The sequence below is a fragment of the Staphylococcus sp. aM genome, assembly GCF_052975125.1.
Window position 1 is genome coordinate 2,188,941 of record NZ_CP121447.1, and the last position, 57,671, is coordinate 2,246,611.

A 57,671-nucleotide genomic window follows, 5' to 3' on the forward strand; every position below is an offset into this window, starting at 1 on the left:
GAAAATGGTCTTTTATAATTAGTATATTTACGCATATAGTTATTAATATTGTCTTCAGATAAATAGAACTCTTTAGTCTCTTTAGATGGTCTAACAAATGCATTTACATTAATTTCCTCAGGTAAAAAAGTGATATTCCAATTTGAGTCAAGAGCAATACCATATTCAATATAATTTCGTCTAGTTGTAATCAAGTCATTTTTCAGTTCATTAAATGGTACATTATTAAAATGTGTAACAATATCCACTTTAATCCATGTTGGATATACAGCTGCCTTTTTCTTGTATTTTTGACATAATTTATTAATCTCACGTTCTAAATAAGTAGTTTTCTTTAAAAGCTTCACCTGAGCTTTAACATTAGGTTTCCCTAAACTAACAAACGCATAACCTTCAATATTTTCTTTATCATTAATAAACTCTACTAATTTTCTTATTTTTCTTTCAATATCCATATTAACCTCCATATTACACATATATCATAATTAATTATATCAATTATTAATAATTTAGTGTAATTTTCAAATAAAACCAGGCCAAAATGACCTGGTTTTATCCATAATTATATATTTAACACAGATTATATATTACTTGTTATCTGCATCTTTTTTACGACGTCTACCAAATAAGAATAGAGATCCTAATGCTGCGAATAAAGAACCGAATAAAGTAGCATTGTTTTGATTAGAATCATCACCTGTTTCAGGTAATGCATCATCTCCGTGCTCTTTATCTGCATCGCTATCTGAGTCGGAATCACTGTCTGAATCGGAATCGCTATCTGAGTCGGAGTCACTGTCTGAATCTGAGTCGCTATCTGAGTCGGAATCGCTATCTGAGTCGGAGTCACTATCTGAGTCGGAGTCGCTATCTGAATCTGAGTCACTGTCTGAATCAGAATCGCTGTCTGAATCTGAGTCGCTATCTGAGTCGGAATCGCTATCTGAGTCGGAGTCACTGTCTGAATCTGAGTCGGAATCGCTGTCTGAATCTGAGTCGCTATCTGAGTCGGAATCGCTATCTGAGTCGGAGTCGCTATCTGAATCTGAGTCACTGTCTGAATCAGAATCGCTGTCTGAATCTGAGTCACTGTCTGAATCGGAATCGCTATCTGAGTCGGAATCGCTGTCTGAGTCGGAGTCACTATCTGAGTCGGAGTCGCTATCTGAATCTGAGTCACTGTCTGAATCAGAATCGCTGTCTGAATCTGAGTCGCTATCTGAGTCGGAATCACTGTCTGAATCTGAATCGCTGTCTGAATCTGAGTCGCTATCTGAGTCTGAATCGCTGTCTGAGTCTGAATCGCTATCTGAATCTGAGTCACTGTCTGAATCTGAGTCACTGTCTGAGTCTGAATCGCTATCTGAGTCTGAGTCGCTGTCGGAGTCGGAGTCGCTATCTGAATCGGAATCGCTATCTGAATCTGAGTCGCTATCTGAGTCTGAGTCGCTGTCTGAATCGGAGTCGCTATCTGAGTCGGAGTCGCTATCTGAATCTGAGTCACTGTCGGAATCTGAGTCACTGTCTGAGTCTGAGTCACTGTCTGAGTCACTGTCGGAATCTGAGTCGGAATCGCTATCTGAATCTGAGTCGCTATCTGAGTCTGAATCGCTGTCTGAGTCTGAATCGCTATCTGAGTCGGAGTCGCTATCTGAATCTGAGTCGCTATCTGAGTCTGAATCGCTATCTGAGTCGGAGTCACTATCTGAGTCGGAGTCGCTATCTGAATCTGAGTCGCTGTCGGAATCTGAGTCGCTGTCTGAGTCTGAGTCACTGTCGGAATCTGAATCGCTATCTGAGTCTGAGTCGGAATCTGAGTCGCTATCTGAATCTGAGTCGCTGTCGGAATCTGAGTCACTGTCTGAGTCTGAATCGCTATCTGAGTCTGAGTCGCTATCTGAATCCGCATCGCTATCTGAGTCTTCTTCGAAGTAACCATTATCTATTGTGAAATCATCATGATCTTTAATAGTTACATGTACATCTTCTCCATCAGCATCTTTATCATCATCAGTAGAATCTACTGTAGTTTGTGTTAAGTTTGCTGGTTTATCAAAATGAACAATGTAATCACCATTATCTAAATTATCAAAACGATATTTACCTGTTGAATCTGTAGTTGTTGTTTGAAGAACGTTACCATCTTTATCTTTTAATGTAACAGTTACGCCAGGTATTCCTTTTTCAGTATCATCTTGTTTACCGTCTTTGTTGGTATCTAACCAAACATAATCACCTAAACTATATTTTGGTGTTTTATAGAAACCACTGTCTAACGTCCAGTTATCTGCGTCTTTAATCACACCAGTAGTAGTTAAGCCATCTGAATCAACACTATCATCTGTACCAGCATTTGCTGTTGTTGGTGTATAACCTTCTGGTGTAGAGAATTCAACTGTGTAGGTTCCATTTGTTAAGTCATTAAATTGATATTTACCTGTTGAATCTGTAGTTGTACGATCTAATTCTTTTCCATTAGCATCTTTAAGGATGACGTATACACCTTGAATACCTTTTTCATCAGCATCTTGTTTACCATCTTTGTTCGTATCTTCCCATACGTAATCACCTAATGAATATTTCTTTAAATCTCCATTAGCAGTGGAAGACCCTGCAGCAGTCGAATAAGAGTTAGACCAAGTGTAGATTTTTTCATTAGTGTCTAAACGGTAATCAATTTTACCATTCGTATCATTTGCTGTATCTAGAGGATAGGCAACTTGTTCAATAATATATTGCTTATTACTACTTTTCGCACCATTTAATAAATCAACTGTAGCAGTTTGATTGTTATTACTGTAATTAATTTTAAAATTACTAGTTACGTCCTTAAGATTAGATGTATCTGGTGTAAAACTATCTACAAATTGGTTTTGATTTGTTACTTCATAGATTTTGAAGTTATTTTTAGTTGGATCGAATTTAAATCCAGTTAGGTTAGTAGTAAATGTTTCTTTCGTAAATGTTGATTTTGGTTGATTGATATAAGCTGTCATATGACGTGCTAATGTACCATTTTCAATATAATTTGTACTTGTAATGATAGGTGCATTCTTTTTATTACCATAATCCACAGTAATGTCTTTCGAATATGATTGATTACCTAAAGTGACTTGCATTGGATAAGCTGTTTTATCAGTTGTTGCATTTTCACGTTTAGCAAATGTAATTTGTTCAAAACTACCTTTAATATTATTATATTGATCAACGTAGTTAGTAAATGTATAAGTAGTTGAGTTAGTATTACTATCGTAGATACCTTTAGCAACTAATCCACCGTTTGCATCATATAAGTTCTGTTGTGTAGAAGGTAAACTTACTGAACCAGGACGGAAGTATTTTCCATATTGGAACGTCATTTGGTCTCCTTCATGCACATCATCATCAATTGTATAATCCGATTTTAATTTTAAAACGTCACTTGATGTAGCCCAGAACTCTTTTTGACCTGTTTGTGGATTTGTGTGTCCTCTATCAATAGCTATATCGATATTAGAAAAATGAACTTTATCATTTACATTTGTACCTTGTCTTACTGCTGCTAATTTTTTAATACCTAAACGATTAACAGGTTTTGGTGTTGATGTAGTTGAACGTGGTGTAGCATACGTTGTTGTTGAATCTTTTTTATTTGAATAATCTTGAGCTAGTGCACTTAATAATATTGTTTCATCAAGATGATTATAATCTAAATCTAAGTTTTCAACTTGAGCTTTTGCATCTTCTTTGCTTGTATTGTTTGTATCAGCAATATAGTTAGTTAAAGCCTCTTGTTTATCTTCAGTTGTTGCTGCATTTTGAACATCATTTACTACTGTATCAAATTCTTGTGTTGTAGTTGCTTGTGGTGATTTTTGAGATTGAGTTGTAGGTTGAGATGATTGTTTTGTAGTTGTTTCTTGAGAATCAGTTTGGTTTGATTCTGGAGCTTGATCTGTAGTTGTTTTAGGTGTTTGTTCTTCCGTTGTTACTGGTGCTTCTTTTGTTGTGTCAGCTTTTGGTTCTTCCTCTGTTGTTGGTGCTTCTTTTGTTGTATCAGCTTTTGGTTCTTCCGCTGTTGCTGGCGCTTCTTTTGTTGTGTCAGCTTTTGGTTCTTCCTCTGTTGCTGGCGCTTCTTTTGTTGTATCAGCTTTTGGCGCTTCCTCTGTTGCTGACTCTTCTTTTGTTGTGTCAGCTTTTGGCGCTCCTTCTGTTGCTGACTCTTCTTTTGTTGTGTCAGCTTTTGGTGCTTCTTCTGTTGTTGACTCTTCTGAAGTATTTGCTTCATTTGTTACATCAACTTGTTCAGGGTTGACATTATTGTTAGTTGCTTGTTCACTTGTTTGAACGTCACTTTTTTGTTTAACACTATCTTGAGAAGCTGTATCTTCGTTAGATTGAGTAGATTCTTCAGTATTTGTCTTCTCAGAAGCATGCGCTTCGTTATTACCAATACCGAATACTAATGTGGCTCCAACTAAAATTGATGCCGTCCCTACTGTAAAACGTCTAATTGAATATTTGTTCATTTTGTTTGGTAAAAAATCCATTCTTTTCTTCATTTACTTCCTCCTAGAAATCATTTTTTAATTATATGTAACAACCATATAAATCCTTTTAGTTGCTACCACAAATATAATACAAGCAATATTATTTTACAACACATAATATTTTAATAATAAAGTGCGTGTGCTTAGTATTTTAAAATAATTAAAAAAAATAATGAATAAAAACTAAAAATTACATTTGACAAAGTATGTAGTTTGAAAATTTGTCATAAAAATAATCCTTTTGAAAGATAAATGTCATATAGTTACGCTTAAAATAAAGTTTAATCGATTCGCACTATATTTTTATGACAAATATAACAATCAAAAGGATTATTGTTTAAAATATTCTAAACTTATTATCAAAAGTGTTTTATTTCTCAAAATTTATTCATTGGTTATATATATCACAAGGTATTATTACAATCCACTTAATTACCTTCAATGATTTATGAGAGTTATTGTATAATCTTTTTAAATGAATTACAACAATAAATTCGCTATAGAATTAAATATTTTAAATCTGTAATAAATTGAATTTTTACATAGATTTACTTATCAACAACAAAAAACTCAAACAAGTTTAATATAATGTAGATATTTAGAAATCAGTATATTTTCCACCTAATCTTTAATATCTATTTAATACTTGTTTGAGTTGATTTTAATCATTTTCTATTTTAGTTGTGCTTTTATTTTAAATGGTCATATGGACTATTATTTACGAAAGAAACAATTTGATCTACAAATAATCTGGCACGTAACTGGAATTCATCATCTTCTAAATATAATGTGCCATCATCTAATTTAGCGTAATCACTATCATGCGTAGCAATCTGTATAGGTACAGCTATGCCTAATAAACTTCTCACGATAATTCTTAAATGTGATAGTGGTTCAGAACTTACAATACCACCACTATTTCCAATCAATCCAACAGGTTTCATTTTAAAGTAATCCATATTCAAGTGGTCTAATGCATTTTTTAAAATACCTGAAAATGAACCGTGGTAATTAGGTGATCCTAATATGAAGAAATCCGCTTCCATAGCCTTACTTTGTAATAAATCAACATTATTTTTAATCTCTTCAGTCGCTTGTGTTGTCCCTGCAAAATCAAGTTGATGTATAGGATTTTTGGCTAATTCAAAAATCTCCAACTCTACATCATGTTCTTCAAATTGACCTTGTAAATATTGGGACAATGCGTGTGTATGAGATCCTAATTGTGCACTACCGATAATTGCTAGTCCTTTCATTATCTATATCTCCTTTGTCGATTGTATTATTTTTTCTGATCAATCAATTTCATTATAGCTTTACCAACACCGCTATTTTCATTAGTGTCAGTAGTGTATGTTGCAATTGCTTTCACTTCCGGTGCAGCATTTTCCATTGCAACAGGATAGCCAACACGTTCTAACATGGACATATCATTCAAATTGTCACCAAGCGCCATCACGTTTTCCATTTTTACACCTAAACGTTCTGCGATTGTTTCTAACGCAATACCTTTTTGGGCATCTGAGTGGGTAATCTCCAAATTTCCTCTTGAAGAAGACGATATAGCTAAGTTAGGTGACGTTGCAAGTTCTTGCCCAACACGATCCATTTTTCCTAAATCAGGATTAAAGGCTAACACTTTCATTATTAACTCACCAGGGATATCCTCTATCGCATCATAGCTATCAACAACTTTTAAAGTTCCATTATCAATACGTTTTTGAATACCATTTTTAATTTTTTCAACATCTGCTTTTTGACCTGCTCTCTCAGCAATATCAATATAAATATCCAAATCACGTTGTGGATCTTCAGTATAAATACCTCTATTAGTATAGATTTGGTAATAAATACCTTCTTCTTTTAATTTTGAAGTAACTTTGTGTACTAATTCATGATTCAAATGAGAGGTACTCATTATATTGAATGTTTCATCTCGAACCTCTGCCCCATTCAAGCAAATATAAGGCACTTTCAAATCTGTTTCAGCTACTGGTGTGTTAGCTTCATAAAATGCTCTTCCTGTCGCTATAACTACAGTAATACCTTGTTCTTGGGCATATCGAATTGCTTGCTGATTTTCTTCTGAAATTTCGTGTGCCGCGTTTAATAACGTACCATCCATGTCTGTTGCTATTAACTTAATCATTCGTTAACCTCGTTTCATACTATATAGTATTCATTATATTAAAGATTCGTGGATTGACAATGACTTACCTTACTACTCTATTCTAACAAATCCGATTCATGATTTAGTATAGCCCGTTTGTCGGATTTTTTCTTTTCTCTTAACTTTCTAAAGAAGTTTCTTAGTAAATCACCACATTGTTCTTCTAACAATCCACTTTCCACTTGTGCTCTATGATTAAAATCCGGTTGATTCAATAAATTCATTAAACTTCCCGAACATCCCCCTTTAGGATCTGCTGCGCCATATTTAATATATGGAATTCTACTCATCACAATAGTGCCTGCACACATCACACAAGGTTCTAGTGTGACATATAAAGTACAATCTTCAAGACGCCAACTACCTAATACTTTTGCTGCTCGTTCAATAGCTAAATGTTCAGCGTGGGCTGTAGGTTGTTGCAACGTTTCTCTCATATTATGTGCTCTTGCTATAACATGATTATTCTTAACAATAATTGCACCTATAGGAACTTCTCCTAGTAGTTCGGCCTTTTTAGCTTCTTCGATTGCAATTTTCATATAATATTCATCAGTTTCCATTCGTGTCCAGACACCTCACTTGTGTTACAATACTCACTGTCTATCTTAACATTTGGAGAAGTGAATATGAATAAACCATTTATCGCAATTGAAGGTCCAATCGGTGTTGGAAAATCTTCTCTTGCTCACAAATTAAGTCAATCCTTAGATTTTTATGAAGAAAAAGAAATTGTCGATGAAAATCCATTTTTATCTGACTTTTATGATGACATTTCAAAATGGAGTTTCCAAACAGAAATGTTCTTTTTATGTAATAGATATAAACAGTTTAAAGATATCGAGTCACTTCACAAAGGTATAGTAAGTGATTATCACATTTATAAAAATAAAATCTTTGCTAAAAATACATTAGACCGTCATGAATTCAATAAATTCTCACGTATATATGACATTTTAACCGAAGATTTAACAATGCCAAATACAATAATCTTTTTAGATGCAGAATTAGATGTATTAAAACACAGAATCGCTAAAAGAAATCGTAGTTTCGAACATCAAATCGAAGATGATTATTTACTTGCTTTGAAACGTGACTATCATACTTTTTATAGTTCTTTAAAAGATAGTGATGTTCAAGTATTACACATCAACACGTCAAATATGGATTTTGTCAATAATGACAAAGATTATCAAGAGATACTTACTCAGGTAAAATCAATGATTGGAGATAAATAAAATGAATTCATTTAACATACCACAAGACGCCATAATCACAATTGCAGGTACAGTTGGTGTCGGTAAGTCTACCCTCACTCAAGCTTTAGCAGATAAGTTAAATTTTAAAACCTCATTTGAAAACGTAGATCATAATCCCTATTTGGATAAATTCTATCAAGATTTTGAGCGTTGGAGCTTTCATTTACAAATCTACTTTTTAGCAGAACGTTTTAAAGAGCAAAAACGTATGTTTGAGTATGGCGGCGGGTTTGTACAAGACCGTTCTATATATGAAGATGTAGATATCTTTGCCAAAATGCATGAAGAACAAGGAACTATGAGTAAAGATGATTTCAGAACTTATTCAGAACTATTTAATGCCATGGTCATGACACCTTATTTTCCAAAACCAGATGTTCTTATTTATTTGGAATGTGATTATGATGAAGTCATTGAACGTATCAAACAACGTGGTCGTGAAATAGAAATTGATACCAACCCTGAATATTGGCAAAAATTATTTGACCGTTACGATCATTGGATTAATAACTTTAATGCTTGTCCAGTCGTTCGCGTGAATATCAATGAATATGATATTCATAACGACCCCGACACACTAAATCCTATTATCGATAAAATTGCACATGTTATCGATACGTATCGTCAAGTTGACCCAAGATAATCAAAAACCAAATAGATAAGCTCCCAACATTAGTAACCACATCTATAGTGGCCACAAAGTCGGGAGCTTTTTTTTATTTAATAAATACTAACATTATTGTTTATCAAGCACTTGTTTAACTTCTTTAGCACTTTCAATGATGACATCCGCTTCGTGAAGTTCTTCTCTTTTAGCGATACCCGTTAACACACCAATACTCAATCCTAAATGTGCATTAATTGCGGTCTTCATGTCATTTGCGGTATCCCCTACAATCACTACTTGTTCTGGTTTAACATCATAAGCTTCGAATAATGGGTCTAATACTTTGGGACTCGGTTTTTCTTCAGCATGTGTTTCTGTTGAAATAACTAAATCGAATAAATCTTTTGATTGGGTTGCTTCTAAAAATTGAGTAACTCCTTTGTTGGTATCACTTGTTACAATACCTATTTTATAGCCATCTTGACGTAAGGCTACAATCGTATCATAAACACCATCTATCCAATGATTTTCTGGCTCTCTTGAGTCTACTAACTCTTGGCTCGTATTTCTTGTCCATTCAGAAGTATCTTGACCAGTAACATCATCAAAGGATTTAATCATTTCGCCTAGCGACCCTGAACCCATTACAGAATCTGGAACAATCTTATCATCTAGTATGCCTAATTGTCTGTGCGCTACTTCTTTATCATGAACAGGAAATGTATCTAACAATTTATCAACAAGACGTATACCAATTTTTTCCCAACTCTTATCAAACTCTATTAACGTGCCATCTTTATCAAACAGTATCCATTCCATTGATATCACTACACTCCATATTTTATTTTTGTTTCAATACGTATTATTGTAGTACAACCATAGTTAAAAATGTAGGAAAGTTACTTTTAAGTCGCTTCTTGGATTAAAAATAATTATTTTAACTATACGAATAATATTATAACTTTAACGCATATAATCGCTGTATTATTGTTTATTAAAAAAAAGCTAGAAACCTTTAATAAAGGCTCCTAGCAATAATTTAAAATTTTAGTATCTAGGCACTACAAAACGCCAACCGTGACGATCTTCTAGCGAACCATTTTGAATACCTGTATATTCATTATAAAGTTTTGTCGTAATTTCACCTGGTTCATTGTTGTTAATAACAATTTCTCTATCTTCATAACGTAAAGTACCTACTGGTGAAATTACTGCTGCTGTACCAGTACCAAATACTTCTGTTAACTCACCTTTGTCGTACGCTTCAAATAATTCGTCAATAGAAACTCGACGTTCTTCAACTTCATATCCTAAATCTTGCGCTAACTCGATAATAGATTTACGTGTAATACCTGGTAAAATACTACCATTTAATGCTGGTGTAACAATTTTTCCATTTTCAACAAAGAAGATGTTCATACTACCTACTTCTTCAACATATTTTTGTTCAACACCATCTAACCAAAGCACTTGGTCGTAACCTAATTTGTTAGCGTTCGTTTGTGCTAATAAGCTCGCAGCATAGTTACCTGCTACTTTAGCAAATCCTACACCGCCACGTACGGCACGTACATATTCGTCTTCTACATAAATTTTAGTGGATTTTAATGTATCACCACCATAATAAGCACCTGATGGGGATAAGATAATTAATAATTTATACGAATGAGATGCTCTTACGCCAAGAATACCTTCAGTCGCAAATACAAAAGGCCGGATATATAATGATTGGCCTTCACCTTCTGGGATCCAATCACGTTCAACATCTACTAATTGTTTCAAACCTTCCAATAAGACATCTTCATCCACTTCTGGCATTTCCAAACGTGCTAAAGAATTATTAATTCGTTTAAAGTTTTCATCTGGGCGGAATAAAACAACTTCATCATTATATTTATATGCTTTCAAACCTTCAAATACAGCTTGACCATAATGTAAACCTTGAGCAGCTGGTGAAATTTCAAATGGTGCATAAGGCACTATTTTTAAATCTTGCCAACCCTTATCAGCATCATAATCATAACTCAACATATAATCTGTAAAGTATTGACCAAATCCTAAATTCGAATTATCTGGTTTTTCTTTTAAAGTATCTCGTTTCTCAAATTTAACTTGTTCTGTCATGATAACGGCCTCCTAATATTGCTACCAATATAAATAGTTATACTAGATTATAGCAATCGTATATATACTATTCAATAAATTTTCCGAAAATTCAAACTAAATACTAATATGTATAATATATCTTAAGTAAAACACTATCGCTTTTATCTTACAAGTCAAGTAACTGCTCGAAGATAAAAAATCACTCCTTCTAATGTAAAAATAATTAGAAGGAGTAAAACTAACATTTACTACGTTATATTTAATAAGCAGATTATTTTGTTGCTTTTTCTTTAGCTTCAATAGCATCTAACATTAATTTAGTCATACTTTCTAAATCATATTTAGGATTGAAGCCCCATTCTCCACGTGCACAACTTGTATCGATACTATCTGGCCAACTTTTAGCAATACCTTCTCGTACAGGATCCACATCATAGTCTAACGTAAAGTCTGGATAATGTTCTTGAATAGCTTCTTTAACCATTTCTGGATCAATACTCATAGCACTTAAATTATAACCATTTCTAGTTTCTAATTTAGCACCATCAGCTTCCATTAATTGAATAATAGCTTCAATTGCATCGTCCATGTACATCATATCCATAAATGTACCTTTATCAATATAGCTTGTATAATGATTTTCTCTAACTGCTTTAAAGTATATTTCTACAGCATAGTCTGTAGTACCGCCGCCTGGTTCTTTAACATGTGAAATTAATCCTGGGAATCTTACACTACGTGTGTCTACACCAAATTTAGTAAAGTAGTACTGGCATAATAATTCTCCAGCAACTTTATTGACACCATACATTGTTGTAGGTTGTTGAATCGTTACTTGTGGCGTATTCACTTTAGGTGTTGAATCACCAAATGCGCCGATTGAACTTGGCGTGAAGAAATGTAAATCGTATGTACGTGCTGCTTCTAAAGCATTCATTAATCCACCCATATTTAAATCCCAAGCAAACATAGGGTTCTTCTCTGCAGTAGCTGATAATAAAGCAGCCATATGCATTAACGTATCAGCTTCGAAATTTTTAACTAATTCAAACATTTTGTCACGATCTGTTACATCTAGAATTTCAAATGGTCCATCATTTACTGGCGAATCAGCTTCTGGTTCTCTAATATCCGTAGCTAGTACATTATCTGTACCATAAATTTCTCTACATTTAACTACTAATTCTGTACCTATTTGTCCTAAGGCACCTGTTATCATAATTTTTTTCATTATAAATCTCCCCTTGTGTTTATAGAAAATTCGTTGTCTTTCTCGTGTGAACAAATTCTCGATTTACATCTATATTATAATATAAAAGCGTTTTCTTGTATATATAGTGAGTACAAAGTTAGAATTTCTAATTTTTGATATTAAACCAATATCTAATTATAAATTTAAATTTTTTAGGTACAATGTCATATACGTTAATCAAATATTAATAAACCTTAAAATTACAGTAAATTATGTTTATGCAATATTTTTATTTAAATTTTATATGCTAAAATTGACTTGTTATATTTTTGATTATTAAGGAGGCCAATATGAAGCGTCTATTTTTTTCATTTATTTTAATCACGTTGATTTGTTTAGGATTTATCAATCATCCTGTACAAGCAGCTGAAAATCAAAGTGACAATCAAAAGAGTAATACCACATCAACTCAACAAATAAATACAAGTAGCCAAGAATCAAGGCAAAAAGCCACCACAGAACAGCAACCTTCAAAAGATGATACTACGACATCGTTACCTGAAGATAAAACTAATAAAACGTCTTCTAATAATAACCATGAAAATCAGCAAAATATTTCTGTACATAATGAAGAACTAGCTAAGTATCAAAATAAAGCAATTGATACAAATACTCATAGAGATGACAACAATTCAACAGTTAAGAGTAATAAAAATACTACAAACATAACTTCTTATCATTCAAATACACAACACGAACAACCAAATTCAAATACCAAGGAACAAGTAGTAAATATTAACAAGAATTCAAATGCACCAAAGCAACAGTTAAAAGAACAGCAATCTTCAACTAAAAATCAAAGTAACAATGATAAAAATCATCAACAGCAGACTGATCAGAACAAGCAACTATATGTAACTTCTACACAAACACAAGAAAAAGCTAAGCATAATGATAGCTCGAAAACAGAAAGTACTAACAAAAATGAACATACAATTTTACATACTAACGATATCCATGGCCGCTTTGTTGAAGATGATGGAAAAGTTATTGGCATGCCTAAGGTTAAAGGTCTTAAAAATAAAGAAAAGCCCGATTTGTTATTAGATTCTGGTGATGCTTTCCAAGGCTTACCTGTCTCTAATAACTCTAAAGGCGAAGAAATGGCAAAGGCTATGAATAGTGCCGGCTATGACGCCATGACCTTAGGCAATCATGAATTTGATTTTGGATATGACCAACTACTTAAATTAAAAAAGCAACTTAACTTTCCAATGATTACTTCAAATGTTTATAAAAATGGTAAGAGTGACTTCAAACCATCAACAATTGTTAAAAAAAATGGCGTCCGTTATGGCATTGTTGGAGTTACAACACCAGAGACTAAAACTAAAACTTCACCATCGGCTGTTAAAGGTGTTGAATTTAAAGATCCACTGACAAGTGTAAAACATGCTATGAATGACATTAAAGATCAAGTAGATGTTTTTGTCATTTTATCTCATTTAGGTGTAGATCCTAATACTAAAAAAGAATGGCGTGGCGACTATTTAACAGATCAATTATCGAAAGATAAATCATTTAAACAATCTATCATTGTATTAGATGGACACTCTCATACTGTCATTGAAAACGGTAAATCCTATGGTAAAAATGTATTAGCTCAAACTGGAACTGCCTTAGAAAATGTCGGACGCATCCGATTCAATAGAGAGAATAATCAAACCAAAAATCTTAAAGCGGATTTAATCAACGTCGCTGACACAAAAAATATTAAGCCTGACACTAAAATTGAAAAACAAGTAAACAAAGCGAATGATGACTTCTTAAAAGCGACATCAACAGTCATTATTCCTAATAACAAAGTGAAACTTAATGGTGAACGCAATGTTGCCCGTACACAAGAAACAAATTTAGGTAATTTAATTACTGATGCAATGGAGGATTATGCTTCTAAGAAATTTAGCCATCGCCCTGATTTTGCTATTACAAATGGTGGAGGCATTAGAGCATCTATCGATAAAGGTAAAGTAACACAAAATGATATTATTACTGTTTTACCTTTCGGAAACTTAATATCTCAAATAAAAGTAAAAGGTTCCGATGTTAAAAAAGCTTTTGAACATAGTATAAGTGCACCTACAGAATCAAAAGATGGCAAATCACAATTAACGGCAAATGGCGGCTTCTTACAAGTATCTAAGTCTATTCGAATTGGATTCGATATTACTAAAAAGTCAGGCAATAGAGTTACGGATATTCAAATTCTTAATCATGATACTGGAAAATTCGAAAAGTTAGACCCAAATAAAACATATTATGTAGCAACAAATGATTTCACCGCTAATAAAGGTGATGGCTATGACATGTTTGGCGGTAAACGAGAAGAAGGTGTTTCTTTAGATGAAGTAGTTGCTCAATACATTAAAAATGCTAATTTATCTAAATATGATACCAACAAACCTGAAAGAATCATCAATGGTCAACTGTCTCAAAATAATAAACATAATGACAAAGTCGTTCCACTTCCAAAAACAAAAGACATTAAAACGACTTATTACCCTGGAAATAATGTAGCGACAATCTCATCACATCAAAGAAACCACTCAGATAAGTCGTCACGCAATCCGGTTAGTCGTATCGGTACCTATCAACCTAGCAGTAAAATAACTGCAGCGACTCAAAACAATACGCATCAGAATAATAAGCCATTAAATAAAAAGCAGATTGAAGCATCAAATCAAAGCTATGAACAAAACAAAACTAATATGTTTAATACACAATCAGCTTATCTGAGACACGCAACATCATACACTCAATCAAATTTAGATATCGTAAAATCTAACACTAAAGATATACAAAACATGTATAATGGAGAGCCTTCTCAACAATCGAAACATACAATTTCAACTGTACTTCCTAATACAGGAGATAGTAATCATTCTGATGTTATCGCGCTATTAATAGCGATAACTGGTATCACTTTATTATATTCACGTAAAAAATCTGCATAATATAAAGAAGGTCATGAGACAGTATTGCATGTCTCATGACCTTCTTATTACAATCTTTATTCCATTAAAAAATCTTTAAATGTTTGTGGTTTATCGTTAACTAAGTTTTCAAAATCGTTAGATTGTTGATCCAGTAATCCCCTTGCACCCGCTTCATACATGGATGCTAGAAGTGCTCCAAATCCTTTTGGTTCATCATACATATTTGCAAACGTCTCTAATGAAACAGGTTCATATTTAATTTCTGTTTGAGATACATCTGATAAAATATCTGCAAGCTCATACATATCATAACTATATCCTGATAATAAGTAACGTTCTCCCCATGTATCAGGATTTTCTATGATGGCAATGATACCTCTTGCAATATCATGTCTAGTTATATAATTAATTCGTCCTTCACCTACTGGATATATCAACTTATGCATATCCATTAATTCTGGAAGATACGGTTTCAATGGATCCATATACATTGCCATTCTGACATATGTGTAATCAATACCGCTTGAAGCAAGAAGACGTTCAGCATATCCAAAGTAAGGACTCATATGGAAAGGATTATTATGTTGATCAGCATAATATCCAATATAAATTATATGACTAACACCGCTTTGCTTTGCTGCACTAATTAGATTCTCTACTTCTGGAATTCTTTTAATAGATGGATGTATGATACTTGGTATAAAAATGACCGTATCCATATCTTGAAATGCTGTAATCATACTTTTTTCATCAAAATAATCTAATTGCCTTACAGAAACATTATCTCTCCATCGTTCTGGAACTTTCTCTAAATTTCTTACCCCTATATAAAATCGGTCAATACCATGTTCGATGGCTTGGCTAGTAATATGATGACCTAAATTTCCTGTAGCACCTGTTAACATTATATTCATTTCAGTCAGCTCCTTTATTTAAGACTAATACTTCTAACCACATAAATAAACTTATTGATACAAAAAACACTTAGTGAATTCAACTTCTCCAACTCACTAAGTGCTAAAATATATTTTTATACTTCCATTAATTTACCCACATTACGCATGATTCTCGCTTTTTTATAACCATGAATATCATGCAATTCTTTATACGCGCTAAATAGTTTCTTATAGCGTTTCACTTTTTCAGGATCTGGCGTTACTTCATATAAAACAGGTTCTTTCATAGACTCAATTGCTTCATTTAACGTTTGATGTGCACCACCACAAACTGAACCAAGAATTGCTGCACCAATAGCAGGCGCATATTCACTATCTATTATTGTTACTTTTTTATTTAGTACATTTGCATAAATATCCATCATTAGTGGATTTTTCTTAGGAATACCACCACAAGCAAAGACATCTTCAACATCCATATTCCAACTTTGGTATTGTTGCATAATCATTTTAGTACCAAATGCTGTAGCTTCTAAGTATGCACGGTAAAGTTCTTCATGTGTCGTTTGTAACGACATGCCAAATACACACCCTTTTAAGTTACTATCACTTAACACACTTCGGTTACCGTTATGCCAATCTAATACAATCAGACCACTTTCGCCAGGCATTTGATCTTTTACTTTCTCATTTAATAATTCAAAAATTGAAATATCTCTTTCATTCGCTTCATCGACATATGCTTTCGGTGATTGATTTGCAATATATTCAAAAAGATCACCTACTGCTGATTGTCCCGCTTCATAAGCATATAAATCTGGAATAATTGCACCTTTAACAGAACCTTAAATACCAGGCACTTGATGTTGTTGTTCATTTAACATAAGATGACATGTACTTGTTCCAATTACCATTGTCATTTGCTTGTCTTGTTGTGAACCAATACCTAATAAACTAGAATGTGCATCTATGATAAACGGACTTACTTTTGTTTTGGTAGAAAGACCCAATTTCTCTGCCATCTCTTCAGAAATTTGGCCAACTGTTTCGCCTATTTTAACAATTGGTGCGTCCACCTTTTCACGTACAACATCTGATAATTGATCATTTACTTTATCAAACAAATCATAATGGAATCCTTCATTTTCTTCCCAAAATGATTTAAAACCTAAACCACAATTAGAGCGAACATTTTGTCCTGTTAATTTATTAACAATCCAATCTCCAGCTTCCATGATATTAGCTGTTTTTTCTAACACTTCTGGTGCCTTGTTCATTACTTCCATAATTTTAGGAATCATCCATTCACTACTAACATTAAATCCATAGTAGCCTAACCATCTACTCTTATTATCTAATGCCGTTTGGAAAAGTTGATCCGCTTCTGCTTGAGCACCATGATGCTTCCATAGTTTTACATATGCATGTGGATTATTTTCAAATCCTGGTAAATTATGAATAGGTTCTAAATGTTCATCTGTAAACATAACTGTAGAAGAAGTAAAATCAATACCAATACCTACAATTTCTTCTGGGTTTATACCTGAAGATTCAATTAAATATGGCACACCCTCTTCTAAAACTTCCATATAATCATTTCCATTTTGAAGTGAGAAGCTATGTGGTAACTTAACTCCATTTAAATTCTTTTCAATTGTGCCATGTGTATATGGCTTTATATATTTATCTATTATTTTTCCATTTCTTGTATCAACTAAAAAAGCTCTTCCTGAGCCTGTTCCGTAATCTACTCCAATGCTATAACTCATAGTTATACCCCCATACTTTATCTACATCTCTTTAAGTAAGCGTTTTCCTAAATAATACGCATAAATGAACAATAAATCAATCATAAAAGTTCAAAAAGAACCAAAATGAACATTTTCGTACAAAAAATCATTGACACAAGCAACTGTAAGCGTTTACTATTGTTTACATAAATAAAAGTGAACAAGTATTAAAGGGAGATGAACAAAAATGAGCATTGAGTCAAAAGCTTATCGCCTAATTCAACCAGGCGAATTTGAATATACAACAATTAATCATGAGTTTAGAGATGGTGATGTTATTGTTAATCCTTCAAAAGCAAGTGTTTGTCATGCTGACCTAAGATATTACACAGGTAATAGACGTAAAGAAGCATTAGACAAAAAATTACCTATGGCTTTATTCCATGAAGGTATCGGTACTATTGAAGATTCTAAACATCCTGATTATCAAAAAGGAGATAAATTAGTTATCGTTCCGAATATCCCTTCTCGTTTAAGAGCTGGTGAATTCGAAGAAACAGATTTATTAGATAATTATGATGAAAATGCCGTATTTATGGGTAGCGGCTATGATGGTATTTGCCAAGATAGAATGGTGGTACCTGGAGATAACATCGTGAAAATTCCAGACACATTAGATGAAGACGTCGCTTTATTAGCTGAATTATGTTCAGTGTCATTATTCCCAATCAATCAACTTAAAGAGATCACTACTAAATCTTCTCCACAAGTTGCAGTATTCGGCGATGGTCCAGTTGGTTATTTAGCAGCAACTGCACTTCATTATATATATGGTATTGAAAAAGAAAATTTAATTGTTTTCGGTGCTATCGAAGAAAAACTTCAATCATTCGAAAACTTTGCTACAACACATCTTGTATTTGATTATGATTTCAACAGTCATAAAGGTGTTCATACTGTATTTGAATGTTGTGGTGGTAAATTCTCTGAATCTGCAATTAACCAAGCGATTGATTTAATCGATAGACAAGGTCAAATTGTTTTAATGGGTGTTACTGAAGACCTAGTTGGTATTAATACACGTGACGTATTAGAAAAAGGTTTAACACTTTCAGGTAGTTCAAGAAGTACAAAACATGAATTTGAACAACTCATTGCTTCATTCGAAAACGAAGATTATCAACAAGCACTTAAAAAATTAATCCCTGATGATTACTATGATATCTATAGTACAGAGGATCTTAAAAAGGCGATGGATGATACTGCAGCACATAAAGGTTGGAAAAAAACATATTTAAGATATCACTGGTCATAAACCGTGATATCTAAGGGGAGATAACATAATGATGAACAAGACAACGTTTTTAGGTATGCCCAAACAAATCGTATGGGGTTACATTGGGATATTAATATTTATGATGGGAGACGGCCTAGAAATTGGTTGGCTAAGCCCCTATTTACAACACAATGGATTTAGCTCAAATGAAGTAAGTTGGTTATTTGGGTGCTATGGTATTACAGTTGCAATTGCAAGTTGGTTCAGTGGCGTTTTAGCTGAAGCATTAGGCGGTAAACGTACAATGTTTATCGGTTTAGTATTGTACATTATTGGAACAATATTCTTTGTTGGTGTGGCACTACCTTCTGAGAATTTAGCAATTATGTATCCTGCTTATGCATTAAGAGGTTTAGGTTATCCTTTATTTGCTTATTCATTCTTAGTTTGGATTTCATATCGTTCTGAACAACGTACGTTAGGTGCGGCTGTAGGTTGGTTCTGGCTCGTATTTACTGGTGGATTAAATGTGTTAGGTGCATTTTACTCTATCTTTGCGATTAAATACTTAGGTCATATTGGAACATTGTGGAGTTCATTATTCTGGGTAGTTTTAGGTGGATTCTTAGCTATCGTCCTAAATAAAGATAAATTGCCTACTGATAAAAGCAATGCAAAAGCAAAATTAGCTGAAATGTTAAAAGGATTCACAATCGTTGTTGAAGAGCCAAAAGTATTAGTAGGTGGTATTGTACGTGTTATTAATACCACTGCACAATTCGCTTTCCCAATCTTCTTACCACTTTACTTAGAATCTTACGGTATCCCAACTTCTAAATGGTTAGCTGTTTGGTCAGCGATTTTCTTCGGAAATATCGTCTTTAACCTTATTTGGGGTATTATCGGAGATAAAATTGGTTGGCGTAATACTGTTATGATTTTCGGTGGTATCGGTAGTGGTATCTCATGTCTATTAATGGGCTATGTACCAATCTGGTCACACGGAAATATCATTTTACTTACAATTGTTGGTGTTGCTTGGGGTATCTTTATCGCAGCATATGTACCTTTAACTGCTTTAATTCCTTCATTAGTGAAGAAGGATAAAGGTGCTACCCTTTCAATTTTAAACTTAGGTGCTGGTTTACCAGTATTCGTAGGACCAATGATTGTAAGAATTTTCTTAGAACCTTTTGGTGACTTAGGTGTTATTTGGATTTTAGGCGTATTATACTTCATTAGTACAATACTAACTTACTTCATTAAAATGCCGAAAAGTCAACAATACGGTGAAACAGAATAAAACTCAATAATATAGAGGCTGTAGGCTAAGTATAAGATGGTCATTTCATTGTCATACTTTCATCTACAGCCTTTATTATGTATTTGATATACTATAATAAACATACATAAATCATGGATTATTTATATAATTTGAACAAAATTACTAGATGGAGACGGTGAATATGTTACCTGCCGAAAGAGAACAAAAAATTATATCCTATTTAACTAAATACAAAACTGCCTCAGTTCACACATTAGCTAAAGAATTTAATGTACACGATGCCACAATTCGTCGCGATCTTGTTAAACTCGAGCAATATAACCAAATTAGACGTACACATGGTGGTGTGGTGTTAAATAATGAAAATGTATATAGTGAGCTAAATTTCGATGAAAGACAAACAGAATATTATTACGAAAAGCTAGGTATTGGATACAAAGCTGCTGAGTTCGTTGAAGATGGAGATACACTTATTATCGACTCAGGTTCAACCACATTATTATTTGCTAAAGCTTTACTGCATAAGCAACATTTAACCATCATTACAAATGATATTCATATCGCTTCGATACTTCGTTCTTCTAACCATAAAGTCATCGTAACTGGCGGTACTCTATATCATAACAATTATGTACTAAATGGTTTAATTACGACACAAACACTTCAATCATTTAACTCGATGAAAGCTTTTTTAGCTACTCCTGCTATAGATGCGATCAAAGGTGTGACTCACTATAGTGAGGAATTTGTAGATGCTAAACGTCAAATGGTAAATCAATCAAAAGAAGTATATATGCTTACAGACAGTTCTAAATTGAATAAAATTGCTTTTTACCAAGTATGTCCTATTCATAAAATTACTGCTTTAATCACAGATCATCACGAAGACTTACATGAGTATAAGAAGACCATTCCAAATGTGATTGCTATCGACCCTAAAGATTATCAATAAATGAGTCTTTCATTATATTGAAAGTACCATTAATCAATGTTATAAAGAAAGTAAGCACTTTCACATTTATACACTTTAAATGGTAAGTCTCCTGTTTGTCTGCGAGGATACTGCGGATAGTCTTACTTAGTCATATTTTTATTGAATGAGGGTGATGCTATGAATAATCAAAAGCCTTTGCAAACATACAAATCAAAACAAACGACTGTAATAATTACTAGTATAATATTTATGTTATTTATCATTTCAGACATACGTACGATATTAAGTAAAGATGAATGGCTGCCTTTGGCATTAGCCGGTGGATCTTTAATTATATTTATTGTCTTTTTAATGATTAATATAAAGTCATTTATCCATAATTATAAACGCAGACCTTATTAAATCGAAAATAATGATAAAGATAATAGGACTGGGACAGAAATAATAAAGAACCACTAATCATTGATTATGTAGTGGTTCTTACGCATTAGCCACAGCTAATGTGTACTTTAAAATAGAAATACATGAGTGAAACTCATGCAGAAGAGATACTAATTTCTAAAGAAAAAGTATTTCTTTATTGTTGTCCATCCCCAACTTGCACTGTTTGTAGATTTTCTTTTCAAAATTATCTATGTTTGGGGCCCGCCCCCCGGCAAGGTTGACTAGAAATAAAAAATCTTGGTACATTAAACCGTCTTTGTAATTTATTACTTAGACGGTTTTATGCATGAACATTAGTTCATGTATACCTCTAAAGCTTAATTTGAACGCATGAGTCAATACTCATGTGTAAGTCATTCTAATTTCTATAAGAAAAAGAATGACTTTACAGTCAACTACGACCTAAATATGAATGTAAATTGAAATATATATTTATATCCTAGCCTGATTTCTTTTATTTCTGTGCTTTTTTATAAAAGTAATTAGCTACGACAATATCTACAATTGCTAGTCCCACTGATTTAAATAGCGTGACTTCTTTCTCATCTGTTCTACCTTGTTTACGACCTGCCACAATATCCCCGAGCTCTGCGTGTAACATATCTTGTGTTAATACGCCTTCTTGTTCGGGAATTTTTAAATCTCCTGTTTCTTCCATTGCTGCTTCTGTTGATTCTACGACAATTTTATTCGCAACCATCATAGATTCTGTTGGTAACTCTTGCATGTCAGGTTTAAAAGAACCTACCGCATTTAAATGAACACCTGGATCTAATGTTCTATCGAAAACCGGAGTTGATGAATTAGTAGCAGTGACAACGATATCTGTCCCTTCAATTGCCTGATTTGCATCTTCAAATACTTCAACATTAACATCATATAAATCTTTTGTTTGTTTTGCTAATCTTTCTGCTTTCTCCGTCGTTCTACTAGCAAAATGAATCGTATTAATTTTTCTAACTGCTAAAACAGCCGCAATTAGTCCTTCAGCTTGTTCGCCGGCACCAATTACACATAAAGCACTTGCATCTTCTCTAGATAAATATTTTGTTGCAACACCAGATATGGCACCCGTTCTTATTTTAGTTAAATATCCACCATCTAAAACAGACAAAGTTTCCCCTGTTTCATAATCACTTAAAATAACTGAGCCACTTATGGTCGATTTACCTTTTTCCGGGTTTTTAGGTGCAAAGGTCACTGTCTTTAATCCGACAATTTTTAGCGCATCAGATAGCGCAGGCATGACTAAATATCTATTATCCTCATTAAACGGAATCGAATAGCGTAATGGCGTTTCAGTTTTACCTTCAGAAAAGGCTTTGAGTGATTCTGCTACTTCATCTATCACTTCACGCATATTGAGTAATTGCTGTTGATCATTTTCAGTTAAATATAACATATTCTGTCCTCCATCTTACATAATTATCGTATCTTCATACATTTATACTCATCTTTACCCGATATTTTAATGAAAAATGTCGGTAATTTAAAGTTTATATTGTTCTGCACGCATATTCATGCTATTCTTAAAAACATAAATAAAGAGATAGTTAGACAAATGTCTTTACCATCTCTGCGATTTTGTTTATTTAAACAAAACTATTTAATTTAACTTTTGACGACACACATTCTCCTATTTTGGGGAATGTTTTTTTGCATATAATTAATTGATTGGAATATGGTACCGTTTTACAGGTGCACCATTCTTTTTGATATAAGGTTCTATTTCATAGCCACCATAATACAAGATCACTTTTTGAGAGCTGAAATTCTTAGGATTACATGTCATTAATACATATTTAACTTGTTTTGTTTTCAATATATCTAAAGCATGACCCAACATTTCTTTTGCATAGCCTTTACCGCGTTGTGATGATGCTACACCATAGCCTACATGTCCGCCTATCCGAGTTAACGATTCATTTAGTTGATAGCGAATATTAACCGCGCCTACAATCGCTTCATCTTTAAAGTAAAACATTGTACTTGTTTCCACCCAATCTTCTCTAGGCTTAGGCTTATTAATATGATCTACCATTTCTTTAAAGCCTGTATATTTTTTAAAATCTATATTACCAGGGACAATTTTTTCTTCATTTTCATACCATTCATTAATATACTTTAGAAATTGTGATTCATCATCATATGTAAGTTGTCGAATTTCACCCATTGTTTCCACTCCAATAAAATTAAAAAGCACCCGCAAAATACGAGTGCTTAATTTGTTGAATAAATCGATTAAATAATGTTAAGTTCTTTACCAACTTTTTCATATGCTTCTATAGCTTTATCTAACATTTCTTTTGTATGTGCTGCAGTAGGCATATTTCTAACTCTACCTGTACCTTTTGGCACTGTAGGGAATACGATAGACTTAACATAAATACCTTCTTCTTTAAGGCGTTTACTGAATACTTGAGTATCTTTTTCATCACCGATAATCACAGGAGTAATTGGTGTTTCAGACTCACCAGTGTTAAATCCTAACTTAGCTAAGCCATCTTTAAGATATTGCGCATTTTCCCATAATTGATCATGTAACTCAGTAGAAGCCATTAATTTTTTAACTGCTTCTGTAATTGCTTTAGTATCTCCAGGTGCTAATGAAGTTGAGAATAAGAATGGACGAGATTGTGCTTTTAACCAATCAATAAGTTCTTTAGTACCCGCTACATAGCCACCTACAACACCAATTGCTTTAGATAATGTACCAATTTGGAAATCGATTTTATCTTGTAAACCAAAGTGTTTAACTGTACCCGCGCCTTTGCCCATTACTCCAGAACCATGTGCATCATCAACATAAGTTAATAAACCAAATTCTTCTGCGATTTTAACAATTTCTGGTAATTTGGCAACATCGCCATCCATACTAAATACGCCATCAGTAATATACATTACTTTGTTATATTGACCTGATTCTACTGCTTCTTTAGCTTTAGCTCTTAAATCATCCATATCTGAGTGGTTAACACGAATGATTTTAGCTTTCGATAAACGACAACCATCTATAATAGAAGCATGATTTAGTTCATCAGATAGAATAGCATCGTTTTTATTCATTACTGCTGAAATCGCAGCCATATTACAATTGAAACCAGATTGATAAGCAATTGCTGCTTCTGTACCTTTAAATTTCGCTAGTGTTTCTTCTAATTCATCATGTAAATCTAATGTACCATTAATTGAACGAACAGCCCCTGCACCAACACCATGTGAATCAATGGCAGCTTTAGCAGCTTCTTTTAAATCTTCATTTGTTGCTAATCCCAAATAGTTATTTGATGACAAGTTAACGTAAGTTTTACCATCAATTTTAATTTCTGGACCATTTGCACCTTCAATTGAATCGATTTCATTGTACAATCCATTCTCTTTCAAGTAGTTAATATTTTCATTTAAAAAATCATGTAATGATTGAACCACAACCATATCCCCCTTGTATCTCTATTTACCTTTATAATACCTTAATTTCGCCATTCATGAAAGCCTTATCACTTATTGTATTTTTAATACTAAATATTCATTTTGAACTATTTTGTCTTATTAGATAATGATATACTAATTATCATAATAATACGGAAGAAGTGATAGTTTTGTTTGATTGGTTTCAATTGGCTAGTAAAAAAGAAAAGAGAATGATTCAATTAAGACGTTATTTACACCAATATCCTGAACTTTCTTTTGAAGAAAAGCAAACACATGACTATATAGTTAACCAACTTAGCCAATTGTCATGTGACATTCAAACGCCAGTAGGTAGAAACGGTATTAAAGCTACTTTTAAAGGAAAAGGTGAAGGGCCAACCATCGCCTTTAGAGCAGACTTTGATGCACTACCTGTTCAAGAATTAAACGATGTACCTTATAAATCTAAAAATGATGGTTGCATGCATGCATGTGGACACGATGGACATACAGCTATATTATTAGGCGTTGCAGAAATCGTAAATGAACATCGTCACTTATTAAAAGGTAATGTTGTTTTCATATTCCAATACGGTGAAGAAATTATGCCCGGTGGTTCACAAGAAATGATTAATGATGGATGCTTACAAGACGTTGATAAGATTTATGGCACACATCTATGGAGCGGTTATCCAACAGGTACTATTTATTCTCGTCCAGGACCCATTATGGCCTCACCTGACGAATTTAGTATCACGATACAAGGCAGAGGCGGTCATGGTGCTAAACCTCAAGAAACCATTGATCCTATTGTCATTATGGCTGAATTTATTTTAAGTGCTCAGAAGATAGTTTCTCGTACCATCGATCCAGTAAAACAAGCGGTATTAACGTTTGGTATGGTTCAAGCAGGCTCTTCAGATAGTGTGATACCTGATAGTGCGTTTTGCAAAGGAACAGTACGTACCTTCGACACTAATTTACAAAACCATATCAAAACTAAGATGGACAAATTATTACAAGGTTTAGCGGTAGCTAACGATATCACTTATGATTTTAATTACATTAAAGGTTATTTACCACTTCATAATCATCAACAAGCATATGAAGTTGTTAAACAAGCAGCTAATGATATGCACTTACGCTTTAATGAATCTGATTTAATGATGATTGGTGAAGACTTCTCTCACTATTTAAAAGTCAGACCAGGCGCATTTTTCTTAACAGGATGTGGTAATCAAGATAAAAATATTACTGCACCTCATCATAATCCTTATTTCGATATCGATGAATCATCATTTAAATATGCTGCCAGTGAATTTTTAAAAATTTTAGAACTTGAAAATGTATTTTAAAATATAACCTTGTAAATATTTAACATTTATCACACAAGTCATCCACTTATTACCTAAATCATAGGTAATAAGTGGATTTTTTAATGGTAAACAAATCGACGGTAAGGTTATGTATTTATAGAAATAAAAAAAGACCCCGTAATGGGGTCTTTGATATATCGAATAATAAAATTATTCGTGGATTTCAGTTACAACGCCTGATCCTACAGTACGTCCACCTTCACGGATTGAGAAACGAGTACCGTCTTCAATCGCGATAGGAGCGATTAATTCTACTGTCATTTCAACGTTATCACCAGGCATAACCATTTCAGTACCTTCTGGTAATTGAACAACGCCAGTTACGTCAGTAGTACGGAAATAGAATTGTGGGCGGTAGTTACTGAAGAATGGAGTGTGACGTCCACCTTCGTCTTTAGATAAAACGTAAACTTCCGCTTTGAATTTTGTATGTGGTGTAATTGAACCAGGAGCAGCTAATACTTGACCACGTTGTACGTCTTCACGAGCAACACCACGTAATAAAGCACCGATGTTGTCACCAGCTTCAGCGTAGTCTAATAACTTACGGAACATTTCTACACCAGTAACAGTTGTTTTAGAAGTGTCATGTAAACCGATGATTTCAACTTCTTCACCAACTTTGATTTGACCACGTTCAACACGGCCTGTAGCAACAGTACCACGACCAGTGATTGAGAATACGTCCTCAACTGGCATCATGAATGGTTTGTCAGAATCACGTTCTGGAGTTGGAATGTAGTCATCAACTGCTTGCATTAATTCTAAGATTTTTTCTTCGTATTTTTCGTCGCCTTCTAAAGCTTTTAATGCTGAACCAGCGATTACAGGTACGTCGTCACCTGGGAAGTCATATTCAGATAATAAGTCACGAACTTCCATTTCTACTAATTCTAATAATTCTTCGTCGTCTACCATATCAACTTTGTTTAAGAATACAACTAAAGCTGGTACACCAACGTTACGTGATAAAAGAATGTGTTCACGAGTTTGTGGCATTGGACCATCAGCTGCAGATACAACTAAGATACCGCCGTCCATTTGCGCAGCACCAGTGATCATGTTTTTAACATAGTCAGCGTGTCCTGGGCAGTCAACGTGAGCATAGTGACGTTTGTCAGTTTGATATTCGATGTGTGCAGTATTGATTGTAATACCACGTTCTTTTTCTTCTGGTGCGTTGTCAATCATGTCGTATGATTGTGCAACAGTGTCACCATTCTTAGCTAATACAGTTGCGATAGCAGCTGTTAAAGTTGTTTTACCATGGTCAACGTGACCGATAGTACCAATATTGGCATGTTCTTTTGAGCGATCAAATTTTTCTTTTGCCATTATTAAATCTCTCCTATTCTTAATAAAAGTTATTTTCAAAATTATCTCTCATGATAGTTTCTCACCATCATGAGAAGATGTTTGATTAAGTTGAGTCTAAAAGAAATACTACTTAATTCATATTTCCTTTATAATGCATTTACCCACAAAAATCAATTCATAAAAACGATTAGCCTATAACTAAGCTCAACCTGTATTTTAACCTAGCATAGCTAGTAATGACAAGTTATATTATTCGCCTTTATTTTTCTTAATGATTTCTTCAGAAATTGATTTTGGAACTTCTGCATAGTGGTCAAAGTACATAGTGTAAGTACCGCGACCTTGAGTGTTTGAACGTAATGATGTAGCATAACCGAACATTTCTGAAAGTGGTACATAAGCATTTACAACTTGTGCATTACCACGAGGTTCCATACCGTCTACACGTCCACGACGAGCAGTTACGTCACCCATGATATCACCCATGTATTCTTCAGGCATTTCGATTGTTACTTTCATCATTGGTTCTAAGATAACTGGATCACATTTTTTAGCAGCTTCTTTAAGTGCTAATGATGCAGCAATTTTGAAGGCCATTTCAGATGAATCGACATCATGGTATGAACCATCAAATAATTTAGCTTTAACATCGATTAAAGGATAACCAGCTAATACACCGTTTTCCATTGCATCTTTAAGACCAGCTTCAACTGATGGAATGTATTCACGAGGAACTACACCACCGACGATAGCGTTTTCGAATTCGAAACCGCCACCTGTTTCGTTAGGTGTGAATTCAATGTGAACATCACCGTATTGACCACGACCACCAGATTGACGAGAGAATTTACCTTGAACTTGTGCTGATTGTTTAAATGTTTCACGATATGAAACCATTGGCGCACCAACATTACATTCAACGTTGAATTCTTTCTTCATACGGTCAACTAAGATGTCTAAGTGTAACTCACCCATACCACCGATGATAACTTGTCCAGTTTCTTCGTCAGTATGTGCATGGAAAGTTGGGTCTTCTTCTTGTAATTTAACTAAAGCTTGAGTCATTTTATCTTGGTCAGCTTTAGATTTTGGTTCAACTGATAAGTGGATAACTGGCTCTGGGAATTCCATTGATTCCAAGATAATGTCATTTTTCTCTCCACATAAAGTATCACCAGTACCTGTTTCTTTAAGACCTACCGCAGCAGCGATATCGCCTGAGTAAACAGTGTCAATCTCTTGACGTGAGTTAGCGTGCATTTGTAATAAACGACCTACACGTTCACGTTTGTCTTTAGATGAGTTCTTCACGTAAGAACCTGAGCTTAAAGTACCTGAGTAAACACGGAAGAAAGTTAATTTACCAACATAAGGGTCAGTCATAACTTTGAATGCTAATGCAGCGAATTCAGCTGAATCGTCTGGTTTAGCAATTACTTCTTCTTCAGGATCATTAGCACGGTGACCAACGATTGGTTTAACATCTAAAGGAGATGGTAGGTAATCAATTACAGCGTTAAGCATTAATTGAACACCTTTGTTTTTGAATGCAGTACCGCAAAGAACTGGGTAGAATTCTACGTCAGTTGTAGCTTGACGGATTGCATTTTTTAATTCTTCTACTGAAATTTCTTCATCACCAAGATATTTTTCCATTAATTCATCATTAGTTTCAGCTACTGCTTCAATTAATGTTGAACGAGCTTCTTCAGCTCTTTCTTTGTGATCTTCAGGAATTTCAATTTCATCAATTTCTGTACCTAAGTCATTAGTGTATTTGAAGCATTTCATTTCAACTAAGTCAATGATAGCTTCGAATTCATCTTCAGCACCGATAGGTAATTGGATAGGTGCAGCATTAGCTTGTAAACGATCATGTAATGTGCTTACAGAGTATTCAAAGTTTGCACCTAATTTATCCATTTTGTTGATGAAAACGATACGAGGTACGCCGTATGTTGTAGCCTGACGCCAAACTGTTTCAGTTTGTGGTTCAACACCTGATTGAGCATCAAGTACTGTAACCGCACCGTCAAGTACACGTAATGAACGTTCAACCTCAACTGTGAAGTCTACGTGTCCTGGTGTATCGATGATATTTACACGGTGGCCGTCCCAAGCTGCAGTTGTTGCTGCAGATGTGATAGTAATACCACGGTCTTGCTCTTGTTCCATCCAGTCCATTTGTGAAGCACCTTCGTGTGTTTCACCAATTTTGTGGATACGACCTGTGTAATAAAGAATACGTTCTGTCGTAGTAGTTTTACCAGCATCAATGTGAGCCATGATACCGATATTACGAGTATTTTTCAAAGAAAATTCTCTTGCCATGTATTTTTTCTCCTTCCAGTTATTACTGAATAAGTACTTTAGATATGGCGATGCCCTAAGCATGAGCCATTATTGGTAAACCAATGTTACGGAACACGCTCAGGGTAAAAGCTTTAATCTTACCAACGGTAGTGAGCAAATGCTTTGTTAGCTTCAGCCATTTTGTGAGTGTCCTCACGTTTCTTAACTGCACCACCTGTATTATTTGCTGCATCTAAGATTTCGTTAGCTAAACGTTCTTCCATAGTTTTTTCACCACGAAGACGCGCATAGTTAACTAACCAACGTAATCCTAAAGTAGAACGACGTTCTGGGCGTACCTCAACAGGTACTTGGTAGTTTGAACCACCCACACGACGAGCTTTAACTTCTAATACTGGCATAATGTTTTCAATTGCTTCTTCGAATACTTCAATAGCTTGACGACCACTACGTTCTTCAACTAGGTCGAATGCTGAATAAAGAATTCTTTGAGCTGTTCCGCGTTTACCATCTAACATAATTTTGTTAATTAATTTTGTAACTAATTTTGAGTTATGAATTGGATCTGGTAATACGTCTCTTTTAGGTACTGATCCTTTACGAGGCATAATGTAAATCCTCCCTTCCTATTATAGTATATTGTGATTAATTATTTTTAAAATTTACGTAATCTTAAAAATTAATTTTTAGGTTTTTTAGTTCCGTATAATGAACGACCTTGTCTACGTCCGTCTACACCTGAAGTATCAAGTGCACCACGCACAATATGGTAACGCACACCAGGTAAGTCTTTTACACGTCCACCACGTACAAGTACAACACTGTGTTCTTGTAAGTTATGGCCGATACCAGGAATGTATGCGTTGATTTCAATATTGTTTGATAAACGCACACGTGCATATTTACGTAACGCTGAGTTAGGTTTTTTAGGTGTCATAGTACCCACACGAGTACATACGCCACGTTTTTGTGGAGAATTCAATTCAGTGAATTGTTTCTTCTTACTGTTAAAACCTCTGTTTAAAGCTGGTGAATCAGATTTTTTTGATTTGCTTTGTCTTGGTTTACGTACTAATTGGTTAATAGTTGGCATTGAATATGTCCTCCTCTCTTCATTTTTTAATCCCACACATCCAGGTGGTTCATTTTAAGGTTAAATAAAATTTAGTAAGCAGACACTTACTAATTCTCATTCAATATAGCAACGATTGTTGCATTTACATTGATACCTACATATTCTCCTAATTCTTTCTTAGATGAGAAAAGTGTATATGGTATATTTTTTTGATTGATTTGGCTTAACACGCGAGTCATTAGATGAACTTCTACGTCTCGAGCAATAATCAATGATGTAACTTGATCTTTATTCAACGCTTTGAGCGTTTCCTTAAGACCAACTACATATTGTTGTTTGTTAAAGCGTGCAACTTTTTCATTAGACATGTTCAATATCCTCCAAAGTTCTGCTTGCATCAACCTATAATATATTAACATTGTTACAGTACAATAGTCAATATTTATTCGTGTTTTTATGAAATAAATAAGAATCAAGAGGTTAGAACTAAGTCTAACCTCTTGATCGTTATATCAATTATTCAGTAACTTCTACTTCTTCTTCAGAACTAGCAACTGGCGCTACATTTTTATCGTATTGAACGTCACTATAACGTCTCATACCTGTACCAGCTGGGATAAGTTTACCAATAATAACATTTTCTTTAAGACCAAGTAAGTCATCGCGTTTACCTTTAATAGCTGCATCAGTAAGAACACGAGTTGTTTCTTGGAATGAAGCTGCAGATAAGAAGCTTTCTGTTTCAAGAGAAGCTTTTGTAATACCAAGCAATACTGGCTTAGCAGTTGCAGGGCGTTTACGTTCTTTAAATGCATCTCTGTTAGCGTCAGTAAAGTTGTGAATATCAACTAATGAACCAGGTAATAACTTAGTATCTCCTGCTTCGATGATACGTACTTTACGTAACATTTGTCTAACCATAACCTCAACGTGTTTATCATCAATTTCAACACCTTGCATACGGTAAACTTTTTGTACTTCTTTTAATAAGTAGCTTTCTGTAGCATTTAAACCAGCAACTGATAAGTAGTTTTTCGGTTCGATTGAACCTTCAGTTAATACTTCACCACGTTCAACTGATTGTCCTACTTCCACTTTAAGTCTAGAAGTACCTGAAGCTAGATAAGATCTAGTTTCATTTTCACCTTTAACAACAATTTCTTGTTGACGGTCTTTCGCTAATTTAATATCTTCTACTACACCTTCGATTTCAGTGATTACCGCTTGACCTTTAGGGTTACGGGCTTCAAAGATCTCTTGGATACGTGGAAGACCTTGAGTGATATCGCTTCCGGCTACCCCACCTGTATGGAAGGTACGCATTGTAAGCTGTGTACCTGGTTCACCGATTGATTGGGCAGCGATTGTACCAACTGCTTCACCAACTTCAACTTTTTCACCTGTTGCAAGGTTTTTACCATAACATTTTTCACATACACCATGACGTGTATTACAAGTGAATGCTGAGCGGATATACATTTGTTCGATACCAGCATCAGTAATTTTCTTAGCGATTTCCGCAGTAATTAATTCGTCTGGGCGAATAATAACTTCATCTGTTTCAGGGTGACGAATTGTTTCTTTTGAATAACGTCCTTCGATACGTTCAATGAATGGTTCAATCATTTCTGTACCTTCTTTGATGTCAGAAACAAGTAAGCCACGGTCAGTACCACAATCTTCTTCACGTACAATAACATCTTGCGCAACGTCAACAAGACGACGAGTAAGGTAACCTGAGTCAGCTGTTTTAAGTGCTGTATCGGCAAGACCTTTACGCGCACCATGAGTAGAGATGAAGTACTCTAACACTGTTAAACCTTCACGGAATGATGAAGTGATTGGTAATTCAATGATTTTTCCTGATGGTGCAGCCATTAATCCACGCATACCAGCTAACTGAGTAAAGTTAGATGCGTTACCACGGGCACCAGAGTCACTCATCATGAAGATTGGGTTTGTTTTTTCAAGTGATTGCATTAATTCACCTTGAATTTGATCTTTAGCATCTGTCCAAATTTCAACGACAGCATTGTATCTTTCTTCTTCAGTGATTAAACCACGATTGAATTGTTTAGTCACACGTTCAACTAATTTTTCATGTTCATCTAGGATATCTTTTTTATCTGGTAATACCACGATATCAGATACACCAACAGTAATACCCGCTTTAGATGAGAACTTGAATCCTAAGTCTTTCATACGGTCAAGCATCATAGATGTATCAGTAATACTGAATCTGTTGAATACTTCAGCGATGATATTACCTAAGAATTTTTTATTGAATGGTTCAATTAATTCTTTAGTTTCAAAGAATTCTTTTAATCCGCCTTCACCTAACTCTGTTGGGTCAACAAAGTATTTATCAGGTGTTGTTCCCTCAAGGTTAGTTTGAGTTGGCTCGTTAATATAAGCAAATGAATCAGGTATGATTTCATTAAAGATAATTTTACCTACTGATGTAGCTAAGATTTTCTTATTTTGCTCCTCAGTGAATGTCGGATTATTGAATGAACTTGCATGAACACCAATTCTAGTGTGTAAGTGAACATATCCATTTGCATAAGCTTTTAATACTTCGTTTGTATCATTATAGATAGTACCAGTATTAACTGCGTCTGCACGTTCAAGTGTTAAGTAGTAGTTACCTAATACCATATCCTGAGATGGTGTAACAACTGGTTTACCATCTTTAGGGTTTAAGATATTTTGAGCAGCTAACATTAACATACGTGCTTCAGCTTGCGCTTCTTTAGATAATGGAACGTGAACCGCCATTTGGTCACCATCAAAGTCAGCGTTATATGCTGTAGTAACAAGTGGGTGTAGACGGATTGCACGACCTTCTACCAATGTTGGTTCGAATGCTTGGATACCTAATCTGTGAAGCGTAGGCGCACGGTTAAGTAGTACTGGGTGTTCTACGATAACTTCTTCTAAAACGTCCCAAACTTCGTCATCCATGCGTTCAATTTTACTTTTAGCATTTTTGATATTTGTTGCAATTTCACGTTGAACTAACTCTTTCATAACGAAAGGTTTAAATAATTCTAGCGCCATTTCTTTAGGTAATCCACATTGATACATTTTCAGACTTGGACCTACTGCGATAACGGAACGACCTGAATAGTCAACACGTTTACCAAGTAAGTTTTGACGGAAACGACCTTGTTTACCTTTTAACATATGTGACAATGATTTTAATGGACGGTTACCTGGTCCAGTTACAGGACGGCCACGACGACCATTATCGATTAAAGCATCAACAGCTTCTTGTAACATACGTTTTTCGTTTTGAACAATGATTCCAGGTGCACCAAGATCTAATAAACGTTTCAAACGGTTATTACGGTTAATAACACGTCTATATAAATCGTTTAAGTCACTTGTAGCAAAACGTCCACCGTCTAATTGAACCATTGGACGGATTTCAGGTGGAATGATAGGAAGTACATCTAAAATCATCCATGCTGGATCATTACCAGAGTTACGGAATGATTCAACAACTTCTAAACGTTTAATAGCACGAGTAAGTCTTTGTCCTGTTGCAGATTCTAATTCATCACGTAAGATTTTTAATTCTTCATCTAAGTCAATTTCAGATAACAAGTCTCTGATACCTTCAGCACCCATTTTAGCTACAAATTGACCTGGATATTTATCATAATAATCTCTGAATTCTGCTTCAGATAATAAAGTTTTCTTTTCTAAACCTGTTGGACCTGGATCAACAACAACATAAGAAGCAAAATAAATAACTTCTTCTAATGCTCTTGGAGACATATCTAATAAAAGGCCCATACGGCTTGGAATACCTTTGAAGTACCAAATGTGTGATACTGGTGCTGCTAATTCGATGTGTCCCATTCTTTCACGACGTACTTTAGACTTCGTTACTTCAACACCACATCTATCACAGACCATACCTTTATAGCGTACACGTTTGTATTTACCGCAACTACATTCCCAATCTTTAGTTGGTCCAAATATTCTTTCACAGAAAAGACCGTCTTTTTCAGGTTTTAACGTACGATAGTTAATTGTTTCAGGCTTCTTAACTTCACCATAAGACCATGAACGAATCTTTTCAGGTGAAGCTAATCCTATTTTCATATAATGGAAATTATTTACATCAATCAAGGAGCCTACCTCCTTCAATTTAGATTAGCTGTGCTATTTGATTGATTTACATTTATAGTATATAGAATTTGAGAAAGGTAGGAGCGACATTTAAAATCGCTCCACCTCTATCATTCTAATTATCTTAAGTGCATATTAATCAGTAGTTTCTTTTTGTGATTCTGGCGCATCTTTTTGTTGTAAATCTACTTTGCGTTCTGTTACATCTTCATCTTCAATGTCGGCCATTTCGATTTCGTTATCTTGCTCATCCATCACTTTGACGTCTAATCCTAAACTTTGTAATTCTTTCATCAATACTCGGAATGATTCAGGAACATTTGGTCTAGAGATATTTTCACCTTTAACAATAGATTCGTATGTTTTAACACGACCTACTGTATCATCTGATTTATAAGTCAAGATTTCTTGTAATGTGTATGCAGCACCATATGCTTCAAGTGCCCATACCTCCATCTCACCGAAACGTTGTCCACCAAATTGTGCTTTACCACCTAGTGGTTGTTGCGTTACTAATGAGTATGGACCAGTTGAACGCGCATGTAATTTATCGTCAACCATGTGTGCAAGTTTAAGCATGTACATAACACCTACTGAAATACGGTTGTCGAATGGTTCACCAGTTCGACCATCGTATAATACAGTTTTACCGTCACGTGCCATGCCAGCTTCTTCAATAGTTGACCATACGTCATCATCATTAGCACCATCGAATACTGGAGATGCAACATGGATGCCTAAGTTTTTAGCAGCCATACCTAAATGTAATTCAAGAACTTGTCCGATGTTCATACGTGATGGTACACCTAGTGGGTTTAACATGATGTCAATTGGACGTCCGTCTGGTAAATATGGCATATCTTCTTCTGGAACGATTTTTGAGATGACACCTTTATTACCATGACGACCACACATTTTATCTCCGACGTGAATTTTACGTTTTTGAACGATGTAAACACGTACTAATTGGTTAACACCTGGTGATAATGTGTCGTCTCCTTCTTCACGATTGAAGACTTTAACATCTAATACGATACCGCCAGCACCGTGTGGTACACGTAATGATGTATCACGTACTTCACGTGCTTTTTCACCAAAGATAGCATGTAATAATCTTTCTTCAGCTGTAAGCTCTGTAACCCCTTTAGGCGTTACTTTACCTACTAAGATATCTCCATCTTTAACTTCAGCACCGACATATACAATACCACGTTCGTCTAAGTTTTTAAGTGCACTTTCAGAAACGTTAGGAATATCACGAGTAATTTCTTCAGGTCCTAGTTTAGTATCACGTGCTTCTGATTCATATTCTTCAATATGGATAGAAGTGTATACGTCATCTTTAACTAGACGCTCACTCATGATAACAGCATCCTCATAGTTGTAACCATCCCATGTCATGAATCCTACAACTACGTTACGACCTAAGGCCATTTCACCTAATTCCATTGAAGGACCATCGGCTAAGATTTCGTTGTATTCAACAATGTCACCTGCAGCAACAATTGGGCGTTGGTTGTAACATGTACCTGAGTTTGAACGTTTGAATTTCGCTAATGGATAGCGATCTAATTCACCTTCATACTCTTGGCCGTCTTGTTCTACTAATCGACGTACTAAGATTTCATTAGACTCAACATGTTCAACACGACCTCTGTGGTTAGCTGTAATTGCCGCACCAGAGTCACGCGCAGCAACATGCTCCATACCTGTACCAACGAATGGTGCTTCAGGATTCATCAATGGTACTGCTTGACGTTGCATGTTCGCACCCATTAATGCACGGTTAGAGTCATCGTTTTCTAAGAATGGAATACAAGCTGTAGCGGCTGAAACAACCTGCTTAGGTGAAACGTCCATGTAATCCATTTTTTCTTTAGCCATTACTGTGTTATTACCACGGAAACGACAAACTACTTCATCATCTATGAAACGTCCGTTTTCATCTAAACGTGAGTTCGCTTGGGCAACAACATAACTATCTTCTTCGTCAGCAGTTAAATAATCGATTTGGTCTGTAATCGCATTAGTGTCTAAATCCACTTTACGATATGGTGTTTCAATGAAACCAAATTCGTTTACACGTGCATAACTAGATAATGAGTTGATTAATCCAATGTTTGGACCCTCTGGCGTTTCAATTGGACACATACGACCATAGTGAGAATAGTGTACGTCACGTACCTCCATTTGTGCACGTTCACGTGTTAAACCACCAGGTCCTAAAGCAGATAAACGACGTTTATGTGTCAACTCTGCTAATGGGTTAGCTTGGTCCATGAATTGTGATAATTGAGAACTACCAAAGAATTCTTTTATTGATGCAATAACTGGGCGAATATTGATTAATTGTTGTGGTGTGATTGAATCAGTGTCTTGAATAGACATTCTTTCACGTACCACACGCTCCATTCTTGATAAACCAATACGGAATTGGTTTTGTAATAGTTCGCCTACTGAACGTAAACGACGATTACCTAAATGGTCAATATCGTCTGTATAACCAATACCACTTAATAAGTTAAAGAAGTAACTCATTGAAGCAATGATGTCAGCTGGCGTAATACATTTAACTTCAGAATCCGGTAATGCATTACCGATCACTGTAGTTGTACGACCTTCATCATCATTTGGAACATATACTTTAATTGATTGAATTTCAACTGGTTCATCAATAACTGTTCCTTCTAGTTCGAACACTTCACTATTAGCATTTGCTTCTAATACATCCATGATCTCGTCTAACTTACGACGATCAAGAACTGTACCTTCTTCAACAACAATTTCACCCGTTTCACTATTAACAATTGGTTCTGCTAATTTTTGATTGAATAAACGGTGTTTTAAGTGAAGTTTTTTATTAGCTTTATAACGACCAACGCTTGCTAAGTCATAACGTTTTGGATCGAAGAAACGTGAATATAATAAACTTTTAGCATTTTCAACTGTTGGTGGTTCGCCAGGGCGTAAACGCTCATAAATTTCTAATAATGCTTGTTCAGTATTTTCAGTACCATCTTTTTCAAGCGTATTGCGTAAGTATTCACTGTCGCCAAGTAAATCAACGATTTCTTGGTCACTAGAGAAACCTAATGCTCTTAACAATACAGTTAATGGTAATTTACGAGTTCTATCAATACGTACATAAACTACATCTTTAGCATCAGTTTCATATTCTAACCATGCACCACGGTTAGGAATGATAGTTGCATCGTAGTTTTCACGTCCGTTTTTATCAAGTTTTTCATTGAAATATACGGATGGTGAACGTACTAATTGTGATACGATAACACGTTCTGCACCATTAATTACAAATGTACCTGTATCAGTCATTAATGGGAAATCACCCATAAATACTTCTTGCTCTTTCACTTCGCCAGTTTCTTTAATAATAAGACGTACTTTTACACGAAGAGGTGCAGCATAAGTAGCGTCACGGTTTTTTGATTCTTCTAAGTCGTATTTTGGTTCACCTAATCTATAATCTACAAATTCTAAAGATAGGTTTCCTGTGAAATCTTCAATCGGAGAAATGTCTCTAAACATTTCTAATAAACCTTCTTTAAGGAACCAATCGTAAGATTTTGTTTGAATTTCTATTAAGTTCGGTAATTCTAATACTTCTGAAATTCTCGCGTAGTTTCTACGTTTACGATGTCTTCCATATTGGACAACTTGACCTGCCAAACAGATTCACCCCTCAAAAATTGTGTGGGTTGCTTTTACTAATAAAACAAAGAGTGCCACAAGATTTAAAGACAAAAAGAAAACGGCAACACTTCAGATGACACCATTTTCTATTCTATATTTATCTTGATTTACTTATTTGTTTTTGCGTAAAAGTACACACTTATTGAACATAAATTTTTACATTTTATAACTATATCAGAATAATACTATTAAATCAAGCTTTTACGCTTTTCAATATATAGTATCCTTTACTTTTATTCACAACTTCCACATTGTTAAATAATTCATCCATTTTCTTTTTAGCTGAAGGCATACCTTGTTTTTTTTGAATAACAACAAATAATTCGCCATTACTTTTCAATTTTTGATACGCTTCTTCAAAAATACGATGAACGACAGTTTTGCCCGCCCTGATTGGCGGATTTGTTAACACAAAATCAAATTGGTTATTATCAACCTGAGTCATACCATCACTTTCGAAAATATCCGCATTTTCAATATGATTTTTCTTTTTATTCTTTTTAGCTAATTCTAATGCTCTACGATTGACGTCTAACATTGTAATATGGTGATGTGGTGATACTTTAGCAATCATTAGTCCAATTGGACCATATCCACAACCTACATCAGCAATTGTTTTACTCGGTCCAGGAGGATTTGCTTTCAAGAATGTTTGGATTAGTAAATCAGATCCAAAATCCACTTTATCTCTAGAAAACACACCATTATCTGTTATTAAATTAATAGAATGTTGATAACATTCATAAGTAATTTGTTTTTCATCACTTTTTACTTCCGGATTTTCGTCGTAGTAATGACTCATGTCTTCACCTCTATCAGTCTTTTGCATTCCTATTATTCTAAATTTAGCTATAAATGAATTAAAAACCCCGTTATCGCGATAACGGGGTTTTTAACTTCTCAAAGAATGTGATTACGATTTAAAAATCAATAACCATATTATTTAGTTAGGAAACTAGAACTATTTTAATTCTACTGTAGCTCCAACTTCTTCTAATTGTTCTTTAAGTTTTTCAGCGTCTTCTTTAGGCATAGCTTCTTTGATTACTTTAGGAGCTCCGTCTACTAATTCTTTAGCATCTTTTAATCCTAAGCCAGTTGCTTCTTTAACAGCTTTAACAACTTTGATTTTTGAAGATCCAGCTGAAGTTAATTCAACATCAAATTCAGTTTTTTCAGCTGCTGCTTCTCCGCCGCCAGCTGCACCTGCTGCTGCTACTGGAGCTGCTGCAGTTACACCAAATTCTTCTTCAATTGCTTTTACTAAATCGTTTAATTCTAAAACTGACATTTCTTTAATTGCTTCAATGATTTGTTCTTGATTAGCCATTTTATAATTCCTCCGTTATTTTTAATTTTTTATGCGCAATTATTCAGCGCTTTCTTCTTTTTGTTCTCCAACAGCTTTAACCGCATAAGCGAAGTTGCGTACTGGAGCTTGTAATACAGATAAAAGCATAGATACAAGACCGTCGTGTGAAGGTAATGAACCAACAGTTTTAACTTCTTCTGCTGAAATAACATTTCCTTCCATAACGCCTGATTTAACTTCTAAAGCTTCATGTTCTTTAGCAAATCCTGCAATAACTTTTGCTGGAGCTACAACATCTTCTGTTGAAGTTGCAATAGCAGTTGGACCTGTTAAGAATTCATCTAAGCCTTCGATTCCAGCTTTTTCAGCTGCGCGACGTACCATTGTGTTTTTGTATACTTTATACTCAACACCAGCTTCACGTAATTGTTTACGTAATTCAGTAACTTCAGCTACTGTTAATCCACGGTAGTCAACGATCACTGTTGAAACTGAGTTTTTAAGTTGATCAGCAATAGTATCAACTAATTGTTTTTTAGCTTCAATGATAGCAGACATTCAGACACCTCCATTTAGTATTTTTCGGTGCTTTTTTTAAGATTAATAAAAAAAGCACTTTCTACCCACGGCAAAAAGTGCTTGAAAGTTTAATAGTCACGTTCAAGTCAATTTTAGCCTCGGCAGGATCGGTTTTTAAGTTATCAAATAACTCCTACTGTCTTAGGTAAAATAATCACAATAATTAATATAACCGTTTAATTGTAATATGTCAATATATTTTTAGAAACTCTTTGCATTTTAATGCTTAGAGTTTCTTATGCATGAGCTATGCTCAGGCACTCCTTAATCTAATGCATTTTAATGCTTAGAGTTTCTTATGCATGAACCTTGCTCAGGCGCTCCTTAATTCAATGCATTTTAATGCTTGTCGATTTTAGGAATAATTCTAGCATCTCCTGCATAGCATTAACTCGAATACAATCATTTTACACTGCTTATAAAAATTATCAATTATCTTTTTTTCAAAAATCAAGCCTAGAACATAAACTGTTCTAGGCTTAATGTAATTTAAATATATTTAAATTATAGTTTGAATGAAGCAGTATCAACTTTTACTCCAGGACCCATTGTTGTTGTAACAGCAACAGATTTGAAGTAAGTACCTTTAGATGAAGATGGTTTAGCTTTTGCTAATACATCTTGTAAGGCTTTGAAGTTTTCAACTAATTTTTCATCGCTAAATGAAACTTTACCGATAGAAGCATGTACGATACCAGCTTTTTCAGCACGATATTCAACTTTACCAGCTTTGATTTCTTCAACAGCTTTTTTAACATCCATAGTTACAGTACCAGTTTTAGGGTTTGGCATTAAACCTTTAGGTCCTAATACACGACCAAGTTTACCAACTTCGCCCATCATGTCTGGAGTAGCAACTACTACGTCAAAGTCAAACCAACCTTGTTGGATTTTTTGTACGTAATCAGATTCACCTACGTAATCTGCGCCTGCTTCTTCAGCTTCAGTGATTTTGTCACCTTTTGCGAATACTAATACACGTTGTGATTTACCAGTTCCGTTTGGTAGCACGACTGCACCACGGATTTGTTGGTCATTTTTACGTGTATCAATTCCTAAACGGAATGCAACTTCAACTGATGCGTCAAAGTTAGCAATGCTTGTTTCTTTAGCTAATTTGATTGCTTCTTCAACACTATAGTATTGAGTACGGTCAACTTTATTAGCTGCTTCTTGATACTTTTTACCTTTTTTAGCCATTTATTGTTCCTCCTTTAGTGGTTTTAGCGGAATTTCCTCCCACATTTACTTGTGTTAGCCACAAGTTAAGAGCAGATAACAGATAGTTTCTTCTTCAAATCAGTCATAGAGACCAAAGTGCAATAAGATGTCATAGACAATATGGATTGTTTACCTATTCTGTTACCTGCTTTTATCGTCTAAATCAGTTCATTTCAAATTAAATTTGATTGCTTATTATTCTACAGTGATTCCCATACTACGAGCAGTACCTTCGATAATACGCATAGCTGCTTCTTCGTCAGCAGCATTTAAGTCTTGCATTTTGCTGTTAGCAATTTCACGTACTTGATCTTTAGTTACTGAAGCAACTTTGTTTTTGTTAGGTTCGCCTGAACCTTTTTCAACGCCAGCTGCTTTTTTAAGTAGTACTGGAGCCGGTGGAGTTTTTGTAATGAATGTAAATGAACGGTCTTCATATACACTAATTTCTACCGGAATGATTAAACCTGCTTGTTCTTGAGTACGTGCATTGAACTCTTTACAGAATCCCATAATATTCACACCTGCTTGACCTAATGCTGGACCAACTGGTGGTGCTGGATTTGCTTTACCTGCAGGAATTTGTAATTTAACTACTTTTTCTACTTTTTTAGCCACGATGTGCACCTCCTTGATATCGTGATGTGGTCACAGGGCTCAGTTTTGCCCTCCCACTCTTAACATTTCGTGACGAAATGAACGCTCTAAAAGCGCGACCACATTATTTTAACACTTTTTTATTTCAAAAAGCAATAGTAAAATTTCAACTTTTACATTTAAAAACGTTAATTTATCTCACTATAATTTTTCGATTTGATCGAATTCTACTTCTACTGGTGTTTCACGTCCAAACATGTCAACTAATACTGTTAATTTGAATTTTTCCGCTTCAATCTCTTGAACTTCTCCGACTTGGTTTGCGAATGGTCCAGATTTAATACGTACTTGCTCTCCAACATCTAACTCGACATCGATTGTTTTTTCTTTTAATCCCATTTGTTTAAGTATAAAGCGAACTTCTTCTGGAAGTAATGGGTTAGGTTTTGAACCAGCTCCAGCTGAACCGACAAATCCAGTCACACCTGGTGTATTTCTTACTACGTACCATGACTCATCTGTCATTACAAGTTCAACTAGTACATAACCAGGGAATGTTTTCTTCACAAGTTTTTTTGCTTTACCGTCTTTAACTTGTGTTTCTTCTTCTTCAGGTATGACAACTCTAAAGATTTGTTCTGTCATATTCATTGATTCTACTCTTTTTTCAAGATTCTTTTTAACTTTATTTTCATATCCTGAGTATGTATGCACTGCATACCAACGCTTTGCGCCTACTTCTTCAGACATGTCGCCACTCCTAACCTATTAATAAATTTTTCAATGCTGTAATTCCTAAATCTAAGGCATAGAAAAAGACTAAGAAGAATATTACTGTTGATACTACAATAACAGTATATTTAAACAATTCTTCTTTAGTTGGCCAACTCGTCTTTTCCATTTCTGATTTTACACCTTGAAAAAAGCTTTCTTTTTTAGCCACTAATAAAACCTCCAAATCTTTCAACAATAGTCATTAATATTTGAATATCGTTTATTTTGATTCTTTATGTACTGTATGAGCATTGCATCTTGAACAGTATTTCTTAAGGGTCAATCGTACTGCTGAACCTTCTTTTTTGGGTACATGATAATTTCTATTGCCACACTCTTCACAATTCAAGGGTACTTTTTTCACTTTCATTCACCTTTACTCATTAATATACCAGTCTACTATACATAAATCTAAATATGAATGTCAAACTGATAAATGACTATCACAGTAAGTATTTGTGGGTATAGACTGTTGTCGCACTACACTATTATTTTAATTTATATTCTAAATGATGTCTTATTTTCATTTTACAACGTTGTATCGCATTGTAAACTACTTTGTCTTTTATACCTAGTAAATGTGCGATTTCTTTTGGTTTATAACCTTTACTATAAAATTCAAATACTTCTCGTTCTTGTTTAGTTAATTTCTCACACGCCGTGTTCAATAGTTTGATTGCTTCACATGTTAATATTTCTCTTTCAACTCGATCCCGATTAAGCAGGTTCGTTTGATATTCAACCACAGCATCATTAACTACATTCGTATATCGCTTCTGTTGAGTGTAATGCCGTCGATAGTAATCACATTTAACTGATTTGATGAGCCGCGATATATATTTTATAAACGAATCATCATATTGAAAATGATGGCGCTCAAGCGCTAGATATATTTTGATGAGCACTTCTTGATAAAGGTCGTCTTTTTCAAAATCATTTTGAGAAATATAATTAATTCTTCTCATAATAAAAGAATTGAATTGTTGAAGTATCGCTTTTAATTCTATATCTAATTGTTGTGACTTTGACAATAATAATTGTTGTTTCAAGTTGTTATTCTTATGTGTCATATCTTAGTTGCCTTTCAAAATTTTAAGGCTATTCTATATGAAACACTATCTAAATAACAATATTGCTAAATCAGTCTTTTTTATGGTTTCCTCTTCGTATTTTTTCAAATTCTGCAAGTATATCTTCTGATAGCGGAATTCGAGTTCTTGGTTTAGTTTCTGTAATATCTTCGAGGGATTTACTCACCGTTATTTGATTTTCTCTCAAATCTCTCCACATTTCTCTCGAAGATACGCGATAAGCACCTGAACCAAAAATAGCATGTTGTTCACTCATATCACTCGTCACAACTGTAATATGCGTTGTATGTTTATCGTATAATTCATATACATATCGTTCAATAAAACTATCTGCTGTTTCCTTTTCTTTAGTAAATACAGTTTTCACGCCATGATACATGTATTCTCTTTCTATGCCAGATTGTTCATACGCATCAAAGACACAAACAATTTCATCGGCAATAACAGCATTATAGTTTGCTATTGCATCAATGAGTTGTTCTCTCGCCTCTTCTAAGTTTTCTTTGGCGATTTTACTTAATGTTGGTGATTGGCCAATCATGTTATACCCATCAATTATTAAATAACGTTCTTTCATTATTTATCTCCGTTCGAGTGTCTTTTACGGAATACCTCATACATCATTAAACTAGCAGCAACAGATGCATTTAAACTATTCACATGACCGACCATAGGAATTTTAATATAAAAATCACATTTATCACTTACTAATCTACTCATACCTTGCCCTTCACTACCAATTACAATTGCTAATGACATATCAGCTTCTAAATCTCTATAATCCGTTGCGTTATTCGCTTCGGTACCTGCAACCCAAAAACCATTGTTTTTTAATTCATCAATCGTTTTGGCTAAGTTTGTCACTCTAATCACTGGCACATGTTGAATAGCACCTGTAGATGCTTTAGCAACAGTTTGAGTTAATGAAACAGAACGACGTTTAGGGATAATCACCCCATCCACACCTGATGCGTCAGCCGTTCTTAATATTGATCCAAGATTATGCGGATCTTCTAACCCATCTAGAATGATAACGGTAGATAAACCATCTTTTTCTTGTTGTTGCTTCAAAAACTGATCAAAATCTGCGTATTCATATGGTGCTACTAATGCTGCTACGCCCTGATGAGGTGCAGTTGATAAAAAATCTAATTTGGATTTTGGTACTGTTTGTACAATTAGTTTTTGATCTTTTGCATTTTTTAAAATGTCGTTAATTTGTTGTTTTTTTATACCGTCTTGAATCAAAATTTTATTTATAGAATGACCTGAAATAATAGCTTCCTTTACTGCATGTCTACCAACGATGACTATATCTTCCACGTACTCACGACCTCTCGTTAACTATTTCTATGATTTTATCTAGTAATACCTTTAATCTTTCTTCTCTATGTTCTAGATACAAAAAGCCAATTACCGCTTCTAATGCAGAACTTTTACGATACGTTTGAACGTCTGTATTTTTAGCTTTAGTATAACTTTTAGCATTGCGCCCTCTCTTTAATATATCCATTTCTTCTTCAGTAAACCATGGTTCCTCAATAAGTGTTTCAAGTGTCTGCGCTTGGCTTTTAGCTGAGACATATAACTTAGACATTTGATGTAATCGATTGGGTTTACTTCGCAATTTGAGTACGATATATTTTCGAACATGCTGATCTAAAACGGCATCTCCCATATAAGCTAATGTTAACGGGTTCAGTAATTTAATATTCATATTATCCACGTTTAAATCTAACACCTTGAGGGGTATCTTCTAATATAATATTCTGCTCTTTTAAATGGTCTCTAATTTCATCAGCACGTGCGAAGTCTTTATTTTTGCGAGCTTCATTTCGCTCTTCTATTAATTGCTCTATTTCTTCATCTAATAAATCATCTTGTTGGTTGCCTTTTAGCGGAACACCTAAGACGTCACTGAATATTTGATATACTTCTTTGAATTGAGCAATTACTTTAGATGATGTTACATTTTCTAAAACATATCTATTCGCTAATTTGGCTAAATCATACCATGCAGTCACTGCATTAGCAGTGTTAAAATCATCATCCATTACAGCTTCAAAGTTCTCTAATATTTGATCAATTTGATTGATATATTCTTCTTGATTATCTATATCTGTCGCAATAGCTTCTCTTTCTTCGATAAGTTGATAGCTATTTCTAATACGTTCAAGTCCACTTTTAGCAGCACTCACAAGTTCTAAATTATAGTTGATTGGGCTACGATAATGAACACTAATCATAAAGAATCTTAATACGTCTGGGTCAATTTCTTTGATAATATCATGTACTAAAATAAAGTTGCCTAATGACTTACTCATTTTTTCATTATCAATATTGATAAAGCCATTATGCATCCAATAGTTGGCAAATGGAGCATGGTTATGTGCTTCAGATTGTGCAATTTCATTTTCATGGTGAGGGAATTGTAAATCTGATCCACCTGCATGAATATCAATAGTTGGACCAAGTTCATGAAACGCCATTACTGAACATTCTATATGCCAGCCTGGTCGACCTTCTCCAAATGGACTTTCCCAACTAATTTCACCTGGCTTAGCCTTTTTCCATAAAGTGAAATCAAGTGCATCTTCCTTCTGATCGCCTGCTTCGATACGTGCACCTACTTTTAAATCATCAATTGATTGATGACTTAACTTACCGTAGTCTTTAAATTGACGTGTTCTAAAATAGACATCCCCATTACTTTCATATGCATATCCTTCATCTACTAATTTTTTGATAAAATCAATAATCTCATCCATATGATTCATAACTCTCGGATTTGATGTTGCTTTTTTAACATTCAGTGCACCTACGTCTTCATAGAATGCCTTAATATATTTATCTGCAATTTCAGGAACACTTTCGTTTAATTCTTTTGAACGCTTGATTAATTTATCGTCGACATCTGTAAAGTTAGATACATATATCACTTCATAACCTTTATATTCAAAATATCTACGTACAACGTCATAATTTATCGCCGGTCTTGCATTTCCAATATGGATATAGTTATAAACAGTTGGACCACAAACGTACATTTTCACCTTACCTGGTTCTATTGGTTCAAATGTTTCTTTTTGACGTGTTAACGTATTATATAATGTAATCATCTTGAATCTCTCCGTTTCTTGTTTTTTCAAGTTGTCTTTCTAAGTGTTTAATTTGTTCATATAATGGATCAGGTAAATTACGATGATCGAATGTTTTACCAATACGTTTACCATCTTGTTTTACAATATGGCCTGGTATACCTACAACTGTAGAATAACTTGGTACTGATTGTAGCACTACTGAATTCGCGCCTATATTTACGTTAGAACTAATTTGAATATTACCTAAAACCTTTGATCCAGCTGCGATAAGGACATTATCACCGATATCTGGATGCCTTTTACCTTTTTCTTTACCAGTCCCACCTAAAGTTACACCTTGATATATCGTTACGTTATCTCCAATCGTGCACGTTTCACCAATAACTACGCCCATACCATGGTCGATAAATAAGCGTTTCCCAATTTTAGCCCCAGGATGAATTTCAATACCTGTAAAAAATCTAGATATTTGTGAAATAGCTCTAGCAGCTACATAACGTTGATTATTATATAATTTATGTGCGATCAAATGACTCCATACAGCATGTAATCCTGCATATGTTGTAACAACTTCAATAGTTGAGCGCGCCGCTGGATCCTGTTCAAACACCATTTTTATATCGTCTCTCATTCTTCTTAACAAAACATTCTCCCCCTTAGCTTTACAACTAATATTAGTTCTTTAGTTTGTATATTTGAATAAAATTAAAAAAATGCGCCTCTAACATCTTTTGTTAGAGGCGCATAAGCACGGTTCCACTCTTCGTTCAGTAAATTATTGTATATAAATCATTTCACAGGTTTATATCACATAGATTTACTCTCATTTAATCCATATATAATTTAACAATCAAAGGTGCATTCATTAATTTCCATGTTGTGCTCGCAGCGACCGCACACTCTCTGCATCATGTACCATTTAATTACTAATCCTTTGTTTTAATTCACTTATTACATTCAATATTATGTGTTAAATTGTAATTTTTCAAGTGTGAATTTTAATTTTTTTGATTTTCTCTATATGCTTAAATATATTCTTTCAATCGTGATAATACTTTGTCTTTACCAAGCACTTCAATTGTATTTGGTAATTCAGGGCCATGCATTTGTCCTGTAACTGCAACACGAATTGGCATAAATAATTGTTTACCTTTAATGCCAGTTTCTTTTTGTACTTCTTTAATCGCTTTTTTAATTTCCGCTGCTTCGAATGGTTCAAGTGCTTCTAATTTGCCATATAAATGTGTCATTAGTTCTGGCACTTGTTCACCATTGATAACTTCTTTTTCTTCTTCTCCAAATTCAGGCATATCATTAAAGAACATTTCTGAAAGTGGTACGATTTCTCCAGCATAACTCATTTCTTTTTGGTATAAAGCTACAAGTTTACGTCCCCAATCTAAATCTTCTTCAGAAGGGTTTTCTGGGATTAAGTTAGCTTTAATTAAATGTGGTAGTGCTAATTCAAATACTGTTTCAGTATCTTTTTGTTTCATATATTGGTTATTGACCCATGCTAATTTTTGTTTATCAAAGAATGCAGGTGATTTAGATAATCGTTTTTCATCAAAGATTTTAATAAATTCTTCTTTAGAATAAATTTCTTCTTCACCTTCAGGTGACCAACCTAATAATGTAATAAAGTTAAATAACGCTTCTGGTAAATAACCTAAATCACGATATTGCTCGATAAATTGTAAAATTTGCCCATCACGTTTACTTAGTTTCTTGCGTTCTTCATTAACAATAAGTGACATATGAGCAAATCTTGGTGCTTCCCATCCAAATGCTTCATAAATCATTAATTGTTTTGGCGTATTTGAAACATGGTCATCACCGCGAATAACATCACTGATTTCCATGTAATGATCATCAATTGCTACTGCAAAGTTATACGTTGGCACACCGTCTTTTTTCACGATAACCCAGTCGCCCATATTATTTGAATCAAATGAAATTTCACCTTTAACCATATCGTTAAAAGTATATGTTTTATCTTTAGGTACACGGAATCTAATTGATGGTTGACGACCTTCCGCTTCGAATTGTTGACGTTGTTCTTCTGTTAAATGAGCGTGTTGACCACCATATCTTGGCATTTCTCCACGTGCTATTTGAGCTTCACGTTCTGCTTCTAATTCTTCTTCAGTCATATAACATTTATAAGCTTTGTCTTCTTCTAATAATTGCTTAATCAGTGGGTTATAGATATCTGCACGTTCAGATTGACGATATGGTCCATAACCTTTATCTTTATCAACTGATTCGTCCCATTCTAATCCTAACCATTTTAAGTTATCGAATTGTGAAGATTCGCCATCTTCTAAATTACGTTTGCTATCAGTATCTTCAATACGTACTACAAAATCGCCGCCATAGTGTTTAGCAAATAAATAGTTAAACAAAGCCGTACGTGCATTGCCGATATGCAAGTATCCTGTTGGACTTGGTGCGTATCTTACTCTTACGCGTTCACTCATTTTATCCACTCCTGTAGTTTTTAATTATTGATATTTTTAATTTGTAACAATATCTATTCAACTTTCCTTATTGAATATGTAACGAATGATTATCCATGATTAAGTCTCTATGATAAATTTTATTTCTATCTACCAAAAATGAATCATTGTTAATACAAATTGTGTCAGAAACAATTGTAGCACTTCTACGCTACTTTGATAAGTTACTAGCATTCATTTTTCGTGTATTCATACCAATAAGTTTTCAACTCGTTTCACATGAAACTGGTTTGCCATATTCAATAATCATTCTTCTGTTATTTCATTTAAATTTTTAGCAAAGACAATACGTCCTGATGACGTTTGTAATAAACTAATCACTTCTAAATCGACATGTTGTCCTATTAATTTCTTAGCATTATCAACAACAACCATAGTACCATCGTCTAAATAACCGACACCTTGTCCTGGCTCTTTTCCCATTTTAGTTAATAAGATATTTAAATGGTCTCCTTGGTGTACATTTGGTTTAATAGCTTCTGATAGATCATTAACGTTTAACGCACTTATTCCATGTACATGACAAACTTTATTAAGATTAAAATCTGTTGTAATAATGTGTGCATGGTACTGTTTTGCTAATTTAATCAACAAAGTATCTATATCACTATGCGATTTTGTGGGATGAATAACACGCGTTGGATAATCTAAATCATATATTTGATTAAGTTTATCTAAACCTCTTTGTCCTTTTTCACGTTTAACACTATCATTAGCATCAGCAATTACTTGTAATTCATTAATCACACCTTGTGGAATAAGCACTTCTCCGTCCATAAACCCACATTTCATAATATCTATAACTCTTCCATCAATGATGGCACTTGTATCGATAATTTTTGGGATTGCCTTAAACGAATGTTGCGACATTGAACGTGATATGTTTTCTGGCAAAAACATTAACATCTCGTCTCTCTTCTTTAGGCCAAATTGGAAACCAAAATAACATAAAATCATTGTAATAATAATCGGAATAAAATGATTTAAAACTGAATTTCCTATCAATTCTAAAATAAATGAAATCATTACAGAGATGAGTAGTCCAATAATTAAGCCAATTGTAGCAAATAATATTTCTACAGCGCTACGTTTCATAATTGTATGTTCTAGCTCTTTAAAAGCAAATGTAATTTGTTTGATAAATAAACCAAAAATAATAAAAAATACAATAATCCCAATGAGTCCGTCTATATAATGATTCGTCAAAATGGGATATTGACTAAATCCTAAATCATTTACAACTTCAGGAATAATAATAATTCCTAAAGTAGCACCTATAATCATATAAATGGCTACAACCATTAATCTTAATGGATTCATTTTTTACCTCCTCTCTTTCAAATCACTTATGAATTAAATGCGTATTTTAATGCTTCATGTACTGATGAAACACCTACTACTTTTATATCTTCCGGGAAGGTCCAACCACCTATATTAGTTTGAGGAATAATAACTCTCTTAAATCCTAACTTTGCTGCTTCTTGAACACGTTGTTCTATTCTAGCTACACGTCTTACTTCTCCTGTTAGACCAACCTCGCCAATAAAGCAGTCTAAGCCGTCTACAGCTTTGTCTTTAAAGCTTGAAGCTGTAGCTACAATGATACTTAAATCAACTGCAGGTTCAGTTAATTTCACGCCGCCAGCAACCTTAATATAAGCATCTTGTTGTTGTAATAGATAATTTTCTTTTTTCTCTAAAACAGCCATTAATAAGCTTAAACGATTGTGATCGATACCGGTAGCCATACGACGCGGATTATTAAATGTTGTCGGTGTTACAAGCGCCTGTACTTCAATAAGTAGTGGTCTTGTACCTTCCATAGTTGAAACAATTGTTGAACCTGGCACATTAGTTGAACGTTCTTCTAAAAACATCTCTGAAGGATTTAGCACACCTTTTAGACCACTTTGTTTCATTTCAAATATTCCCATCTCATTAGTCGAACCAAAACGGTTTTTAACTGCTCGTAGTATTCGATAAGCATGATGCTCATCACCTTCAAAATACAATACAGTATCCACCATGTGTTCAAGTAATCTAGGTCCTGCAATTTGTCCTTCTTTTGTAACATGCCCAACAATAAATGTAGCTATGTTCATTTGTTTAGCTATATTCATTAAGCTTTGCGTACTTTCTCTAACCTGTGACACAGATCCTGGTGCAGAGCTAATTTCTGGATGGTATATTGTTTGAATAGAGTCAACTACTAGTAAATCCGGATTAATGTCTTTAACTGTTTGATAAATGACTTCTAAATCCGTTTCAGCTAATACTTGTAATTTACTCGAGTCTTCTTCCAAACGATCTGCACGTAATTTTGTTTGATTGATTGATTCCTCACCTGTGATATATAGAACATTTTTAGATTGTGAGAGTGAGGCACAAATTTGTAGTAGTAACGTGGATTTACCAATACCTGGATCTCCGCCTATTAATACTAATGATCCATTAACTATTCCTCCACCTAGTACACGGTTAAATTCTTTAGATTCTGTAAGAACGCGTGGTGTAGATTCATTTTTGATACTATCTAATGTTTGTACTTTCCCTGCTGTTTCTTTAGATTTAACACCATGTTTAGGATTGGCAGCTTTTTCTACTATTTCTTCCATCTGGTTCCATGCACCACAATTAGGACACTTTCCCATCCATTTTGGAGATTGATAGCCACATGCCATACATTCAAATATTATCTTTTTCTTGGCCAATTTCGCACCTCCGTTATATTTAAGAACAAATCTATTTTAAACTGACAATTTCATAATGACAAATTAAATGTTAATGCTTTAATTAATTTTTTAAAAGTATTCATAATTCAATACGATAAAGTCATTTTTTCGTCTTAATATGTAAATTTTATTTTTTATTAATTAATGCTTTTCTTTAATTATCGATATATTAATACTATTTTAACAATGTTATTTCCTATTATGTCACAACTCAATTTAGGAAGCATTGGAAATAAAGAATAATGGTTATTGAAATATAAATAAAGAGGTAGGAACATTTCGGTTCCCACCTCTTATTGTATGATTAAGTTTATGATGGTTTACGCTTCAGTAGATGCTTTATCTTCTTTTCTATCTTGAATGTCATATTTAAACTCTTCACCGTCATGATCTACTGTTACTTCTTTACCTTCCAATTGATTTCCGTCTAAGATCAATTCACTTAGATTGTCTTCAACCGTTTTTTGAATTGCACGAATCAATGGTCTTGCACCATATTCTGGATCATATCCTTCTTCAGCAATTTTTTCTTTGGCTTTTTCAGTAACTTTGATATTAATATTTTGTTCTGATAAACGCAATGTTAATTTATTCACCATCATAGTGACGATTTCTTTAAGTTCTTCTTTAGATAATTTGTGGAATACAATAATATCATCCACACGGTTTAAGAACTCAGGACGGAAAGCATTTTTAAGCTCTTTCATCATTGTTTTACGTATAGATTCATAGTCTTGACCATCATCTGCACCACCAAAACCAGCGAAACGTTGATCTTGTAATTCTTGAGCACCAACATTTGATGTCATAATGATAACTGTATTTCGGAAGTCAACTTGACGTCCTTTGGTATCCGTTAAATGACCATCATCTAAAACTTGTAAAAGTATATTAAATACATCTGGATGTGCTTTTTCAATTTCATCAAATAGGATAACTGAATATGGTTTACGTCTTACTTTTTCAGTTAATTGACCGCCATCATCATGTCCAACATAGCCTGGAGGGGCTCCGACTAAACGACTGACAGCATGTTTTTCCATAAACTCACTCATATCAACTCTAATCATAGCATCATCTTCACCAAACATTGATTCTGCTAAAGCACGAGCTAATTCAGTTTTACCCACACCTGTAGGTCCTAAGAATATAAAGCTACCAATTGGACGTTTAGGGTCTTTTAAGCCTGCTCTTGCACGTCTAACAGCTTTACTGATAGATGTCACGGCATCTTTTTGACCAATAACTCTATCATGTAGAGTATCTTCAAGATTTAGTAAACGATCTGATTCTGTTTCATTAATTCTAGTTAATGGGATACCTGTCCAACCTGCAATAACCTCAGCAATATCTTCTTCTGATAATGATGTACTTACCCCATCTTGTGAGTTTTTCCATTCATTTTTAGCTTCTTCATATTGTTTTTCTAATTTCGTTTGTTTATCTCTTAGATTAGCTGCATTTTCAAATTCTTGTGCATGGACAGCTGCATCTTTTTCATTTTTTACTTTTTCAATTTGTTGTTCAATTTCTTTTAAATTATTAGGTGTTGTATGACTTTTCAATCTTACTTTTGAACTTGCTTCATCGATAAGGTCAATTGCTTTGTCTGGTAAAAATCGATCTGACACATAGCGATGGCTTAATTTAGCAGCCGCTTCTAAAGCTTCATCTGAAATATTGATGCGATGATGCGCTTCATAGCGATCACGAAGTCCTTTTAAAATTGATACAGTGTCTTCAACTGTAGGCTCATCAACTTGAATAGGTTGGAAACGACGCTCTAACGCAGCATCTTTTTCAATGTTTTTACGATATTCGTCTAACGTTGTTGCACCAATACATTGTAATTCGCCACGTGCTAATGCTGGTTTTAAGATATTTGAAGCATCTATTGCACCTTCTGCACCACCTGCACCTACTAATGTATGCAATTCATCAATAAATAGAATCACATTGCCAGCTTGATGAATTTCTTCCATTACTTTTTTCAATCGTTCTTCAAATTCACCACGGTATTTTGTACCAGCTACAACAGTACCCATATCTAGTGACATGACACGTTTGTTTTTAAGTGTTTCCGGTACTTCATTATTTACTATAGCTTGAGCTAAACCTTCCGCAATAGCTGTTTTACCTACACCTGGCTCACCAATTAATACAGGATTATTTTTAGTACGACGACTTAATACTTCTATAACTCGTGTAATTTCTTTGTCTCGACCCACAACTGGATCTAATGTGCCATCTTTAGCAATAATTGTTAAATCACGTGCTAAACTATCTAATGTTGGTGTGTTATTAGATTTATTTGCTTGAGCATTTTTATTACTCATTTCTGGGCTACCTAATGCTTTAACTACTTGTGCACGTGCTTTTGTAATATTTAAATCAAGGTTAGCAAATACACGCGCCGCTACACCTTCATTTTCACGGATTAAGCCAAGTAAAATATGTTCTGTTCCTACAAAATTGTGATGTAGTTTACGTGCTTCGTCCATTGATAATTCAATCACTTTTTTAGCTCTAGGTGTATAATGTAATGTTGCCATAGGAGCTTGACCATGACCGATAAGTTTTTCAACCTCTTCAATAACTTTATCCTCTGTAATATTAAAGCTTTCTAATACTTTTGCTGCGATACCTTCAGGTTCTTTCATTAGACCTAATAAAAGATGTTCTGTTCCAATATTTGAATGGTTCAATCGAATTGCTTCTTCTTGTGCATGAGCTAATACTCTTTGCGCACGTTCAGTTAATCTACCAAATAGCATATGATTTGTTACCTCCTATTTTATATGTTCTCTTAAAACATTCGCTCTCTTTTCATTGACTGGTGTTTCATCTTCTTCATCAAATAAAAATGGTGTTTGAATACCAACCATCAATTCATTGAATTTAAAATTATCAAGTTCGATATAATTTAAATCTATGCCTAATTTAACTTCACTCAATCGATAAGATGCCTCTTCCATAGAGATAAGTCTGCTATTTTGCAATATTCCTAATGAACGATAGACTCTATCTAATGTTTCTATATGTTTATGTTTATCTAATCTTGATCGGATTTGAAGTTCTTCATTTATAATTTGATTGATTACTTCTGTTAAATTCTCTATGATTTCTTCTTCTGTTTTCCCCAATGTTAATTGGTTTGAAACCTGGTAAATGTGGCCATAAACTTGTGACCCTTCACCATATATTCCTCGAATGGTAAAACCAAATCGGTTAATAGTCTGTGCTATACCTGACATTCTTTTCATTATAGAAAGACCAGGCAAATGCAACATCACACTTGCTCTCATACCAGTTCCGATATTAGTAGGACATGTAGTTAAGTACCCTAAATGTTCATCATAGCTAATATCAAGTTGTTGGTCGATTTCATCATCTAGTGCTGACGCTTCTTTATACAATCTTTCTAATGATAAATCTGTACCAAGCGCTTGAATTCTAATATGATCTTCTTCATTAATCATGACACTAATAGATTCATCATCATTTAGTAGAACAGCCGATGCTGGTTGTTTGATCAACTCTGGACTTACCAAATGTTTAGCAACCAATTTCATTTTATTTTGTTGGTCCATCATATCTAGTCTTTTTAAAGTCATGCTAGGTAATGCATCTTGTACTTCATTTATTACTCTAAATCCATCTTGTTCTGTCGGAAACATGAGTGGGTGAACATGATTTTCAAGATTTCTTGCTAGGCGAATTCTTGAAGAAATGACCACTGGTGCTTCTTTATTCGTTTTCATCCACTCACTAATGTTAGGTTCTAAGTCACTCATCATGTTGCACCTCGCTCTCTTCACTTAGCGATTTGATTTCGTCTCGAACAATAGCTGCCTGTTCGAAATCTTGTTCATCTATTAATTGTTGTAAATATTGCTTTTTCTCTTCGATTTTCTTTTTAAGTGCAAGCTTATGATAAGAAGAGTGAGGTACCTTTCCTACATGTTCATATTGACCGCCTTGCACACGTCTTACTATGTCTAGGATGTCATCCTTAAATGTGGCATAGCAATTAGAACAACCAAATTTGCCTACATGTGCTATGTCTTTTAACGTCATATGACAAGTTGGACATCTTTTTTCTTCCTGAAATGCCATTTCTTGAAAATTAATACCATGTTTAGTTGCTAAATGTTGTAATATTTGCTTTACAACAAATGCTTCTTCTATATCATCTTGATGATGATAGGATGATTGCTCTTGGTGTGTCCATGGGTTATCACCTTGCGCACAAGTACTACACACCCATTTTTCTTGCATACCATCTTTACTTTTAACAGTTAATTTAACTTCAGCTTCATTTAAATGGCAATTTTCACAAAGCAAAAAGCAACACCTCAATTCCTCTAGTAATAATTTATGACAGGTAAAATTCGTTTAAGAATATTTGCTCTAATAATATCTCGAGAAACAATATCCATTTTTAACGTTTCTCGATCAATGGCAGCAATAATCATTTTTGCTTCTCTTTCATTCACAAGTCCTTTATCTAACAAGCCATCTATTAAATAAAGTGCTTGTTGTTGAGATATTGAAGGACCTATTAATTGAAGTAAATGATTAATATAACCTGTTTCATCTTTGTTTTCAATTTTCGTGATTCGGATGTATCCTCCACCACCACGTTTACTTTCTATTTCGTAACCATGCTCATTTGTAAATCTAGTTTTAATCACATAGTTTAATTGAGAAGGGACGCAGTCAAAACGTTGAGCAATATTTGCTCTTTGAATTTCCACCACATCTTCATTGGTTTCTTCAAATAAATGTTTAATGTACTGTTCTATGATGTCGGACATATTATGCATGATTATCACCTCTTTTTGACCTTCTTTGACTATATTATATGACCAACTTTGACCATTTTCAATTAATTTGATTTTAAATTTTTAAAATTTATGATGTTAGCGCTTATTTTTTATTGTATGATAGACAATAGAATAAATTAAAGGAATGAAAA

At 34.2% G+C, this 57,671-nt stretch carries 48 protein-coding genes, 1 pseudogene and 1 other annotated feature (1 of these 50 only partly in view); of the genes and pseudogenes, 8 read left to right on the plus strand and 41 right to left on the minus strand.

Annotation, left to right across the window (positions count from 1 at the left end; translation table 11 throughout):
* The 5 genes from P7F85_RS10815 to tadA all read right to left on the minus strand — a co-directional run.
* Positions 1-455 carry the start of a hypothetical protein gene (locus P7F85_RS10815; protein WP_002451103.1) on the minus strand. Its footprint begins 1,159 nt before the window's first position, so 455 of the gene's 1,614 nt are visible here — the first part of the coding sequence; its start codon is at positions 453-455; its stop codon lies beyond the left edge, outside the window.
* Between the two features lie 132 nt (positions 456-587).
* Entirely contained in the window at positions 588-4,541 is a 3,954-nt protein-coding gene (locus P7F85_RS10820) for an SdrD B-like domain-containing protein (protein WP_046464279.1), read from the minus strand.
* Between the two features lie 677 nt (positions 4,542-5,218).
* Complete coding sequence (locus P7F85_RS10825) at positions 5,219-5,785, minus strand: NADPH-dependent FMN reductase (protein ID WP_046464278.1); 567 nt, start codon at positions 5,783-5,785, stop codon at positions 5,219-5,221.
* Positions 5,786-5,811: 26 nt separating this feature from the next.
* Positions 5,812-6,678: a Cof-type HAD-IIB family hydrolase gene (locus P7F85_RS10830; RefSeq protein WP_002451989.1), complete on the minus strand. Its 867-nt coding sequence runs from the start codon at positions 6,676-6,678 to the stop codon at positions 5,812-5,814.
* 77 nt (positions 6,679-6,755) lie between these two features.
* Positions 6,756-7,262, minus strand: coding sequence for a tRNA adenosine(34) deaminase TadA (gene tadA, locus P7F85_RS10835; RefSeq protein WP_002465558.1), 507 nt, complete (start codon positions 7,260-7,262; stop codon positions 6,756-6,758).
* A gap of 66 nt (positions 7,263-7,328) precedes the next feature.
* Between tadA and P7F85_RS10840 the strand changes: the two genes are divergently transcribed.
* The gene (locus P7F85_RS10840; protein WP_002465565.1) at positions 7,329-7,937 is read left to right on the plus strand and encodes a deoxynucleoside kinase; all 609 of its coding nucleotides are present in this window, start codon (positions 7,329-7,331) and stop codon (positions 7,935-7,937) included.
* A 1-nt stretch (position 7,938) separates the two neighbouring features.
* Positions 7,939-8,601, plus strand: coding sequence for a deoxynucleoside kinase (locus P7F85_RS10845; protein ID WP_002465571.1), 663 nt, complete (start codon positions 7,939-7,941; stop codon positions 8,599-8,601).
* A 93-nt stretch (positions 8,602-8,694) separates the two neighbouring features.
* Here the strand turns inward: P7F85_RS10845 and P7F85_RS10850 are convergent, their stop codons facing one another.
* From P7F85_RS10850 to P7F85_RS10860, 3 genes are all read right to left on the minus strand, one after another.
* Positions 8,695-9,384, minus strand: coding sequence for an HAD family hydrolase (locus P7F85_RS10850; protein WP_015365346.1), 690 nt, complete (start codon positions 9,382-9,384; stop codon positions 8,695-8,697).
* 228 nt (positions 9,385-9,612) lie between these two features.
* Positions 9,613-10,689: a branched-chain amino acid aminotransferase gene (locus P7F85_RS10855; protein ID WP_002465567.1), complete on the minus strand. Its 1,077-nt coding sequence runs from the start codon at positions 10,687-10,689 to the stop codon at positions 9,613-9,615.
* A gap of 253 nt (positions 10,690-10,942) precedes the next feature.
* Positions 10,943-11,902 (minus strand): NAD-dependent epimerase/dehydratase family protein, encoded by a 960-nt coding sequence (locus P7F85_RS10860; RefSeq protein WP_002465556.1) that lies wholly within the window; start codon positions 11,900-11,902, stop codon positions 10,943-10,945.
* Positions 11,903-12,213: 311 nt separating this feature from the next.
* On the opposite strand from P7F85_RS10860, the gene P7F85_RS10865 reads away from it, so the two are divergent.
* On the plus strand, positions 12,214-14,877 hold the full coding sequence (locus P7F85_RS10865; RefSeq protein ID WP_002465560.1) for a 5'-nucleotidase C-terminal domain-containing protein: 2,664 nt from the start codon (positions 12,214-12,216) through the stop codon (positions 14,875-14,877).
* 56 nt (positions 14,878-14,933) lie between these two features.
* On the opposite strand, the gene P7F85_RS10870 is transcribed toward P7F85_RS10865, so the two are convergent.
* Positions 14,934-15,773, minus strand: coding sequence for an SDR family oxidoreductase (locus tag P7F85_RS10870; RefSeq protein ID WP_002465581.1), 840 nt, complete (start codon positions 15,771-15,773; stop codon positions 14,934-14,936).
* Between the two features lie 116 nt (positions 15,774-15,889).
* Positions 15,890-17,524: pseudogene (locus P7F85_RS10875) on the minus strand (ribulokinase).
* Between the two features lie 208 nt (positions 17,525-17,732).
* Here P7F85_RS10875 and P7F85_RS10880 point away from each other — a divergent pair.
* From P7F85_RS10880 to P7F85_RS10895, 4 genes are all read left to right on the plus strand, one after another.
* Entirely contained in the window at positions 17,733-18,800 is a 1,068-nt protein-coding gene (locus tag P7F85_RS10880) for a zinc-binding dehydrogenase (RefSeq protein WP_002465564.1), read from the plus strand.
* Positions 18,801-18,828: 28 nt separating this feature from the next.
* Positions 18,829-20,064, plus strand: coding sequence for an MFS transporter (locus P7F85_RS10885; protein ID WP_002465577.1), 1,236 nt, complete (start codon positions 18,829-18,831; stop codon positions 20,062-20,064).
* Positions 20,065-20,227: 163 nt separating this feature from the next.
* Entirely contained in the window at positions 20,228-20,998 is a 771-nt protein-coding gene (locus P7F85_RS10890) for a DeoR/GlpR family DNA-binding transcription regulator (RefSeq protein WP_002465566.1), read from the plus strand.
* A gap of 159 nt (positions 20,999-21,157) precedes the next feature.
* Positions 21,158-21,382, plus strand: a complete 225-nt coding sequence (locus tag P7F85_RS10895; protein ID WP_002452002.1) for a hypothetical protein — start codon at positions 21,158-21,160, stop codon at positions 21,380-21,382.
* 496 nt (positions 21,383-21,878) lie between these two features.
* Here the strand turns inward: P7F85_RS10895 and P7F85_RS10900 are convergent, their stop codons facing one another.
* From P7F85_RS10900 to P7F85_RS10910, 3 genes are all read right to left on the minus strand, one after another.
* A complete protein-coding gene (locus P7F85_RS10900) occupies positions 21,879-22,826 on the minus strand; it encodes an ornithine cyclodeaminase family protein (RefSeq protein ID WP_002465545.1) in 948 nt (315 codons plus the stop codon).
* Between the two features lie 264 nt (positions 22,827-23,090).
* Positions 23,091-23,597, minus strand: a complete 507-nt coding sequence (locus P7F85_RS10905; protein WP_002465582.1) for a GNAT family N-acetyltransferase — start codon at positions 23,595-23,597, stop codon at positions 23,091-23,093.
* Positions 23,598-23,665: 68 nt separating this feature from the next.
* A complete protein-coding gene (locus P7F85_RS10910; protein WP_002465576.1) occupies positions 23,666-24,853 on the minus strand; it encodes a glycine C-acetyltransferase in 1,188 nt (395 codons plus the stop codon).
* Positions 24,854-25,023: 170 nt separating this feature from the next.
* Here P7F85_RS10910 and P7F85_RS10915 point away from each other — a divergent pair, with 170 nt between their 5' ends.
* Entirely contained in the window at positions 25,024-26,190 is a 1,167-nt protein-coding gene (locus P7F85_RS10915) for a M20 family metallopeptidase (protein ID WP_002465550.1), read from the plus strand.
* 171 nt (positions 26,191-26,361) lie between these two features.
* On the opposite strand, the gene tuf is transcribed toward P7F85_RS10915, so the two are convergent.
* The 28 genes from tuf to P7F85_RS11055 all read right to left on the minus strand — a co-directional run bounded on the left by tuf (position 26,362) and on the right by P7F85_RS11055 (position 57,519).
* On the minus strand, positions 26,362-27,546 hold the full coding sequence (gene tuf, locus P7F85_RS10920) for an elongation factor Tu (protein ID WP_002451225.1): 1,185 nt from the start codon (positions 27,544-27,546) through the stop codon (positions 26,362-26,364).
* A 231-nt stretch (positions 27,547-27,777) separates the two neighbouring features.
* Complete coding sequence (fusA, locus tag P7F85_RS10925; protein WP_002465568.1) at positions 27,778-29,859, minus strand: elongation factor G; 2,082 nt, start codon at positions 29,857-29,859, stop codon at positions 27,778-27,780.
* A 119-nt stretch (positions 29,860-29,978) separates the two neighbouring features.
* The gene (gene rpsG, locus P7F85_RS10930) at positions 29,979-30,449 is read right to left on the minus strand and encodes a 30S ribosomal protein S7 (RefSeq protein WP_002451223.1); all 471 of its coding nucleotides are present in this window, start codon (positions 30,447-30,449) and stop codon (positions 29,979-29,981) included.
* Between the two features lie 71 nt (positions 30,450-30,520).
* Positions 30,521-30,934 carry a 30S ribosomal protein S12 gene (gene rpsL, locus P7F85_RS10935; protein ID WP_002451222.1) on the minus strand — a complete coding sequence of 138 codons (414 nt, stop codon included), beginning with the start codon at positions 30,932-30,934 and terminating at the stop codon, positions 30,521-30,523.
* A gap of 89 nt (positions 30,935-31,023) precedes the next feature.
* Positions 31,024-31,284, minus strand: coding sequence for a ribosomal L7Ae/L30e/S12e/Gadd45 family protein (locus tag P7F85_RS10940; protein ID WP_002451221.1), 261 nt, complete (start codon positions 31,282-31,284; stop codon positions 31,024-31,026).
* A gap of 148 nt (positions 31,285-31,432) precedes the next feature.
* A complete protein-coding gene (gene rpoC / locus P7F85_RS10945) occupies positions 31,433-35,029 on the minus strand; it encodes a DNA-directed RNA polymerase subunit beta' (RefSeq protein ID WP_447158580.1) in 3,597 nt (1,198 codons plus the stop codon).
* A gap of 162 nt (positions 35,030-35,191) precedes the next feature.
* A complete protein-coding gene (gene rpoB, locus P7F85_RS10950; RefSeq protein ID WP_002465563.1) occupies positions 35,192-38,743 on the minus strand; it encodes a DNA-directed RNA polymerase subunit beta in 3,552 nt (1,183 codons plus the stop codon).
* A gap of 217 nt (positions 38,744-38,960) precedes the next feature.
* Entirely contained in the window at positions 38,961-39,569 is a 609-nt protein-coding gene (locus P7F85_RS10955) for a class I SAM-dependent methyltransferase (RefSeq protein WP_002465553.1), read from the minus strand.
* Positions 39,570-39,728: 159 nt separating this feature from the next.
* Positions 39,729-40,097: a 50S ribosomal protein L7/L12 gene (rplL, locus tag P7F85_RS10960; RefSeq protein ID WP_002451217.1), complete on the minus strand. Its 369-nt coding sequence runs from the start codon at positions 40,095-40,097 to the stop codon at positions 39,729-39,731.
* Between the two features lie 39 nt (positions 40,098-40,136).
* Entirely contained in the window at positions 40,137-40,637 is a 501-nt protein-coding gene (gene rplJ, locus P7F85_RS10965) for a 50S ribosomal protein L10 (protein WP_002451216.1), read from the minus strand.
* A gap of 39 nt (positions 40,638-40,676) precedes the next feature.
* Positions 40,677-40,822: a sequence feature (ribosomal protein L10 leader region), on the minus strand.
* A gap of 340 nt (positions 40,823-41,162) precedes the next feature.
* Positions 41,163-41,858 carry a 50S ribosomal protein L1 gene (rplA, locus tag P7F85_RS10970; RefSeq protein WP_002451215.1) on the minus strand — a complete coding sequence of 232 codons (696 nt, stop codon included), beginning with the start codon at positions 41,856-41,858 and terminating at the stop codon, positions 41,163-41,165.
* 216 nt (positions 41,859-42,074) lie between these two features.
* A complete protein-coding gene (gene rplK, locus P7F85_RS10975) occupies positions 42,075-42,497 on the minus strand; it encodes a 50S ribosomal protein L11 (protein ID WP_002451214.1) in 423 nt (140 codons plus the stop codon).
* Between the two features lie 180 nt (positions 42,498-42,677).
* Entirely contained in the window at positions 42,678-43,226 is a 549-nt protein-coding gene (nusG, locus tag P7F85_RS10980; protein WP_002451213.1) for a transcription termination/antitermination protein NusG, read from the minus strand.
* 10 nt (positions 43,227-43,236) lie between these two features.
* A complete protein-coding gene (secE, locus tag P7F85_RS10985; RefSeq protein ID WP_002451212.1) occupies positions 43,237-43,419 on the minus strand; it encodes a preprotein translocase subunit SecE in 183 nt (60 codons plus the stop codon).
* 51 nt (positions 43,420-43,470) lie between these two features.
* On the minus strand, positions 43,471-43,614 hold the full coding sequence (rpmG, locus tag P7F85_RS10990; RefSeq protein WP_002465546.1) for a 50S ribosomal protein L33: 144 nt from the start codon (positions 43,612-43,614) through the stop codon (positions 43,471-43,473).
* A gap of 124 nt (positions 43,615-43,738) precedes the next feature.
* Positions 43,739-44,320 (minus strand): sigma-70 family RNA polymerase sigma factor, encoded by a 582-nt coding sequence (locus tag P7F85_RS10995; RefSeq protein WP_002465555.1) that lies wholly within the window; start codon positions 44,318-44,320, stop codon positions 43,739-43,741.
* A gap of 70 nt (positions 44,321-44,390) precedes the next feature.
* Positions 44,391-44,918, minus strand: coding sequence for an NYN domain-containing protein (locus tag P7F85_RS11000; protein ID WP_002465578.1), 528 nt, complete (start codon positions 44,916-44,918; stop codon positions 44,391-44,393).
* The gene (gene rlmB / locus P7F85_RS11005) at positions 44,918-45,664 is read right to left on the minus strand and encodes a 23S rRNA (guanosine(2251)-2'-O)-methyltransferase RlmB (RefSeq protein WP_002465583.1); all 747 of its coding nucleotides are present in this window, start codon (positions 45,662-45,664) and stop codon (positions 44,918-44,920) included. The genes P7F85_RS11000 and rlmB overlap by 1 nt, the downstream gene beginning before the upstream one ends.
* Positions 45,665-45,668: 4 nt before the next feature.
* Positions 45,669-46,058, minus strand: coding sequence for a Mini-ribonuclease 3 (locus P7F85_RS11010; RefSeq protein WP_031463892.1), 390 nt, complete (start codon positions 46,056-46,058; stop codon positions 45,669-45,671).
* A 1-nt stretch (position 46,059) separates the two neighbouring features.
* A complete protein-coding gene (gene cysS / locus P7F85_RS11015) occupies positions 46,060-47,460 on the minus strand; it encodes a cysteine--tRNA ligase (protein WP_002465554.1) in 1,401 nt (466 codons plus the stop codon).
* Positions 47,444-48,073: a serine O-acetyltransferase gene (gene cysE, locus P7F85_RS11020; protein ID WP_171001928.1), complete on the minus strand. Its 630-nt coding sequence runs from the start codon at positions 48,071-48,073 to the stop codon at positions 47,444-47,446. The genes cysS and cysE overlap by 17 nt, the downstream gene beginning before the upstream one ends.
* Before the next feature lie 394 nt (positions 48,074-48,467).
* Positions 48,468-49,922 (minus strand): glutamate--tRNA ligase, encoded by a 1,455-nt coding sequence (gltX, locus tag P7F85_RS11025; protein WP_002465549.1) that lies wholly within the window; start codon positions 49,920-49,922, stop codon positions 48,468-48,470.
* 285 nt (positions 49,923-50,207) lie between these two features.
* Positions 50,208-51,281 (minus strand): PIN/TRAM domain-containing protein, encoded by a 1,074-nt coding sequence (locus P7F85_RS11030; RefSeq protein WP_002465562.1) that lies wholly within the window; start codon positions 51,279-51,281, stop codon positions 50,208-50,210.
* A gap of 26 nt (positions 51,282-51,307) precedes the next feature.
* Positions 51,308-52,672, minus strand: coding sequence for a DNA repair protein RadA (gene radA, locus P7F85_RS11035; protein ID WP_002465557.1), 1,365 nt, complete (start codon positions 52,670-52,672; stop codon positions 51,308-51,310).
* Between the two features lie 341 nt (positions 52,673-53,013).
* On the minus strand, positions 53,014-55,467 hold the full coding sequence (locus P7F85_RS11040; protein WP_002465575.1) for an ATP-dependent Clp protease ATP-binding subunit: 2,454 nt from the start codon (positions 55,465-55,467) through the stop codon (positions 53,014-53,016).
* Between the two features lie 15 nt (positions 55,468-55,482).
* Positions 55,483-56,487 carry a protein arginine kinase gene (locus tag P7F85_RS11045; RefSeq protein WP_002465569.1) on the minus strand — a complete coding sequence of 335 codons (1,005 nt, stop codon included), beginning with the start codon at positions 56,485-56,487 and terminating at the stop codon, positions 55,483-55,485.
* Complete coding sequence (locus P7F85_RS11050) at positions 56,480-57,037, minus strand: UvrB/UvrC motif-containing protein (protein ID WP_002465548.1); 558 nt, start codon at positions 57,035-57,037, stop codon at positions 56,480-56,482. The genes P7F85_RS11045 and P7F85_RS11050 overlap by 8 nt, the downstream gene beginning before the upstream one ends.
* Positions 57,038-57,057: 20 nt before the next feature.
* Positions 57,058-57,519, minus strand: a complete 462-nt coding sequence (locus P7F85_RS11055; protein WP_002451197.1) for a CtsR family transcriptional regulator — start codon at positions 57,517-57,519, stop codon at positions 57,058-57,060.
* Positions 57,520-57,671 lie beyond the last annotated feature (152 nt).

What these genes read in the sequence shown, in the direction of transcription:
- P7F85_RS10820 (WP_046464279.1), bottom strand. Translation starts at nt 4,541, where the DNA reads ATGAAGAAAAGAATGGATTTTTTACCAAACAAAATGAACAAATATTCA.
- P7F85_RS10825 (WP_046464278.1), bottom strand. Translation starts at nt 5,785, where the DNA reads ATGAAAGGACTAGCAATTATCGGTAGTGCACAATTAGGATCTCATACA.
- P7F85_RS10830 (WP_002451989.1), bottom strand. Translation starts at nt 6,678, where the DNA reads ATGATTAAGTTAATAGCAACAGACATGGATGGTACGTTATTAAACGCG.
- tadA (WP_002465558.1), bottom strand. Translation starts at nt 7,262, where the DNA reads ATGGAAACTGATGAATATTATATGAAAATTGCAATCGAAGAAGCTAAA.
- P7F85_RS10840 (WP_002465565.1), top strand. Translation starts at nt 7,329, where the DNA reads ATGAATAAACCATTTATCGCAATTGAAGGTCCAATCGGTGTTGGAAAA.
- P7F85_RS10845 (WP_002465571.1), top strand. Translation starts at nt 7,939, where the DNA reads ATGAATTCATTTAACATACCACAAGACGCCATAATCACAATTGCAGGT.
- P7F85_RS10850 (WP_015365346.1), bottom strand. Translation starts at nt 9,384, where the DNA reads ATGGAATGGATACTGTTTGATAAAGATGGCACGTTAATAGAGTTTGAT.
- P7F85_RS10855 (WP_002465567.1), bottom strand. Translation starts at nt 10,689, where the DNA reads ATGACAGAACAAGTTAAATTTGAGAAACGAGATACTTTAAAAGAAAAA.
- P7F85_RS10860 (WP_002465556.1), bottom strand. Translation starts at nt 11,902, where the DNA reads ATGAAAAAAATTATGATAACAGGTGCCTTAGGACAAATAGGTACAGAA.
- P7F85_RS10865 (WP_002465560.1), top strand. Translation starts at nt 12,214, where the DNA reads ATGAAGCGTCTATTTTTTTCATTTATTTTAATCACGTTGATTTGTTTA.
- P7F85_RS10870 (WP_002465581.1), bottom strand. Translation starts at nt 15,773, where the DNA reads ATGAATATAATGTTAACAGGTGCTACAGGAAATTTAGGTCATCATATT.
- P7F85_RS10880 (WP_002465564.1), top strand. Translation starts at nt 17,733, where the DNA reads ATGAGCATTGAGTCAAAAGCTTATCGCCTAATTCAACCAGGCGAATTT.
- P7F85_RS10885 (WP_002465577.1), top strand. Translation starts at nt 18,829, where the DNA reads ATGATGAACAAGACAACGTTTTTAGGTATGCCCAAACAAATCGTATGG.
- P7F85_RS10890 (WP_002465566.1), top strand. Translation starts at nt 20,228, where the DNA reads ATGTTACCTGCCGAAAGAGAACAAAAAATTATATCCTATTTAACTAAA.
- P7F85_RS10895 (WP_002452002.1), top strand. Translation starts at nt 21,158, where the DNA reads ATGAATAATCAAAAGCCTTTGCAAACATACAAATCAAAACAAACGACT.
- P7F85_RS10900 (WP_002465545.1), bottom strand. Translation starts at nt 22,826, where the DNA reads ATGTTATATTTAACTGAAAATGATCAACAGCAATTACTCAATATGCGT.
- P7F85_RS10905 (WP_002465582.1), bottom strand. Translation starts at nt 23,597, where the DNA reads ATGGGTGAAATTCGACAACTTACATATGATGATGAATCACAATTTCTA.
- tuf (WP_002451225.1), bottom strand. Translation starts at nt 27,546, where the DNA reads ATGGCAAAAGAAAAATTTGATCGCTCAAAAGAACATGCCAATATTGGT.
- fusA (WP_002465568.1), bottom strand. Translation starts at nt 29,859, where the DNA reads ATGGCAAGAGAATTTTCTTTGAAAAATACTCGTAATATCGGTATCATG.
- rpsG (WP_002451223.1), bottom strand. Translation starts at nt 30,449, where the DNA reads ATGCCTCGTAAAGGATCAGTACCTAAAAGAGACGTATTACCAGATCCA.
- rpsL (WP_002451222.1), bottom strand. Translation starts at nt 30,934, where the DNA reads ATGCCAACTATTAACCAATTAGTACGTAAACCAAGACAAAGCAAATCA.
- P7F85_RS10940 (WP_002451221.1), bottom strand. Translation starts at nt 31,284, where the DNA reads ATGTCTAATGAAAAAGTTGCACGCTTTAACAAACAACAATATGTAGTT.
- rpoC (WP_447158580.1), bottom strand. Translation starts at nt 35,029, where the DNA reads ATGAAAATAGGATTAGCTTCACCTGAAAAGATTCGTTCATGGTCTTAT.
- P7F85_RS10955 (WP_002465553.1), bottom strand. Translation starts at nt 39,569, where the DNA reads ATGAGTCATTACTACGACGAAAATCCGGAAGTAAAAAGTGATGAAAAA.
- rplL (WP_002451217.1), bottom strand. Translation starts at nt 40,097, where the DNA reads ATGGCTAATCAAGAACAAATCATTGAAGCAATTAAAGAAATGTCAGTT.
- rplJ (WP_002451216.1), bottom strand. Translation starts at nt 40,637, where the DNA reads ATGTCTGCTATCATTGAAGCTAAAAAACAATTAGTTGATACTATTGCT.
- rplA (WP_002451215.1), bottom strand. Translation starts at nt 41,858, where the DNA reads ATGGCTAAAAAAGGTAAAAAGTATCAAGAAGCAGCTAATAAAGTTGAC.
- nusG (WP_002451213.1), bottom strand. Translation starts at nt 43,226, where the DNA reads ATGTCTGAAGAAGTAGGCGCAAAGCGTTGGTATGCAGTGCATACATAC.
- P7F85_RS10995 (WP_002465555.1), bottom strand. Translation starts at nt 44,320, where the DNA reads ATGACACATAAGAATAACAACTTGAAACAACAATTATTATTGTCAAAG.
- P7F85_RS11000 (WP_002465578.1), bottom strand. Translation starts at nt 44,918, where the DNA reads ATGAAAGAACGTTATTTAATAATTGATGGGTATAACATGATTGGCCAA.
- P7F85_RS11010 (WP_031463892.1), bottom strand. Translation starts at nt 46,058, where the DNA reads ATGAATATTAAATTACTGAACCCGTTAACATTAGCTTATATGGGAGAT.
- cysS (WP_002465554.1), bottom strand. Translation starts at nt 47,460, where the DNA reads ATGATTACATTATATAATACGTTAACACGTCAAAAAGAAACATTTGAA.
- cysE (WP_171001928.1), bottom strand. Translation starts at nt 48,073, where the DNA reads ATGAGAGACGATATAAAAATGGTGTTTGAACAGGATCCAGCGGCGCGC.
- gltX (WP_002465549.1), bottom strand. Translation starts at nt 49,922, where the DNA reads ATGAGTGAACGCGTAAGAGTAAGATACGCACCAAGTCCAACAGGATAC.
- P7F85_RS11030 (WP_002465562.1), bottom strand. Translation starts at nt 51,281, where the DNA reads ATGAATCCATTAAGATTAATGGTTGTAGCCATTTATATGATTATAGGT.
- P7F85_RS11040 (WP_002465575.1), bottom strand. Translation starts at nt 55,467, where the DNA reads ATGCTATTTGGTAGATTAACTGAACGTGCGCAAAGAGTATTAGCTCAT.
- P7F85_RS11045 (WP_002465569.1), bottom strand. Translation starts at nt 56,487, where the DNA reads ATGAGTGACTTAGAACCTAACATTAGTGAGTGGATGAAAACGAATAAA.
- P7F85_RS11055 (WP_002451197.1), bottom strand. Translation starts at nt 57,519, where the DNA reads ATGCATAATATGTCCGACATCATAGAACAGTACATTAAACATTTATTT.